This is a genomic window from Mesorhizobium sp. M7A.T.Ca.US.000.02.2.1, assembly GCF_003996995.1.
Classification (GTDB): Bacteria; Pseudomonadota; Alphaproteobacteria; order Rhizobiales; family Rhizobiaceae; genus Mesorhizobium.
The window spans coordinates 1-41,544 of sequence record NZ_RZTT01000006.1; the positions used below are offsets into that span (position 1 = coordinate 1).

At 63.3% G+C, this 41,544-nt stretch carries 45 protein-coding genes and 1 pseudogene; 32 read left to right on the forward strand and 14 right to left on the reverse strand.

The genetic code is table 11. The features are described from left to right. From ccmA to EOD15_RS01305, 4 genes are all read left to right on the forward strand, one after another. The coding region (ccmA, locus tag EOD15_RS01290; RefSeq protein WP_127408242.1) for a heme ABC exporter ATP-binding protein CcmA at nucleotides 1-555 on the forward strand (555 nt) is incomplete at its 5' end. 25 nt (nucleotides 556-580) lie between these two features. After that, complete coding sequence (gene ccmB / locus EOD15_RS01295) at nucleotides 581-1,246, forward strand: heme exporter protein CcmB (RefSeq protein WP_127320939.1); 666 nt, start codon at nucleotides 581-583, stop codon at nucleotides 1,244-1,246. A gap of 124 nt (nucleotides 1,247-1,370) precedes the next feature. After that, entirely contained in the window at nucleotides 1,371-1,538 is a 168-nt protein-coding gene (gene ccmD, locus EOD15_RS01300; RefSeq protein WP_127268184.1) for a heme exporter protein CcmD, read from the forward strand. Further along, a complete protein-coding gene (locus EOD15_RS01305) occupies nucleotides 1,535-2,113 on the forward strand; it encodes a DsbE family thiol:disulfide interchange protein (RefSeq protein WP_127320938.1) in 579 nt (192 codons plus the stop codon). The genes ccmD and EOD15_RS01305 overlap by 4 nt, the downstream gene beginning before the upstream one ends. 157 nt (nucleotides 2,114-2,270) lie before the next feature. Here the strand turns inward: EOD15_RS01305 and EOD15_RS01310 are convergent, their stop codons facing one another. Beyond that, on the reverse strand, nucleotides 2,271-2,438 hold the full coding sequence (locus EOD15_RS01310; protein ID WP_013528833.1) for a hypothetical protein: 168 nt from the start codon (nucleotides 2,436-2,438) through the stop codon (nucleotides 2,271-2,273). Nucleotides 2,439-2,700: 262 nt separating this feature from the next. Here EOD15_RS01310 and EOD15_RS01315 point away from each other — a divergent pair, with 262 nt between their 5' ends. Together EOD15_RS01315 and EOD15_RS01320 are read left to right on the forward strand one after the other, a co-directional pair. Continuing rightward, complete coding sequence (locus EOD15_RS01315) at nucleotides 2,701-3,621, forward strand: SMP-30/gluconolactonase/LRE family protein (protein ID WP_127320937.1); 921 nt, start codon at nucleotides 2,701-2,703, stop codon at nucleotides 3,619-3,621. 91 nt (nucleotides 3,622-3,712) lie between these two features. After that, nucleotides 3,713-3,919: a 4-oxalocrotonate tautomerase family protein gene (locus EOD15_RS01320; protein WP_023811297.1), complete on the forward strand. Its 207-nt coding sequence runs from the start codon at nucleotides 3,713-3,715 to the stop codon at nucleotides 3,917-3,919. A 25-nt stretch (nucleotides 3,920-3,944) separates the two neighbouring features. On the opposite strand, the gene EOD15_RS01325 is transcribed toward EOD15_RS01320, so the two are convergent. The 8 genes and pseudogenes from EOD15_RS01325 to EOD15_RS01360 all read right to left on the reverse strand — a co-directional run bounded on the left by EOD15_RS01325 (nucleotide 3,945) and on the right by EOD15_RS01360 (nucleotide 11,340). Further along, complete coding sequence (locus EOD15_RS01325; protein WP_127320936.1) at nucleotides 3,945-4,475, reverse strand: NADPH-dependent FMN reductase; 531 nt, start codon at nucleotides 4,473-4,475, stop codon at nucleotides 3,945-3,947. A 39-nt stretch (nucleotides 4,476-4,514) separates the two neighbouring features. Further along, on the reverse strand, nucleotides 4,515-5,135 hold the full coding sequence (locus tag EOD15_RS01330) for a pyridoxamine 5'-phosphate oxidase family protein (RefSeq protein ID WP_127320935.1): 621 nt from the start codon (nucleotides 5,133-5,135) through the stop codon (nucleotides 4,515-4,517). A 95-nt stretch (nucleotides 5,136-5,230) separates the two neighbouring features. Continuing rightward, nucleotides 5,231-5,905, reverse strand: a complete 675-nt coding sequence (locus tag EOD15_RS01335; protein WP_127268190.1) for a septation protein A — start codon at nucleotides 5,903-5,905, stop codon at nucleotides 5,231-5,233. 61 nt (nucleotides 5,906-5,966) lie between these two features. Further along, nucleotides 5,967-7,856: a signal recognition particle-docking protein FtsY gene (gene ftsY / locus EOD15_RS01340; protein WP_127382335.1), complete on the reverse strand. Its 1,890-nt coding sequence runs from the start codon at nucleotides 7,854-7,856 to the stop codon at nucleotides 5,967-5,969. 11 nt (nucleotides 7,857-7,867) lie between these two features. After that, entirely contained in the window at nucleotides 7,868-9,181 is a 1,314-nt protein-coding gene (gene mtaB / locus EOD15_RS01345; protein ID WP_127268400.1) for a tRNA (N(6)-L-threonylcarbamoyladenosine(37)-C(2))-methylthiotransferase MtaB, read from the reverse strand. Continuing rightward, on the reverse strand, nucleotides 9,181-10,065 hold the full coding sequence (gene dapF / locus EOD15_RS01350; RefSeq protein WP_127320581.1) for a diaminopimelate epimerase: 885 nt from the start codon (nucleotides 10,063-10,065) through the stop codon (nucleotides 9,181-9,183). The genes mtaB and dapF overlap by 1 nt, the downstream gene beginning before the upstream one ends. Nucleotides 10,066-10,160: 95 nt before the next feature. Next, a pseudogene (locus EOD15_RS01355) lies at nucleotides 10,161-10,256 on the reverse strand (DUF1328 domain-containing protein); the annotation flags it as partial. A 94-nt stretch (nucleotides 10,257-10,350) separates the two neighbouring features. After that, nucleotides 10,351-11,340, reverse strand: coding sequence for an MBL fold metallo-hydrolase (locus tag EOD15_RS01360; protein ID WP_127320579.1), 990 nt, complete (start codon nucleotides 11,338-11,340; stop codon nucleotides 10,351-10,353). Nucleotides 11,341-11,603: 263 nt separating this feature from the next. On the opposite strand from EOD15_RS01360, the gene EOD15_RS01365 reads away from it, so the two are divergent. The 14 genes from EOD15_RS01365 (at nucleotide 11,604) to EOD15_RS37315 (ending at nucleotide 26,265) form a co-directional block, all read left to right on the forward strand. Further along, nucleotides 11,604-12,143: a protease inhibitor Inh/omp19 family protein gene (locus EOD15_RS01365; RefSeq protein WP_127320577.1), complete on the forward strand. Its 540-nt coding sequence runs from the start codon at nucleotides 11,604-11,606 to the stop codon at nucleotides 12,141-12,143. Nucleotides 12,144-12,196: 53 nt separating this feature from the next. After that, nucleotides 12,197-13,396, forward strand: a complete 1,200-nt coding sequence (gene zapE, locus EOD15_RS01370; protein ID WP_127408243.1) for a cell division protein ZapE — start codon at nucleotides 12,197-12,199, stop codon at nucleotides 13,394-13,396. A 394-nt stretch (nucleotides 13,397-13,790) separates the two neighbouring features. After that, on the forward strand, nucleotides 13,791-14,759 hold the full coding sequence (gene mdh / locus EOD15_RS01375; protein ID WP_013528846.1) for a malate dehydrogenase: 969 nt from the start codon (nucleotides 13,791-13,793) through the stop codon (nucleotides 14,757-14,759). A gap of 46 nt (nucleotides 14,760-14,805) precedes the next feature. After that, nucleotides 14,806-15,999, forward strand: coding sequence for an ADP-forming succinate--CoA ligase subunit beta (gene sucC, locus EOD15_RS01380; RefSeq protein WP_127320574.1), 1,194 nt, complete (start codon nucleotides 14,806-14,808; stop codon nucleotides 15,997-15,999). 4 nt (nucleotides 16,000-16,003) lie between these two features. Then, entirely contained in the window at nucleotides 16,004-16,375 is a 372-nt protein-coding gene (locus EOD15_RS01385) for a cupin domain-containing protein (RefSeq protein WP_127320572.1), read from the forward strand. Nucleotides 16,376-16,416: 41 nt separating this feature from the next. Beyond that, nucleotides 16,417-17,319, forward strand: a complete 903-nt coding sequence (gene sucD, locus EOD15_RS01390) for a succinate--CoA ligase subunit alpha (protein ID WP_127320571.1) — start codon at nucleotides 16,417-16,419, stop codon at nucleotides 17,317-17,319. Between the two features lie 127 nt (nucleotides 17,320-17,446). After that, nucleotides 17,447-20,434 carry a 2-oxoglutarate dehydrogenase E1 component gene (locus EOD15_RS01395; protein ID WP_127408244.1) on the forward strand — a complete coding sequence of 996 codons (2,988 nt, stop codon included), beginning with the start codon at nucleotides 17,447-17,449 and terminating at the stop codon, nucleotides 20,432-20,434. Nucleotides 20,435-20,481: 47 nt separating this feature from the next. Then, nucleotides 20,482-21,762, forward strand: coding sequence for a 2-oxoglutarate dehydrogenase complex dihydrolipoyllysine-residue succinyltransferase (gene odhB / locus EOD15_RS01400; protein WP_127382343.1), 1,281 nt, complete (start codon nucleotides 20,482-20,484; stop codon nucleotides 21,760-21,762). 10 nt (nucleotides 21,763-21,772) lie between these two features. After that, nucleotides 21,773-22,354, forward strand: coding sequence for a hypothetical protein (locus EOD15_RS01405; RefSeq protein ID WP_127408245.1), 582 nt, complete (start codon nucleotides 21,773-21,775; stop codon nucleotides 22,352-22,354). A gap of 65 nt (nucleotides 22,355-22,419) precedes the next feature. Continuing rightward, nucleotides 22,420-22,872 (forward strand): hypothetical protein, encoded by a 453-nt coding sequence (locus EOD15_RS01410; protein WP_245463543.1) that lies wholly within the window; start codon nucleotides 22,420-22,422, stop codon nucleotides 22,870-22,872. Then, nucleotides 22,869-23,624: an SDR family oxidoreductase gene (locus EOD15_RS01415; protein ID WP_127408246.1), complete on the forward strand. Its 756-nt coding sequence runs from the start codon at nucleotides 22,869-22,871 to the stop codon at nucleotides 23,622-23,624. Before EOD15_RS01410 ends, EOD15_RS01415 begins: the two co-directional genes overlap by 4 nt. A 55-nt stretch (nucleotides 23,625-23,679) precedes the next feature. After that, nucleotides 23,680-25,110 carry a dihydrolipoyl dehydrogenase gene (lpdA, locus tag EOD15_RS01420; protein WP_127322866.1) on the forward strand — a complete coding sequence of 477 codons (1,431 nt, stop codon included), beginning with the start codon at nucleotides 23,680-23,682 and terminating at the stop codon, nucleotides 25,108-25,110. 37 nt (nucleotides 25,111-25,147) lie between these two features. After that, nucleotides 25,148-25,483 (forward strand): hypothetical protein, encoded by a 336-nt coding sequence (locus tag EOD15_RS35630; RefSeq protein WP_164762135.1) that lies wholly within the window; start codon nucleotides 25,148-25,150, stop codon nucleotides 25,481-25,483. Nucleotides 25,484-25,533: 50 nt separating this feature from the next. Beyond that, the gene (locus EOD15_RS37315; protein WP_348629418.1) at nucleotides 25,534-26,265 is read left to right on the forward strand and encodes a DUF2867 domain-containing protein; all 732 of its coding nucleotides are present in this window, start codon (nucleotides 25,534-25,536) and stop codon (nucleotides 26,263-26,265) included. 10 nt (nucleotides 26,266-26,275) lie between these two features. On the opposite strand, the gene EOD15_RS01435 is transcribed toward EOD15_RS37315, so the two are convergent. Together EOD15_RS01435 and EOD15_RS01440 are read right to left on the reverse strand one after the other, a co-directional pair. After that, a complete protein-coding gene (locus EOD15_RS01435; RefSeq protein WP_127323006.1) occupies nucleotides 26,276-27,346 on the reverse strand; it encodes a TraB/GumN family protein in 1,071 nt (356 codons plus the stop codon). A 380-nt stretch (nucleotides 27,347-27,726) separates the two neighbouring features. Then, a complete protein-coding gene (locus EOD15_RS01440; RefSeq protein WP_127330187.1) occupies nucleotides 27,727-28,665 on the reverse strand; it encodes a tyrosine recombinase XerC in 939 nt (312 codons plus the stop codon). A 400-nt stretch (nucleotides 28,666-29,065) separates the two neighbouring features. Here EOD15_RS01440 and rimM point away from each other — a divergent pair, with 400 nt between their 5' ends. Together rimM and trmD are read left to right on the forward strand one after the other, a co-directional pair. Beyond that, the gene (gene rimM / locus EOD15_RS01445) at nucleotides 29,066-29,665 is read left to right on the forward strand and encodes a ribosome maturation factor RimM (RefSeq protein WP_127322401.1); all 600 of its coding nucleotides are present in this window, start codon (nucleotides 29,066-29,068) and stop codon (nucleotides 29,663-29,665) included. Next, the gene (gene trmD, locus EOD15_RS01450; protein WP_127322400.1) at nucleotides 29,662-30,366 is read left to right on the forward strand and encodes a tRNA (guanosine(37)-N1)-methyltransferase TrmD; all 705 of its coding nucleotides are present in this window, start codon (nucleotides 29,662-29,664) and stop codon (nucleotides 30,364-30,366) included. Before rimM ends, trmD begins: the two co-directional genes overlap by 4 nt. On the opposite strand, the gene EOD15_RS01455 is transcribed toward trmD, so the two are convergent. Then, complete coding sequence (locus EOD15_RS01455) at nucleotides 30,348-31,100, reverse strand: sulfite exporter TauE/SafE family protein (RefSeq protein ID WP_127267362.1); 753 nt, start codon at nucleotides 31,098-31,100, stop codon at nucleotides 30,348-30,350. The two genes, trmD and EOD15_RS01455, sit on opposite strands and share 19 nt — an antisense overlap. Nucleotides 31,101-31,428: 328 nt before the next feature. Between EOD15_RS01455 and rplS the strand changes: the two genes are divergently transcribed. The 7 genes from rplS (at nucleotide 31,429) to leuC (ending at nucleotide 37,298) form a co-directional block, all read left to right on the forward strand. Next, entirely contained in the window at nucleotides 31,429-31,980 is a 552-nt protein-coding gene (gene rplS / locus EOD15_RS01465; protein WP_013528861.1) for a 50S ribosomal protein L19, read from the forward strand. Between the two features lie 156 nt (nucleotides 31,981-32,136). Next, the gene (locus EOD15_RS01470) at nucleotides 32,137-32,550 is read left to right on the forward strand and encodes an organic hydroperoxide resistance protein (protein WP_127267363.1); all 414 of its coding nucleotides are present in this window, start codon (nucleotides 32,137-32,139) and stop codon (nucleotides 32,548-32,550) included. Further along, nucleotides 32,547-33,056, forward strand: a complete 510-nt coding sequence (locus EOD15_RS01475; RefSeq protein ID WP_127321314.1) for a MarR family transcriptional regulator — start codon at nucleotides 32,547-32,549, stop codon at nucleotides 33,054-33,056. The genes EOD15_RS01470 and EOD15_RS01475 overlap by 4 nt, the downstream gene beginning before the upstream one ends. 177 nt (nucleotides 33,057-33,233) lie before the next feature. Next, on the forward strand, nucleotides 33,234-34,031 hold the full coding sequence (locus tag EOD15_RS01480) for a basic amino acid ABC transporter substrate-binding protein (RefSeq protein ID WP_127321315.1): 798 nt from the start codon (nucleotides 33,234-33,236) through the stop codon (nucleotides 34,029-34,031). 66 nt (nucleotides 34,032-34,097) lie between these two features. Continuing rightward, complete coding sequence (locus EOD15_RS01485) at nucleotides 34,098-34,910, forward strand: amino acid ABC transporter permease (protein WP_127321316.1); 813 nt, start codon at nucleotides 34,098-34,100, stop codon at nucleotides 34,908-34,910. A 55-nt stretch (nucleotides 34,911-34,965) separates the two neighbouring features. Continuing rightward, a complete protein-coding gene (locus EOD15_RS01490) occupies nucleotides 34,966-35,601 on the forward strand; it encodes a class I SAM-dependent methyltransferase (protein WP_127321317.1) in 636 nt (211 codons plus the stop codon). 287 nt (nucleotides 35,602-35,888) lie between these two features. Further along, nucleotides 35,889-37,298 (forward strand): 3-isopropylmalate dehydratase large subunit, encoded by a 1,410-nt coding sequence (gene leuC, locus EOD15_RS01500; RefSeq protein ID WP_127321318.1) that lies wholly within the window; start codon nucleotides 35,889-35,891, stop codon nucleotides 37,296-37,298. Between the two features lie 39 nt (nucleotides 37,299-37,337). Here the strand turns inward: leuC and EOD15_RS01505 are convergent, their stop codons facing one another. After that, complete coding sequence (locus EOD15_RS01505) at nucleotides 37,338-37,655, reverse strand: hypothetical protein (protein ID WP_127321319.1); 318 nt, start codon at nucleotides 37,653-37,655, stop codon at nucleotides 37,338-37,340. A gap of 160 nt (nucleotides 37,656-37,815) precedes the next feature. On the opposite strand from EOD15_RS01505, the gene EOD15_RS01510 reads away from it, so the two are divergent. Both EOD15_RS01510 and EOD15_RS01515 read left to right on the forward strand, forming a co-directional pair. Further along, nucleotides 37,816-39,012: a GGDEF domain-containing protein gene (locus EOD15_RS01510; RefSeq protein ID WP_127267370.1), complete on the forward strand. Its 1,197-nt coding sequence runs from the start codon at nucleotides 37,816-37,818 to the stop codon at nucleotides 39,010-39,012. A 75-nt stretch (nucleotides 39,013-39,087) separates the two neighbouring features. Next, on the forward strand, nucleotides 39,088-40,305 hold the full coding sequence (locus EOD15_RS01515) for a GGDEF domain-containing protein (RefSeq protein WP_127321320.1): 1,218 nt from the start codon (nucleotides 39,088-39,090) through the stop codon (nucleotides 40,303-40,305). A gap of 61 nt (nucleotides 40,306-40,366) precedes the next feature. Here EOD15_RS01515 and EOD15_RS01520 read toward each other — a convergent pair whose 3' ends face one another. Continuing rightward, the gene (locus tag EOD15_RS01520) at nucleotides 40,367-40,729 is read right to left on the reverse strand and encodes a hypothetical protein (protein WP_127408247.1); all 363 of its coding nucleotides are present in this window, start codon (nucleotides 40,727-40,729) and stop codon (nucleotides 40,367-40,369) included. A gap of 263 nt (nucleotides 40,730-40,992) precedes the next feature. Between EOD15_RS01520 and EOD15_RS01525 the strand changes: the two genes are divergently transcribed. After that, nucleotides 40,993-41,421: a hypothetical protein gene (locus EOD15_RS01525; RefSeq protein ID WP_127322427.1), complete on the forward strand. Its 429-nt coding sequence runs from the start codon at nucleotides 40,993-40,995 to the stop codon at nucleotides 41,419-41,421. Nucleotides 41,422-41,544: the final 123 nt, after the last annotated feature.

Here is a 41,544-nt window from a genome sequence, read left to right on the forward strand (position 1 = left end):
GTTCTGGAGGAGCGTCAGGCGCTCATCGTCACCGGGCCGAACGGATCGGGCAAGTCGACCTTGCTGCGTGTCATCGCCGGGCTGCTGCCGGTGGCGCAAGGCAACGTGAGGATCGAGGGTACCATGAAGATTGAAGACGGGGACGAAGCGTTTCCGTCTGTTGCCTCGGCCTGTCACTACCTTGGCCACCAGAACGCAATGAAGCCGGCGCTCAGCGTGGCGGAGAATTTGCGCTTCTGGCGCGACTTCAACGGCGACGGACAGCTCGGCGTCGAAGAGGCGCTGGAAACGGTCGGGCTCGGCGGCATCGGCCACCTGCCGTTCGGCTATCTATCGACCGGGCAACGGCGCCGGGCGGCGATCGCCAAGCTTCTGGTCAGCCACCGGCCATTGTGGTTGCTGGATGAGCCGACAGCAGGGCTGGACAAGGCGTCGGAGGCGCGGTTCGCGGGGTTGATGGCCAAGCATTGCACGGATGGCGGGATGATTGTCGCGGCGACGCATCTGCCGCTGGGGATCGAGGGGATGGAGTTGAGGATGGGGGAAACGGGTTGATGATGGCGCGCGAGCATCTCATACCATGCTAGCGCTCTTCGCCCGCGACATCCGCCTCAACATCCGTGCCGGCGGCGGGGCGCTGACCGGGGTCATCTTCTTCCTCACCGTCATCGCCACCATCCCGTTCGGAGTAGGGCCAGACCTGAAGCTGCTGGCCCGCATCGGACCGGCCATCCTGTGGATCGGCGCGCTGCTGTCCTGCCTGCTCGGGCTCGACCGGTTGTTCCAGGCCGATCGCGAGGACGGCTCGCTCGATCTCCTGGTGCTCGGCAATGATCGCCATATGCTGGCCGTGACGGTGCTGGTGAAATGCCTGGCGCATTGGGCGGGGAGCGTGCTGCCGCTGGTCATCGCGGCTCCTTTGCTCGGCCTGTTCATGAACATGGAGCCGCTAGGCATCGGCGCCACGGCGCTGACGCTGCTGGTCGGGACGCCGGCGATCACCTTCATCGGCGCCGCCGGTGCTGCGGTGGCAGTGGCGCTGCCGCGTGGCGGGCTGCTGATCTCGGTACTGGTGCTGCCGCTGACCATTCCGGTGCTGATCTTCGGTGTTTCGGCGAGCTATGGGGCGACCGCCAATCCCGATCCGTTTCTGCAGCCCTTCCTCATTCTTGCCGCGCTGACCCTGTTTCTTGGCGTGCTGGGCCCGGTCTCGGCGGCGCTGGCGTTGCGGCATGGAACGGATTGACGCGGCGTATGACTGCGGCGCGGCGACCGATTGCGAAGCCGACGGAGCGAGGCTAAGGGAAAGGCATGTCTAGACTGGGCGACATGATCGGCTTGGAAGCCCCCACTTCAGCGAGGCCCGTCGCATGAGCGCGCATGCACTCTACGTGACCGCCGCCTATGGCATTACGGCCGTGGTGCTGGCCGGATTGATCGGCTGGATCCTGCTCGACCAGCGGGCGCGCAAGCGCGAACTCGCCGAACTGGAGGCATCCGGCGTGCGGCGGCGCTCCGACAAGGCGGCAAAGCCATGAGCACCGAAACGGAAACGCCGCCCCCACGCACTCGTCGCCTGTTCGTGCTGTTGCCGCTGCTGATCTTCCTCGGCCTGGCCGGACTGTTCCTGTCGCAGCTGCTGTCGGGGCGCGATGCTTCGGAAGTGCCATCGGCCCTGATCGGCCTGCCGGCGCCGCAAACCAGCCTGCCGGCGCTGGAGGGGTCCAACCTGCCGGGGCTCGATTCGAAAACCTTCGCCGGCAAGGTCACATTGGTCAACGTCTTCGCGTCGTGGTGCGCGCCATGCCGCGAAGAGCACCCGGTGCTTCTGGCGCTGTCGCAGGATAAGCGTTTCACCATGGCGGCGCTGAACTACAAGGACCGGCCGGAAAATGCACGCCGGTTCCTCGGCGATCTCGGCAATCCGTTCCAGGCGATAGGGGTCGACGAAGCGGGCCGCGCGGCGATCGACTGGGGCGTCTACGGCGTGCCGGAGACCTTCGTCATCGGCAAGGACGGCAAGATCGCCTACAAGCATGTCGGCCCGCTGACGCCCGAGACGGCGAGGGATCTCTTGCTGCCACAGATCGACAAGGCGCTGGCGGCACGTTGATATTCAGGTGATGCCGGCCTGCAAACGGCGGCTTCCTGCGCTTCCGGTGCTCACGTACTTAAGTACGCTCCGCTCCGGTTCTCGGAAACCACCGTTTTCGTCTCGGCCTGACCTGAATCTCAACGCACCTTGGCGGTGCGTCTTATCGGACTCGAGATCAGCCGTAGATCTGCTTGTGGATCTGGTAGAGCATTTCCGAGCGATCGGCGCGCATGTCGGCCAGATCGCGGCTGGAAAAGCTGTCGATTTCGGCGACAAGGCGGTTGTAGTGCTTGCGCTTGGCAATGCTGTTGCGAGCGCGGGTCATGAGACTGTCGAGGATCATAGCAAGGTTCCTTTTTTGGCGCCGCGTTTCGGCGGCGGTTTCTTCCTCCCTTGATCGATACGAAGCATGACATAGTAATGGTGCATTGCAAAAAGAAGATGTTGCAATGCACCATTGCGCTGGACGCATAGCCGGTTAATACGGCGCTAACGTCATGCGCAGAGCCGGCAAGCGATCTTTTGCATGACACTGTGCGTACCCACATTGCCTTCTGTCCCTCCGGCTGGCTTGATCCGGGTGTCATTGATGCCGGGAGGAAAGCATGGCGGCCGCAGACTATTATGAAATTCTCGATCCGCGCTTCGCGCGCCTGTTCAACGGCAACGCGCAGGTCGAGAAGCTGTTCACCGGATGCCAGTGGGCGGAGGGGCCGGCCTGGTTCGCCGCCGGCCGCTATGTCATCTGGTCCGACATCCCCAACAACCGCATGCTGCGCTATGACGAGACCGACGGCAATGTCAGCGTCTTCCGCCAGCCGTCCGGCAATTCGAACGGCAACAGCGTCGACCGGCAGGGCCGGCTGATCACCTGCGAGCATTCGGGCCGCCGTGTCAGCCGCACCGAGTTCGACGGCTCGGTCACCACGATCGCGTCCAAATGGAAGGGCAAGCGGCTGAATTCGCCCAACGACGCGGTGGTGAAATCCGACGGCTCGATCTGGTTCACCGATCCGAGCTACGGCATCGATACGGATTATGAGGGCGACAGGGCCGAGAGCGAAATCGGCGCCTGCCATGTCTACCGGGTCGATCCCGGCACCGGCGAGGTCGAAGCCGTCATCACCGACATGGTCCGGCCCAACGGCCTGGCTTTCTCGCTCGACGAGAGCAAGCTTTATGTCGTCGATACCGGCCGCACGCATGGCGCACAGAATCCGGCACATATGCGGGTGTTCAATGTCGGCAAGGGCGGCAAGAAGGTTTCGGGCGAGAAAATCTTTGCCGACTGCACGGCCGGCCTGTTCGACGGCTTCAGGCTCGACGAGGACGGCCGCATCTGGACGAGTGCCGCCGACGGCATCCATTGCTACGATCCGGACGGCACGCTGATCGGCAAGGTCAAGGTGCCGGAAGTCACCGCCAACTGCGTGTTCGGCGGCAACAAGCTGAATTGCCTCTATATCGCCGGCACCACGTCGCTCTACATGGTGCGGCTGATGGTCAACGGCGCCAAGACATACTGAGACTGGAGCACTGGCTGAGACTGGAGCACTGGCGGCCGTTCGACGGTTTCATCGAAGCGGGTCGCGAGCACGAACATCCCGGGAGGACAAAATGCCATTCGTCAACATCCGCATCGTCAAGGAAGTGATATCAGCCGATCCGGCAGGCAAGAAGGCGGACATCGCTAAAAAGGTGACGGCGGCCATCATGGACGCCACCGGGCTGAGCAACGACGATGTCTGGGTGGTTTTTGAAGAGGTCAACGCGCGCGATTGGTACGTTGGGAAGACTGATGTGGAGACGCTGCGAAAGGGCTAGCTCGAAGGTCTGGGGTGGCCGCCGCTCAACGCGAGCGGATAAACTCCGCGAAGGCATTCAGCGCATCATGCATCGCCTGCCGGTTCCCCGGCTCGTCGAGGATGCCCGCCACCTCCGGTGGCTTCTTGCCGAGCAGGGCAATCTCCAGCACGGCGTCGCAAAGTGCGAACGACATGGTGCGCATGATCTCGGCCAGTGCGGCGCGGGCGAACAGCGAGCGCGGCGAGGCGTGTGCCAGCATGGCGGGCTTGGCGACAGCGGCATCGCGCGAGACCAGCCAGTCGAGCGCGTTCTTCAGCCCGCCCGGCACGCCATGGGCATATTCCGGACAGGAAACGATCAGGCCGTCGGCTCGGCTGACGGCATCGATCAGCTTGGAGGCTTCGAGCGGTGTCCGCTCGCCTTCATCGTCGGGATTGAAGATCGGTAGACGGCCGAGCCCGTCACGGATGGTGACGCGGCAGCCGGACGGCGCTTCGCGCGCCAGTGCGGCGATCAGCGCCGAATTTGTGGAGGCCGCGCGCAGGCTGCCGGAAATGGCAAGGATGTTCAGCAAGGTATGGAATCGGTCCAGACGCGAATCGCGTTCGGAAACCTACCACATCGTCTTCCTGTATTCCTCGTCGAGCCAGCGATCGGTCGCCTCGGCGGAATCGGCAACCGCCAGCTGATCGCGCATGATCTGGCCGAGCGTCGGCAGCGTCGCGCGGTCGTACCAGGTTTCCGGCTTCCACAAATCCGAGCGCATGAAGGCTTTTGCGCAGTGCATATAGGCGGCCTTGACGCTGACCACGACGACGCTTTGCGGCTCCCTGCCGTCGACGGCGAGCCGTTCGCGCAAATTTGCGTCGACGGTGATGCGGGCATCGCCGTTGACGCGCAGCGTCTCGTTCATGCCGGGAATGAGGAAGAGCAGCCCGACCGAGGGATTGAGGAGGATGTTCTCCAGCGTGTCGAGCCGGTTGTTGCCGGGCCGGTCGGGAATGGCGATGGTGGTGTCGTCGAGAACGGTGGCAAAGCCCGGCTTATCGCCCTTTGGCGTCACGTCGGCGTTGCCGGCACCGTCGGACGAGCCTATCAGCACGAACGGGCTCTTGCCGATGAAGGAGCGGCAATGGCCGTCAAGTTTTTTCAGCTCCTTGCGGATAGAACCGTCGGTCGGCCGTGGCGTCTTGTAGATCGTCCTCAACTGGTCGTGCGTGGTGATGAATTCCATGTCCCTCTCCCCAGAACGGTTCATTGTCTCACGAACGCAGAACCGCTGTTTCCCTTTGTTTTGACGCAGCTCCGGACACTTTTCCTGGAGTTGCTCTATTTCCCGGCCTTCTCCTCTTTGCCGGCCTTGTCCTCGAGTGAATGACGCAGGATCAGCGGCATCTGGCTGAAGGTGAACAGAAGCGTGATCGGCATGATGCCCCAGACCTTGAAAGTAACCCAGGCGTCGGTGGAAAAATTGCGCCACACCACCTCATTGACGATGGCCAGGAACAGGAAGAACAGGCCCCAGCGGAAGGTCAGTTTCCGCCAGCCATCTGCGTCGAGGCTGAAGGCTGAATCGAAGACATAGCCAAGCAGCGACTTGCCGAAGTAGAGGCCGCCGAGCAGCACGCCGCCGAACAGCGTGTTGACGATGGTCGGCTTCATCTTGATGAAGATGTCGTCCTGCAGATAGAGCGTCAGCGCGCCGAAGATGAAGACGACGACGCCCGACACCATCGGCATGATTGGCAAGGTGCGGGTGAGCAGCCACGAGGCAATCAGCGCGATTGCCGTGGCGGCCATGAACAGCCCGGTGGCGACGAAGATCGGCCCGCCGAACTCGGCCAGAACAGGGAATTTCTGCACCAGCCATCCGCTGCGCGCATTGGCGAAGAAGAACACCATCAACGGCCCAAGCTCCAGCACCAGCTTGAGCAGCGGATTGACGCCTTCCTTCTTCTGCTTCTGCGGGTCCGACGGATCGCGTTCGAGAATGGGTGGGTTCATGGAATCTCTTTCTTGCGCATGATCTGATCCAATAAGTCTGCGACTTTTTGGGACATGCTTGTTAAGCTACTCCAGCGATCGCCCTGGCGAATTCGCTTGCCGAGAAAGGTTCGAGGTCGTCGACCTGTTCGCCGACGCCAATGAAATAGACCGGCAATTTGTGCTTTGCCGCGATCGCCACCAGAATACCGCCGCGTGCCGTGCCGTCCAGCTTGGTCATCACCAGGCCGTTGACGCCGGCGATATTGCGGAAGATCTCGACCTGGTTGAGCGCGTTCTGGCCGGTGGTGGCGTCGACCGTCTGCAGCACGGTGTGCGGTGCTTCCGGATCGAGCTTGCCCAGCACGCGAACGATCTTTTCGAGCTCGGCCATCAGTTCGGTCTTGTTCTGCAGGCGGCCGGCGGTGTCGATGATCAGCACGTCGGAACCGGCCTCCTTGGCCTTCTCGAAGGCGTCATAGGCGAGCCCCGCGGCATCGGCGCCGATCTTGGAGGCGATGACCGGCGATTTCGTCCGCTCGCCCCAGATCTTCAGCTGCTCGATCGCAGCGGCGCGGAACGTGTCGCCGGCGGCGAGCATCACCGACAGGCCGCCATCGGTGAGCTTGGCGGCGAGCTTGCCGATCGTGGTGGTCTTGCCGGTGCCATTGACGCCGACCACCAGGATGACATGCGGTTTGTGGGAGAGGTCGAGCTCCAGCGGCATGGCGACGTGGGTCAACACCTTTTCCACCTCGGCCGCCATGATGGCGCGGACCTCGGTGTCGGAGACGTCCTTGCCGTAGCGGCTGGCGGCCAGCGCGTCGGTAACGCGCAAGGCCGTCTCCATGCCGAGATCGGCACGGATCAGCACATCCTCAAGGTCCTGCAAAGTCTCTTCGTCCAGCTTGCGCTTGGTGAAGACGCCGGCAATGTTGCCGGTGAGCTCCTTGGAGGAGCGGGCAAGCCCGTCCTTCATGCGCTGGAACCAGGAGCGCCTCGGTGCCGGTTCGGGCGCCTTCCGCGGCTCGGCCTTCTGCTGGACCTTTTTGGTGACGGTCACCTTGCCGGGCGCGGCTTTCGGCTCCGGCGCGGGTTGTGGAAGAGACTGCGGCTCGGGCGCGATTTCCGCAATGACCGGCTGCGATTCGATCGGCGCAGGCTCGCGAATGGGAGGTGCGATTTCGGCGGCGGGCGCTTCGGCCACGAGAGCAGCCGGCATGGCTTCCACGGGTGGCGCCGAATCTTTCGCAAGTTCGTGCTGCCCCTCACCCCGTGAAGGACGGGGAGAGGGGGGCGTCAGCGTTGAGGCTTCGTCTTCGATGTTTGCGAGAGGAGACGCAGCTTCACCGCTAGCCCCCTTCTCCCCGTCTCTATACGGGGAGAAGGTGCCGGCAGGCGGATGAGGGGCGGTGCCGGCCTCTGAAGACGGCTGAAGAGGGGACGGCGCCGGTGTCGGCACCTCGATCGGCGCTGGTGTTTCTGCCGGAACCTCGACAGGCGTCGGCACTTCGACCGGGGCCGGCTCCGGCTGCTTTTCCGGCCGCGACGGGACGATCTCCGGCTCGGCCGGCGCCGGAGCAGGGACTTCTTGCGGCTGCGGTTCGGGAGCAGGCTCCGGAACGGCGGGAGGTGTTGGTATCTCCTCGGGCGCCGGCGGCTCGGCTGGCGTCTCGGGCGCCGGTTCTTCTTCCGGCTCGGGCTCCGGCAGAGGCTCCGGCTCGGGCGCCGGTTCCTCGACAGGCGCCGGTTCCGGCGCAGGAATTACCTCCGGCTCGACCGTCGGCGTCGTTTCTGCCTCCGGCCGCGGCTCTTCGCGCTTCAAGAACTCCGGAACGACCTGTTCGGCCGCCGGCTTCAGCGCATCGAGTGCTTCCCATTTGATCGGCGGCAGCGGGGCGGTCTCGTCGATCCGCTCCTCGACAACCTCTTTCTTGCCGAACGAAAATATCTTCTTGAAAAAACCAGCCATGCTTTGCGTTCTCAGGCGGCGCGGGCGGCAAGGGGCGCCGCGATCAGCCTGCTACCATCGTGGCCTGATATCTCAGCCTCGACGATCTCACCCGGTGCGCCCGTGCCGAGTGCGGCAAGCGTAAAACCCTCGGTGCGGCCAAGGCCGTCGCGCTCGATCAGGATCGACTGGCGCGTTCCGGTGAGCGACGACAGATGCCTGAAATAGGCAGCTTCACCGGCGGCACGCAGCCGGGCGGCGCGCTGCTTGACGACCTCGCGGCGGAGCTGCGGCATGCGCGCGGCGGGCGTGCCTTCGCGTGGGCTGAAGGGGAAGACGTGGAGATGGGTCAGGCCACACTCCTCGACAATTTTTTCCGAGTTCTCGAACATTTCGTCGGTCTCGGTCGGGAAGCCGGCGATGATGTCGGCGCCAAAGACGATACCGGGGCGCAGCTTGCGCACATCCTCGCAGAAGCGGATCGACTGATCGCGTAGGTGCCTTCGCTTCATCCGCTTCAGGATCATGTCGTCGCCCGATTGCAGCGACAGATGCAGATGCGGCATCAGCCTGGGCTCGGTGGCGATGGCATCGAGCAAATCGTCGTCAGCTTCGATCGAATCGATCGACGACAGCCGCAGCCGCTTCACGTCGGGCACCTGTTTCAGGATTGTTTTCACCAGTTTGCCGAGCTTCGGCGCCCCCGGCAGATCGGCGCCGAATGATGTCATGTCGACGCCGGTCAGCACGATCTCGGCATAGCCGTTGCCGGCGAGCCGCTTGACCTGCTCGACCACGGCGCCCATCGGCACCGAGCGCGAATTGCCGCGGCCGTAGGGAATGATGCAGAAGGTGCAGCGGTGGTCGCAGCCGTTCTGCACCTGGACGAAGGCGCGCGCCCGGCCCTCGATGGCGTCGACCATGTGGCCTGCGGTCTCACGCACCGAAAAGATATCGTTGACGCGCGCCTTCTCGGTGTCGTTGACGCCGAAATCCGGCAGCGCGCGATAGGAATTGGCGTTCAGCTTCTCTTCATTGCCAAGCACGAGATCGACCTCGTCCATGGCGGCGAATTTTTCAGGCTCGGTCTGCGCGGCGCAGCCGGTGACGATGATGCGTGCCCGTGGGTTGTCGCGGCGGGCCTTGCGGATCGCCTGCTTGGCCTGGCGCACTGCTTCGCCTGTCACGGCGCAGGTGTTGAAGATCAAAGCGCCGCCTTCCAGCGCGCCCAGACCGGCACTTTCGGCCTCGCGCCGCATCACCTGCGATTCATAGGTGTTGAGCCGGCAGCCGAAGGTGACGACATCGATGCCCTTGGACACCGGGCTCTTGGGCAGAGCGGACATCAGGCCGCGCTTTCGGTGTCGCGGGCCCATGTCCCGTTCGACGGGTCGAAGCTGCCGGAAAATTCCCATTCGGCGGCGCCGGTCAGCACCACATGGTCATCGTCGCGCCATTCGACATGCAGCGTACCGCCGCCTGGCGTCAACAGACCGACGCTGCGGCCGGTCCGGTTGGTGCGGGCCGCGGCCACCACGGCCGCGCAGGCGGCCGAGCCGCAGGCCTTGGTCAGTCCGGCGCCGCGCTCCCAGGTGCGGATGATCATGGTTTCGGGCGAAGTAACCTGAGCGATGGTGATGTTGGCGCGCTCGGGGAACATCGGATGGTTCTCGAGCAGCGGGCCGAAGCGGTCGAGCTCATAGGACCAGACGTCATTGTCGACCCAGAAGATGGCGTGCGGATTGCCCATCGAGACGACCGAGGGGGAATGCAGCACCGGCGCGTCGATCGGGCCGATCTGCAGCTCGATCATGCGGGTGTCGCGGAATTCCTCGGCCAGCGGGATATCCTGCCAGCCGAAGCGTGGCGTGCCCATATCGACCGAGATCGAGCCGTCGGCATGTTCGCGCGCATTGAGGATGCCCGCCACGGTTTCGAAGGTGAAGATCTTCTGGCCGGTCTCGGCGGCGAGCGCCTGGACGACGCAGCGCATGCCATTGCCGCAGGCCTGCGCGCCAGTTCCGTCGGAATTCAATATGTCGATGAAAAAGGCGGTGCCCGGCGTCCTTGCGTCGTGGATCGCCATGATCTGGTCGAAGCTGGTCGCGGCATCGGCGTTCAGCGCAATCGCCGCCGCCCCCGTCACTCGATCGGCACGGCCGCGCATATCGGCAACGATGATCTCGTTGCCGATGCCGTTCATCTTGGCGAAAGGGGCAGTGCTGGCCATTGCTCCGGAAATTCCGTGTCCGTTTGGCGCTATATGGCGGAAACGGGCAGGAATTACCAGTGCGCAGCCGCTTGGTCACGGCGAAAGCGCCGGACTCACGTGACGGCGAAAATGCCCAGCACCACCAGCAGGAAGATGATCAGAACGATGCCGATAAGGATGCGCGCGCCGGTGGCGGCAGCACCTGCCAGCGTCGCTATGTGCTCCGGTACATTCCAGACCTCGCCCGGCCGCAAGGCGCGAAAGCGCTCGAGCGGGATGCCATCGCCATGCTCAAATGGATCATCATCCTCCTGATCGTCGCCGCGGCGGCGAGCCTGCTCGGCATGCCTGATCGTCAAGCGCCTCGGTCAATTTGCGCGCCGGCTCGTCGATCGGCTCGTCAGTGAGCTGGAAAGTTCCCCAATGACAGCCGGCGGCATGGGCGGCATTGCACAGCGTCATGCCTTGCACCGCTTCCCAGGGGTTCTGGTGCTGCGGCGCCATGAACCAGCGCGGTTCATAGGCGCCGATCGGCAGGATGGCGAAGCGGAAACCGCCATGTTTGTCGGCCATCCGCCGGTAGTTGATGCCATTGTGAAAGCCGGTATCGCCGGCGAAATAGAGCTTGCTGTCAGGTGTTTCGACGACGAAGCCGGCCCAAAGCGCCATGCGCCGGTCGCGGGCGCCACGCGCCGACCAGTGATGCACCGGCTCGACATGGACGGCGGCGCCATCGCCGATCTCGACCCTGTCGCCCCAGTCATGCGCCGACAGTCGCATGCCGGGCACGGCGGCTTCGATGATGGCGTCGTTGCCGAGCGGAGTGAGCACCAGCGGGTCGTGGCCGGCCTTCAGCCGCTTCAACGTGGCGAGGTCGAGATGGTCATAGTGGTTGTGGCTGACCAGCACGAGGTCGATCGGCGGCAGGTCGGCAAAGGCGATGCCTGGCGCATTGATGCGTTTTGGTCCGGCGAAGGAAAGCGGCGACGCGCGCAGCGACCACACCGGATCGGTAAGAATGTTCAGACCGGCCGTCTGGACCAGCAAGGTGGAATGACCAACCATGGTCACTTCCAGCGCGGCGCCCTCGACCCGAGCCGTCGGTTTCGCCTGCGGAAAGGGGCTTGCATCGCTCGCCGGCCATTTCGAGCGCTGGCCATTCAACTGCCATTTCAGCAGGTCGGCGAAACGGCCGGGTGGCTGGCCGTCGGGATTGAAGAACAATGCGCCGTCGAAATGGTCGCTGGGCGGGCCGCTGTAATAGCGATTGGCGGCAGTCTTTCTCGCGGCCAATTTGCGGCTCCAGCAGGGTTTCGTTTTCCAGACATAGGCGCTAAGGCGGTTCGCGCAAGCGTCCACCGACGAAGTGTTGACCGGAATTCCCGAGCGATGCGCGACAAACGGTCAGCCGTCGCGATTGCGATAAATTTTGCAACAATTCTTGCTGCAAACTGTATTTTAACCATATCGGGTTGAAATTTCGCCACCTTCTCCATCTTGGTGGGGGTGAGATTGTGCGGACGGCTTCCCCCCAGCCGGATCCGACGGAGGTTGGAATGACTTTTTCGAAAACCGGTCTGGTGGCCGTATCGCTGGCGGCCCTCGTTGCGAGTGGCTGTTCGACCTCACGTTTTTCCTCGATGGATGACCAGCAGCCGGCACCGCTGGAGGCCGCGCCCGCCGGCAAGGTGACGGCGAACCAACTGCCGCCGCCGGCATCGCCCGGCACCACCGACCCGTCGCAATTCCCGACCGCTCCGGCGAACACGCAGGTCGCCGCGCTGCCTGCGGACGGTTCGGCGCCGGCCGGCGCTTCGGACGTGACCGCCGCCAGCGTCGCCGGTGTCTGGAACGCCAGCGTTGCGGGCCAGAGCTGCAAGGTGGCGACACCGCAGACCAAATTCGGCGCCGGCTTCCGCGCCGGGCCGCTGCACTGCCCGGCACCGATGGACGGCGTCAAGTCGTGGAACGTCGCCGGCAAACAGCTGACGCTCTATGACGAGAGCGGCGGTGCGCTGGCGCGGCTCTATTCCTCGGGCGGATCGAAATTCGACGGCCAGACTTCCAACGGCCAGCCGATTTCGCTTACGAGATAGTTTTTGTTTTACGCAATTCCGGTTCCCGGAATCGCTCCAGAACGACGTGACCGATGCATCTGCGTGACGGCCTCCAGACCCATGCGACCGTCAGACAGCGCTACGACCATCTGGTGGAAACCGGTACGATCGACCGCGATCCGGCGCAGGAACGGATCGTTGCGGCACTCGACCGGCTGACCGATGAGATTTCGGCCAAGCGGCTGGCGCATAAGTCGAGCGCGCTGGGCTGGCTGTTCGCCCGCAAGCGCGAGACGCATGAGGCCGTCAAAGGCCTCTACATCCATGGCGGCGTCGGTCGCGGCAAGACCATGCTGATGGACATGTTCTTCGACTTGCTGCCGGTGCGGCGCAAGCGCCGCGTCCACTTCAACGACTTCATGGCCGACGTGCAGGACCGTATCCAGAAGCACCGGCAGGCGCGCAAGAATGGCGACGTCAGGGAAGACGATCCGATCCCGCCGGTGGCCAAGGCCCTTGCCGAGCAAGCCTGGGTGCTGTGCTTCGACGAGTTCTCGGTCACCGACATTGCCGACGCGATGATCCTGTCCAGGTTGTTTTCGGCGCTGTTTGCCAGCGGCGTGGTGCTGGTCGCCACCTCGAATGTGGCGCCGGAAAACCTCTACAGCGACGGGCTGAACCGCCAGCTTTTCCTGCCCTTCATCGGCATGCTGGAGCGGCACACACAGGTGCTGGCGCTCGATGCCGACAAAGACTACCGGCTGGAAAAGCTCGCCCGGACACCGGTCTATGTCACGCCGGCCGATGCGGCGGCGGACCAGCTACTCGACGAGGCCTGGCAAGCCATGACGCGGGGCGCGCCGACCGCCGAGACATCGATTGCCCTCAAAGGACGGCAGGTGATCGTGCCGCGTGCGGCGGGCGATGCGGCGCGGTTCTCCTTCGCCGATCTCTGCGAGAAGCCGCTTGGCGCGCGCGATTTCCTGGCGATCGCCGGGCGCTTCTCAACCATTTTCATCGACCACGTCCCGGTGCTCGGCGAAGGCAAGCGCAACGAGGCCAAGCGCTTCATCCTTCTGATCGACACGCTCTACGACCATCATGTGCGGCTGGTGATGAGCGCCGAAGCGCCGCCGCAAGCGCTTTATGCAGCCAAGCGCGGCGTCGAAGTCATCGAGTTCGAGCGCAGCGCATCGCGGCTGATCGAGATGCAAAGCCGCGGCTGGCTGGAGGATTGGGCGCAGCGGCAGAAGGTGAAGCCGGCGCCAGATGCAAAGCAGGCGCAGGCCTGAATTTCCAGAGAATCCGTCGGTAGCGATCCTTAGTGTCCCCTCCCTCGGCAGCACAGAGGGGGGCGCTGTCCCGCCGACGTCTACAACTCGAACCTCCTCGGCTACCCGCATCACAAGGGCGTCATCGCCCGCATCCGGCCTTACGATCTCCATCTTCATCGGCTACTTCTTCCCAAGTCGGCTTACAAACTTTGACGTTTACGTAAATCCCAAATGATCTAACCGATTGAAAATGCTGACACCAAAATAATCGTTTGAATTTTTTCTATGCTGGGGCTATTGGGTGCGGCGAAAATTCGCGGTTCCCCGCAGCATTCCGGCCTCTTCTTCGACGCCGCCATCAAGTCACCAGAGATTTGAGACGTCGTCACCGACAAAGGGAAAACATCCTCACATGGCACGCAACAAGATAGCGCTTATCGGCTCTGGCATGATCGGCGGCACGCTCGCTCACATGATCGGCCTCAAGGACCTCGGCGACGTGGTGCTGTTCGATATTGCCGAAGGTATCCCGCAGGGCAAGGGGCTCGATATCGCGCAGTCGTCGCCGGTCGATGGCTTCGACTCCAGGCTCACCGGCATCAACGACTATGCCGGCATCGAAGGGGCCGACGTCTGTATCGTCACCGCCGGCGTGCCGCGCAAGCCGGGCATGAGCCGCGACGACCTTTTGGGCATCAACCTCAAGGTCATGGAACAGGTCGGCGCCGGGCTGAAGAAGTATGCGCCGAAGGCCTTCGTCATCTGCATCACAAACCCGCTCGACGCCATGGTCTGGGCGCTGCAGAAGTTCTCAGGACTGCCCAACAGCCATGTCGTCGGCATGGCCGGCGTGCTCGACAGCGCGCGCTTCCGCTACTTCCTGGCGGAGGAATTCAAGGTCTCGGTCGAGGACGTCACCGCGTTCGTGCTCGGCGGCCACGGCGATTCCATGGTGCCGATGATCCGCTATTCGACGGTATCGGGCATTCCGCTGCCCGATCTCATCAAGATGGGCTGGACCTCGAAGGAAAAGCTCGACCAGATCGTGCAGCGCACCCGCGACGGCGGCGCCGAGATCGTCGGCCTGCTCAAGACCGGTTCGGCCTATTACGCGCCGGCCGCTTCGGCGATCTCGATGGCTGAAGCCTATCTCAAGGACAAGAAGCGCGTGCTGCCCTGCGCGGCGTATCTCTCCGGCCAGTATGGCGTCAAGAACACCTATGTCGGCGTTCCCGTGGTGATCGGCGCCGGTGGCGTCGAACGCATCATCGAGATCGAGCTCAACAAGAGCGAGCAGAAGATGTTCGACTCCTCTGTGGCGACGGTGCAGGGTCTGACCGAGGCCTGCGTCAAGATCGCGCCGCAACTCGCCTCCAAATGAATCTCCAGTAAGTGAACATCCAGCAAGCAACCCGGAGACCATCCAGATGAACATCCATGAGTATCAGGGCAAGGCGCTGCTGAAGTCGTTCGGCGCACCGGTGGCCGAAGGCGTGCCGGTGTTCAAGGCTGATGAAGCGGAAGCCGCCGCCAAGGCGCTGCCGGGCCCGCTCTATGTGGTGAAGAGCCAGATCCATGCCGGCGGCCGCGGCAAGGGCAAATTCACCGAACTCAGCCCGGACGCCAAGGGCGGTGTGCGGTTGGCCAAGTCGGTGGCCGATGTCGTTGCCAACGCCAACGAGATGCTGGGCAACACGCTGGTGACCAAGCAGACCGGCCCGGCCGGCAAGCAGGTCAACCGCCTCTACATCGAGGACGGCGCCGACATCGAACGCGAGCTCTATCTGTCGATCCTGGTCGACCGTTCGGTCGGCCGCATCGCCTTCGTCGTCTCGACCGAAGGCGGCATGGACATCGAAGCGGTCGCCCATGACACGCCCGAAAAGATCATCACCGTGGCCATCGACCCGGAAAAGGGCGTCACATCAGCCGATCTGAAGGCGCTCAACGGTGCGCTCAAGCTCGACGGCGATGCGGCCAAGGACGGCGATACGCTGTTCCCGATCCTCTACAAGGCCTTTGTCGAGAAGGACATGAGCCTGCTCGAAGTCAACCCGCTGATCGTCATGAAGAACGGCCGGCTGCGTGTGCTCGACGCGAAGGTGTCGTTCGACAACAATGCGCTGTTCCGTCACCCCGACGTGCTCGAACTGCGCGACACCACCGAAGAGGACGAGAAGGAAATCGAGGCGTCGAAATACGACCTCGCCTATGTCGCGCTCGACGGCAATATCGGCTGCATGGTCAACGGCGCCGGCCTCGCCATGGCGACGATGGATATCATCAAGCTCTATGGCGCCGAGCCCGCCAACTTCCTTGATGTCGGTGGCGGCGCATCCAAGGAAAAAGTCACGGCGGCGTTCAAGATCATCACCCGGGACCCGGCGGTCAAGGGCATCCTGATCAACATCTTCGGCGGCATCATGAAGTGCGACATCATTGCCGAGGGCGTCATTGCCGCGGTCAAGGAAGTCGGACTGGAAGTGCCGCTGGTGGTGCGTCTGGAAGGCACCAATGCCGAGCTTGGCAAGAAGATCATCAACGACAGCGGTCTCAACGTGGTGTCGGCCGATGATCTCGATGATGCTGCCAAGAAGATCGTGGCGGCGGTGAAGGGCTGAGCGGATGCCTCCGCGCAAGATAAACCTCGTCGAGGCGGCGGATCGGACCATCACCAAGGTTTTCGATCCGCATATCGCCGGCGACGTCAACGACAGCCAGGCTAAGGTCGCCAAGTTCGGCGAGATGTTCGACTGGCACGCGCATGACAATGAGGATGAAGCCTTCCTCGTGCTGCGCGGGCGCATCGCCATCGATTTTCGCGACGGTCCGGTCGAGCTCGGCGAGGGCGACTTCATCGTCGTGCCGCGCGGTGTCGAGCACCGGCCGCGTTCACTCACCACGGAGCCTGTCGTGCTGATGTTCGAACCGGCCACGACGCTCAACACCGGCAATGCCAAGAGCGACCTCACGGTCGCTGACCTGAAGCGGCTCTGACCATGTTTTCCTCGATCAACAGTTTTTAGAAAAGGGCTCCCATGTCCATTCTCGTCGACAAGAACACCAAGGTGCTGGTGCAGGGCCTGACCGGCAAGACCGGCACGTTCCACACCGAACAGGCGCTGGCTTATCACGGCACGAAAATGGTCGGCGGCATCCACCCCAAGAAGGGTGGCGAGACGTGGACCGGCTCAAAGGGTGAAAACCTGCCGATCTTCGCCACGGTCGCCGAGGGCAAGGAAAAGACCGGTGCCAACGCTTCGGTCGTCTATGTGCCGCCGGCGGGTGCCGCCGAAGCCATCCTCGAAGCGATCGAGGCCGAGATCCCGCTGATCATCTGCATCACCGAAGGCATACCGGTGATGGACATGATCAGGGTCAAGGCCAGGCTCGACCGCTCGACCTCGCGGCTGATCGGGCCGAACTGCCCGGGCGTGCTCACGCCCAACGAATGCAAGATCGGCATCATGCCCGGAAACATCTTTCGCAAGGGCTCGGTCGGCGTTGTTTCGCGGTCCGGAACGCTTACCTATGAGGCAGTGTTCCAGACCACCAATGTCGGCCTCGGCCAGACCACCGCCGTCGGCATCGGCGGCGACCCCGTCAAAGGCACCGAATTCATCGACATGCTCGAGATGTTCCTCGCCGACGAGGAGACCAAGTCGATCATCATGATCGGCGAGATCGGCGGTTCGGCCGAGGAAGACGCCGCGCAGTTCCTCAAGGACGAAGCCAAGCGTGGCCGCAAGAAACCGATGGCCGGCTTCATCGCCGGGCGCACGGCGCCGGCCGGCCGCACCATGGGCCACGCCGGCGCGGTCATCTCCGGCGGCAAGGGCGGCGCCGAAGACAAGATCGCGGCGATGGAATCCGCCGGCATCAAGGTATCGCCCTCGCCGGCAAGGCTGGGCACGACCTTGGTCGAGGCGATCAAAGGTTAAGGGAATAGGGGAGTAAGGGAGTAGGGCAGTAGGGAAAATAGCAGCGGCAAAAAGCGCTACTCCCCTATTCCCTTATTCCCCTACTCCCTCCAAAAACAGGAGACGGAGCCGGGCTCCGCGGACAAAAATGGCAAGACAAGATCAGGCCAACGACCAATTTTCGCTCACCTCTTTCCTTTACGGCGGCAACGCCGATTACATCGATGCGCTCTATGCCGCCTATGAAGACGATCCAGCCTCGGTCAATGCCGAATGGCAGGAGTTCTTTGCCGGGCTGAAGGACGATGCCGGCGATGTGCGCAAGAACGCCAAGGGTGCCTCATGGGCCAAGCCCTCCTGGCCGCTGCAGGCCAATGGCGAACTGGTGTCGGCGCTGGACGGCAATTGGGGCATTGTCGAGAAGACCGTCGAAAAGAAGGTCAAGGACAAGGCGGTCACCAACGGTGTCGTCCTTTCCGACGCCGATGTGCACCAGGCGACGCGCGATTCAGTGCGCGCCATCATGATGATCCGCGCCTACCGCATGCGCGGCCATCTGCATGCCAATCTCGACCCGCTCGGCATCGCCAAGCCGCTCGAGGACTACAACGAGCTGTCGCCGGAAAATTACGGCTTCACCGCTGCCGACTATGACCGGCCGATCTTCCTCGACAATGTGCTCGGGCTCGAATTCGGCACCATCCGGCAGATGCTGGAAATCCTGACGCGCACCTATTGCTCGACGCTCGGCGTCGAGTTCATGCATATTTCCGACCCCGAGGAAAAGGCCTGGATCCAGGCCCGCATCGAAGGTGCCGACAAGGAGATCACCTTCACCGCCACCGGCAAGAAGGCGATCCTGCAGAAGCTGGTCGAGGCCGAAGGTTTTGAGCAGTTCATCGACGTCAAGTACAAGGGCACCAAGCGCTTCGGCCTCGATGGCAGCGAAGCGCTGATCCCGGCGCTGGAGCAGATCGTCAAGCGCGGCGGCCAGCTCGGCATGAAGGAAATCGTGCTCGGCATGGCGCATCGCGGAAGGCTCAACGTGCTTTCCCAGGTGATGGCCAAGCCGCACCGCGCCATCTTCCATGAGTTCAAGGGCGGCTCGGCCGCACCTGACGAGGTCGAGGGTTCGGGCGACGTCAAGTACCATCTGGGCGCTTCGTCGGACCGCGAATTCGACGGCAACAAGGTGCATCTGTCCCTGACCGCCAATCCCTCGCATCTGGAAATCGTCGATCCGGTGGTGATGGGCAAGGCGCGCGCCAAGCAGGATTACCTGTTCGGCCGCAGCCGCGAGGAGATCGTGCCGCTGGAAGAGCGCGCCAAGGTACTGCCGCTCTTGCTGCATGGCGATGCCGCCTTCGCCGGCCAGGGCGTGATTGCCGAGATCCTCGGCCTGTCCGGTCTGCGCGGCCACCGCGTCGCCGGCACGCTGCATTTCATCATCAACAACCAGATCGGCTTCACCACCAATCCGCGCTTCTCGCGCTCGTCGCCCTATCCGTCGGACGTCGCCAAGATGATTGAAGCACCGATCTTCCACGTCAATGGCGATGACCCGGAAGCCGTGGTGCACGCCACCAAGGTGGCGATCGAATTCCGCATGAAGTTCCACAAGCCTGTTGTGGTCGACATGTTCTGCTACCGCCGCTTCGGCCACAATGAGGGCGACGAGCCGGCCTTCACCCAGCCGATCATGTACCGCAACATCCGCACCCACAAGACGACCGTGCAGATCTACGGCGACCGGCTGATCGCCGAGGGTCACCTCACCCAGGCCGAGCTCGACCAGCTCAAGGCCGACTGGCGGGCGCATCTGGAATCCGAGTGGGAAGTCGGCCAGCACTACAAGCCCAACAAGGCCGATTGGCTCGACGGCGCCTGGTCTGGCCTGCGCACCGCCGACAACCAGGACGAACAGCGGCGCGGCAAGACCGCCGTGCCGGTCAAGACGCTGAAGGAAATCGGCAAGAAGCTGACCGAGGTGCCGAAGGATTTCGAGGCGCACAAGACGATCATCCGCTTCCTCGAAAACCGCCGCCAGGCGATGGAGTCCGGCGAAGGCATCGACTGGTCGACGGCCGAGGCGCTGGCCTTCGGCGCCATCCTGCTCGACGGCAATCCGATCCGCCTGTCGGGGCAGGATTCCGAACGCGGCACCTTCTCGCAGCGTCACTCGGTCCTTTACGACCAGCGCGACGAGACCCGCTACATCCCGCTCAACAATCTGTCTGCGGCTCAAGCCGGCTACGAAGTCATCAACTCGATGCTGTCTGAAGAGGCGGTGCTGGGCTTCGAATATGGCTACAGCCTTGCCGAGCCGAAGGCGCTGACATTGTGGGAAGCGCAGTTCGGCGACTTCGCCAACGGTGCCCAGGTGGTGTTCGACCAGTTCATCTCTTCGGGTGAACGCAAGTGGCTCAGAATGTCGGGCCTCGTCTGCCTGTTGCCGCATGGCTATGAAGGCCAGGGTCCGGAACACTCCTCGGCCCGGCTCGAACGCTTCCTGCAGCTTTGCGCCGAAGACAACATGCAAGTCGCCAACTGCACGACGCCGGCCAACTACTTCCACATATTGCGCCGGCAGCTGAAGCGCGACTTCCGCAAGCCGCTGATCCTGATGACGCCGAAGTCGCTGCTGCGCCACAAGCGGGCGGTGTCGACTCTGCCGGAAATTTCGGGCGAAAGCTCGTTCCACCGATTGCTGTGGGACGATGCGCAGCTGCTTTCCGGCCAGGCGATCAAGCTCACCAAGGATTCGAAGATTCGCCGCGTCGTGCTGTGTTCGGGCAAGGTCTATTACGACCTCTATGAGGAGCGCGAGAAGCGCGGCATCAACGACATCTATCTGCTGCGCGTCGAACAGCTCTATCCGTTCCCGGCCAAGGCGCTGATCACCGAACTGTCGCGGTTCCGCAATGCCGAGATGGTGTGGTGCCAGGAGGAGCCCAAGAACATGGGCGCCTGGTCGTTCATCGACCCCTATCTGGAATGGGTGCTGGCGCATATCGACGCCAAGCATCAGCGGGTGCGCTACACCGGCCGCCCGGCCGCCGCTTCGCCGGCGACCGGCTTGATGTCCAAGCATCTCGCGCAGCTCGCCGCCTTGCTCGAAGACGCGCTCGGCGAATAGAGAAGATCTGGGCGAACAACAGAACCGAAAGAAAACGGACAGGCACAATGGCTACCGAAATCCGCGTTCCCACTCTCGGCGAATCCGTCACTGAAGCGACCGTCGGCAAATGGTTCAAGAAGGTTGGCGATACAATCGCCGCCGATGAACCGCTGGTCGAGCTCGAGACCGACAAGGTGACGGTGGAGGTGCCTGCCGCCGCCGCCGGCACGCTGGGTGAGATCACCGTCAAGGAAGGTGAGACAGTCGGTGTCGGCGCGCTGCTGGGGTCGATTTCGGCAGGTGGCGCGGCCGCTGCACCAGCGACCAAGCCGCAAGCGGTGTCGCAGGCCTCGTCGCCGGATGCCGCATCGACCGGCAAGCAGGCCGCGGCCGAGACCGCCAAGATCGCCGGCGATGCCGGCCCGGTCGAGCCACGCACCATGCCACCGGCACCGGCCGCGGCGAAACTGATCGCCGAAAGCAATCTCTCGGTCGACCAGATCTCCGGTTCGGGAAAGCGTGGCCAGGTGCTGAAAGGCGACGTGCTCGACGCCATCTCCAAAGGCGCGCCGTCGCAGCCGGCAGAGACGCCGAAGGCGGCACCTGCACCGGTTGCCGTACGTGCGCCGTCCTCGGGCGACGATGCGTCGCGCGAGGAGCGCGTGCGCATGACCAAGCTGCGCCAGACCATCGCGCGCCGCCTCAAGGAAGCGCAGTCGACCGCCGCCATGCTGACCACCTTCAACGAGGTCGACATGTCTGCGGTGATGGCGCTGCGCACCAAATACAAGGACGTGTTCGAAAAGAAGCACGGCGTGAAGCTCGGCTTCATGGGCTTCTTCACCAAGGCGGTGACGCACGCGCTGAAGGAGATCCCCTCCGTCAACGCCGAGATCGACGCCACCGACATCATCTTCAAGAACTATGCCCATATCGGCGTCGCCGTCGGCACCGAAAAGGGCCTGGTTGTGCCGGTCGTGCGCAATGCCGACCAGATGTCGATCGCCGAGATCGAAAAGGACATCGGCCGCCTGGGCATCGCCGCGCGCGACGGCAAGCTGTCGGTGGCGGACATGCAGGGCGGCACCTTCACCATCTCCAACGGCGGCGTTTACGGGTCGCTGATGTCGACGCCGATCCTCAATGCGCCGCAGTCGGGCATTCTGGGCATGCACAAGATCCAGGACCGGCCCGTGGTGGTCGGCGGCCAGATCGTGATCCGGCCGATGATGTACCTGGCGCTCAGCTACGATCACCGCATCGTCGACGGCAAGGAAGCGGTGACCTTCCTGGTCCGCGTCAAGGAAAGCCTGGAGGATCCGGAACGGCTGGTGCTTGATCTCTAAGGCTGACGCGGTGGCTGAATCTGTCGAGCCAATCGATCTGTTCGAGCTTGTTACGACAGGCCGGGCGGGTCCGATTGAACTCGGAAAAAGCAGCCGTGAAACGGTGCGAGGCTTGATCGATCCGGAGGATGTGCGGGCGGACAATCATTATCGCCACGAGGACGCGGAGTCAGCGTGGTGCATCTATGGTAGAAATTGCGAGTTCTTCTTCAGTCCCGATTTTCATCTGAGGTCGATTAGCGTCGAGCCTGTCTTCGGAAGATTGCAATCGGGTGGAACGATGGCGACTTGGTACGGCCATCTGGACGTCGATTTGGGGCGGCATCCTGTGATTTTTGCAGGCACAAAGCCCATAGCCATACATACCTTGCCCAAGGCATTGCAGTTCCTGAACAAGAGCGAATTCAAGTGGGCAATCAGCGGCGGTCGTGAGCGCGACGTTTATATTGAGCTGGCGGAGAGTTCTCGCATCTTGACCCTCAAATACGAGGTTAATGCGGTTCCGGTCGACAGGAATGAAAACGTTGCGTTCGAGGTAGATTATTTTCTTTCGACGGTCTTCATCCTCGGTCAAGCTGTTCAAGGCGGATAGCAGTGACGATCCGTTCTTTCTTGTCCGAAAGCCTGTCTACCGCATCGATAGCGGTCGGTGCGGCGATGATCCCGGCGGCAGCTTATGCCGCCTGCCCGATCGAACTCGCCGTCTATGGCGACACCCAGAGCGGCAGCGAGATCGATTTCACGCCGACCGGAACCTCGGCGACCGTCACCAACAGCTTCCGCATGATCCTCGACAACAGTGTGGTGCTCAACGGCATCGTCATGTGGAACGAGGGCGTGTCGCGGCCGAACGGCGCGCTGATGTACAAATGCCCCGAGGGCGACGTCACCGGCGAGGAGCTTGCCGCCTGCACGCCCTGGCATGGCGTCATCTACACGGCGGATGACAAGGGCAACATCGGGCTGCTGCCGGCCGAAGGTGTCGAAGCGCCGAAGACGCTGATCCTGCCGGATCTCGGGCCAGCGTTGCGCCAATCCAGTGCCTATGGCGGCAGCGGGTTTTCGAAAGTGCCGGGGGATGTGTTTGCCTTGAAGGGATGCCAGGAATGAGCGGGACGCAAAAGGTGCTGCTGGTCACCGGCGGCAGCCGCGGCATCGGCGCGGCGATCTGCCGGTTTGGATCGAAGGCCGGCTACAGGGTCGCGGTCAACTACGCTGCGAATCAGGACGCCGCCGATGCACTGGTCGCGGAGATCGAGGCTGCCGGCGGCGAGGCTTTTGCGGTCAAGGGCGATGTCGGCAGCGAGGCCGATATCGTGGCCATGTTCGAGGCCGTCGACCGCGCCTATGGACGGCTCGATGCCTTCGTCAACAATGCCGGCATCGTCGACGTCAAGGCGCGCGTCGACGAGATGGACGTTTCGCGGCTGGAGCGCATGATGCGCGTCAATGTCGTCGGCTCGTTCCTCTGCGCCCGTGAGGCGGTCAAGCGCATGTCGACCCGCCATGGCGGGTCGGGCGGGTCCATAGTCAACATCTCGTCGGCGGCAGCGACATTGGGCTCGCCGGGCGAGTATGTCGATTATGCCGCCTCCAAGGGCGCCATCGACACCTTCACCATCGGGCTCGCCCGCGAGGTGGCGCTGGAAGGCATCCGCGTCAATGCGGTGCGCCCTGGCATCATCGACACGGATATCCACGCTTCCGGCGGGCAGCCGGACAGGGTGGAGCGGTTCCGCGACCTGCTGCCGATGAAAAGAGCCGGTACAGTGGATGAAGTCGCGGGCGCGGTTCTCTATCTTCTCTCCGACGCCGCGTCCTATACGACAGGCGCGATCCTGAATGTAAGTGGCGGCCGCTGAGCGCTCTCAAGCAGATCGAGCATGATGTTATCCGAAAACCGCGTCACACGGCATCATGCTCAAACAGAAGGACAGTATCATGGCTTATGACGTCGTTATCATCGGGTCGGGACCGGGCGGCTATGTCTGCGCCATCAAGGCGGCGCAGCTCGGGCTCAAGGTGGCGGTGGTCGAGAAGAGCGCGACCTTCGGCGGCACCTGCCTCAACATCGGCTGCATCCCTTCCAAGGCGCTGCTCCATGCCTCCGAGATGTTCGCCGAGGCCGGTCACTCCTTCGACACGCTCGGCGTCGAGATATCAGCGCCGAAATTGAACCTGAAGAAGATGATGGCGCACAAGGATGCGACGGTGTCGTCGAACGTCAACGGCGTCGCCTTCCTGTTCAAGAAGAACAAGATCGACAGCTTTCGCGGCACTGGCAAGGTGGTCGCGGCCGGCAAGGTGTCGGTGACGGCTGAGGACGGCAAGGTCGAGGAGATCGAGACCAAGAACATCGTCATCGCCACCGGCTCGGATGTCGCCGGCATTCCCGGCGTCAAGGTCGACATCGACGAGAAGGTGATCGTGTCGTCGACCGGCGCTTTGTCGCTTGATAAGGTTCCCGGCCATCTGGTGGTGGTCGGCGGCGGTGTCATCGGGCTCGAGCTCGGCTCGGTGTGGGCACGGCTCGGCGCCAAGGTCACCGTGGTCGAATTCCTCGACACCATCCTGGGCGGCATGGACGGCGAGGTTTCCAAGCAGTTCCAGCGCTTGCTTTCAAAGCAGGGCTTCGAGTTCAAGCTCGGCGCCAAGGTCACCGGTGTCGCCAAGGCCAAGAAGGGTGCGACCGTCACCTTCGAGCCGGTCAAGGGCGGCGCCGCCGAGACGATCGAGGCCGATGCCGTGCTGATCGCCACCGGCCGCCGCGCCTATGCCGACAGGCTCGGGCTCGGGGAAGCCGGCGTCGAGGTCGACGAGCGTGGCCGGGTCAAGACCGATGGCCATCTCAAGACCAATGTCCCGGGCATCTATGCCATCGGCGATGTCATCGCCGGGCCGATGCTGGCGCACAAGGCCGAGGACGAGGGCGTGGCGGTGGCCGAAACCATTGCCGGCCAGGCCGGCCACGTGAACTATGACGTCATTCCGAGCGTCGTCTACACCAGCCCGGAAATCGCCTCGGTCGGCATGACCGAGGAAGAGCTGAAGAAGGCCGGCATCGACTACAAGGTCGGAAAATTCCCGTTCAGCGCCAATGGCCGGGCGCGCGCCATGCTGCACACCGACGGTTTTGTGAAGATCCTCGCCGACAAGACGAGCGACCGCGTGCTCGGCGTGCATATTGTCGGCTTCGGCGCAGGCGAGATGATCCACGAGGCGGCGGTGCTGATGGAATTCGGCGGCTCGTCTGAGGATCTCGCCCGCACCTGCCACGCGCATCCGACGATGTCGGAAGCGGTGAAGGAGGCGGCGCTGGCGACGTTCTTCAAGCCAATCCACATCTAAAGCGACAACGCTTCGTTATCCTCGGGTAAGCCTGAGGATGACGAACGTAGCGATATCGCCAAACAAAACGGCCCGCTTTTCAGCGGGCCGTTCGTATCTGATCGAGCCGGTCAGTTGGCCGGAGCTGGAGCCGGCGCTGGCGCTGGAGCCGGCGCAGGTTCTGCAGGTGCCGGAGCCGGAGCTGCAGGCGCCGGGGCAGGCGCCGGTTCTGCAGGCGCCGGAGCAGGCGCGGGTGCTGGCGCAGGTTCGGCCGGCTTCATCGGTTCCGCCGGTGCCGGTGCGGGCGCCGGTGTGCTGGCCGCCGGCGGCTCGGCGGGTGCCGGGTGCTCACTGCTTCTTCCGAAAATATAATACGCGACAACCGCCAGAATAACGACGACCAGCGCAATCAGCCAGCCACTACCGCCGCCACCGCTCTGCTTGATGGTGGTGTTGGTGGTGTTGGGATTGAACGGGTCGTTTGGATTCGGTGCGTTCGCCATAAAAGTGTCCTCCGTGGATGAAAAATATCAATCAACACCATATAACGCGCAATCATTGAACTGGTTTCACGCTAGGGTTGGAAAACGCCAAAAACAAGGACAATCCCGCCGTTCCGGCGCCGGAATGGCGTTGTTTCGCCACGCAACGCGCCAAGTTGGTGCCTATTATGGGTTTTTCCGGAGGATTTTTGTCGTGACGAATCCCATAGCAGAGTTTGTCCCGAATCACTGCGATGTTCTCGCCGGAGCCCAGTTCGCCGACCGCTTTGTGCTGATCACCCAGGGTCTTTCTTTAACGGCACTCGGCGCGGCGGAACGCGCCCTGGGGCGAACGCCGCCCTGGGTCGGCAGGCTCATGGCGCTGCGCAACCTTGCCGTCAAGCCGTTCCGGCTGAAGACGGGCCTGGAAACTGCGGTGTTGCCGTCGGGCCAGATCGGGATATTTCCGCTCATCAGCCAGTTTCCCGGCAAGGTTGTGCTTGGCCTCGACGACCGGCATCTCGATTTCCGTGTCCTGGTCGAAGTCAGGGATCTCGGCATGGGCCGGCAAGAGGTGGCCGCGACGACGATCGTCAAGACGCACAATTGGCTCGGCCGCGCCTATCTTGCGATCATCATGCCGTTCCACCGGATCATCGTTCCGGCGATGCTGGCCCAGATCGAGGCGAAGTAAACTTAAGTAGCTAAAGTCCTATAGGCGTGACGGTGTAACCGGCCTTGCGAAAATCCTCGACCAAGCCTTCGGGGCCGGGGAGATGGAGGGCGCCGACCGCCATGAAGACGTTGCCCCTGGCAAGGATCGGTTCGGCATGCTCGACCATCACCTTGTTGCGGCTGGTGATCATGGTTTCCTCGAATGCCGCATAGCCCGCGGGGTCGTCCGTGCCTTCCGGCATGGCCGCGCGAAACAGCGGCCAGAACATTCCGGTGTCGCCGCGCTGGTAGAGCACGATCATGGTTTCGTTGATGTCGTTGATCTTATCGCCGAGCTTCAGCGTGTCGACGAGGCCCTTCATGTGAAACGCCAGCGGCAGCGAGGCCATGGCGCGCAACTGGCTTTCAGCAGTCTCCAATCCTTCCACCGGCTTGCCGGAAGCCTTTGCACCTTCCGCCAGCCTGACATCGAGCACCGGGGCGCCGCCTGACTGGCGGGCCAGCTCGCAGGCCGGCAGTGCCATCATGGCCGAGAGCATCCAAGGCTTCATCTTGGCAACCGTTGCCGGAGGAATGCCGCGTGCGTCGAGTGCGGCGTTCATGGCCGCCGCATCGTCGGGCGACAGCAGCGACGCCAGCGTCGTCGAATCAGTGAACATCATCAGGTCCGGCTCCTTGAGCATCGCGACCATCATCTTCTGCTTGTCGAGCACGTCCGTGGTTTCGATGACGATGGTGCCGGCGGCGTCATAGGCTTTCTGCGCGTCGGGAGGCAGCGTGGTGACGCGCGGGTCGGTCATATGCATGGTGCCGAACAGGAAGGACGGCTTCTCGCCGGGCTTTTCCAGTTTCCACAACAGGCCCTTGCCGTTCGGCGTCGCGGCGGCTTCCGCTTCGATCTTGCGGTAGGTCGCCGGATCGTTCTTCTGCAAGGCCGACAGCATGTCGGCGCCGGTGCAGGTCGGGATTTCGGCATGCGCCTTGCCGACGGCGAACAGCAGCGCGGCGAGGAAGGCCAGGAAGAACAGAACATTGAGCGCGACGAGCAGCTTCAGCGACACGGAAGCTGCATGGTCGGCGATGGCGATGACGCGTTTCATGATCCCATTCCTAGAACCGAAAAGCGGCAAAACGGTTAATTGGTACTGCGAAATTGTCTTCGACCGGCTATCGCCCTCAGCGGACGTCGATGGTGCTCATGACTCAATGATTAGCGGAAACGCCCATTTCTTCGTCATCCACGGGCGGAGCAAGGAGCGTAGCGACGCGGCGCAGAACCGAGGATCCATGCCGGGACTCTGGAACGCTGCAACAGTGCAGAATTCCGCTCCGCAGCACTCCATGGCAAAGGTCGCGGCATGGATCCCAGGGTCTCCGCGACGGAGCTTCGCTCCTGCTTCGCCCAGGGATGACGACGTTGGGGAGGCTTTCGGCCAATGGTGAACGTTTGGCCACCGATACTATGCGACGCTACTGGCGTTCATGCCCGTGGATGGGCTGATTCGTAAATCTCGAGCAGCCTCGCGGTGTCGACGCCGGTGTAGATCTGCGTCGTCGACAGGCTGGCGTGGCCGAGCAGTTCCTGGATGGTGCGCAAATCGCCGCCGCGGCCGAGCAGATGCGTAGCGAAGGAATGGCGCAGCGCATGCGGCGTCGCGGTATCGGGCAGGTTGAGCGCCGAGCGCAGCTTGGCCATGTCGCGCTGGACAATGGCCGGGTTGAGCGGACCGCCGCGGGCGCCACGAAACAACAGGCCCTTGGGGTCGAGATGGTAGGGGCAGAGCCGGCGATATTCGGCGATCGCCCTGAGCGCCACCGGCAGCACCGGCACCAGGCGCGTCTTGCCGCCCTTGCCGGTGACGCGAAGCACCGTGTCGTCCGCCGACGCCAGATCGGCGCCCGCCAGACCGAGCGCCTCGGAAATGCGCAGACCGGAGCCGTAGAGCAGTGTCAGCACGGCGGCGTTGCGCGCTGCGATCCAGGGTTCCTCCGCCAGTTGGCCTTCAATGGAAACAACATGCTTGGCATCGCTCGCTGTCAGCGGCTTGGGCAGCGATTTCGGCTGGCGCGGCGCGCGCAGTGCTGCCGCCCCGGCCGCATTGGCGAGGCCGCGCCGCTCGAGGAAACGTAGCAGCGAACGGATGCCGGCGAGACCCCGGCCGAGCGTGCGGGCACCGGCACCGGCATTGCGCCGCGCCGCGAGAAAGCCGCGCAGGTCGGCCGGGCGCAGATCGGCGATGTCCGAAATGCCGGGCGAGCCGCCGCAATGGCCGGTGAGGAAATGCAGGAACTGGCGCGTGTCGCGCTCATAGGCTTCCACGGTCTTGGGCGACAGCCGACGTTCTCGCGCCAGCATCTTGAGCCAGCTTTCGCGCGCCGCCTGGAGATCGGGTTTGGCCGGGATCAGGAATTCCTGCATGGCGGCATTTTCGGGTATTCGGGTTAGGAAGCGGTGAAGAGCCGTCATTGAAATGACAGCCGGCTGAGGTTAGGAGACCATCGATTGGTGGCAGGTGACTACCTTGGTGATTGGCTGAAATGCCCGCCCCCTTCGTCATCCTGGGGCGGAGCAGGAGCGAAGCGACGTCGCGGAGACCCCAGGATCCATGCCGTGACCTGCGAGCGTTGCTGCGTTACAAGTCTGATAGCTTTGCGGTGGAGACCACGCGAAGTGTTTGCAAATAAAGAGTTGGCAGGAACGAGACTCGTGACCCTTTCTGAACTGCCGTGCTTTTTGGTCGCCGTAACGGAATGGATCCTCGGGCCTGCGCAGTCGCTTCGCGCCTGCTCCGCCCGTGGATGACGAAGGTAAAAGCGCCATGAGCAAGCCCCAGAACCCTGTCCAGATGGCCGTGATCGGCGCCGCCCATGGCATCAAGGGCGAATTGCGGGTGAAGACCTTCACAGGTGAGCCGCTGGCGCTGGCCGATTACGGGCCGCTCTACGCCAGGGACGGGCGCGCCTTCCAGATCGTCGACATCAGGCCTGCCAACACCGTCGTCGTGGTCCGCTTCAAGGGCATTGCCGACCGCAATGCGGCCGAGGCGCTGGCAGGCACGGAGCTGTTCGTCGACCGTTCGATGCTGCCGGACGACGGCGAGGAAGACGAATTCTACCATGCCGACCTCGTCGGCCTCGAAGTCCGCGACGACACGGCTGCCGTGCTTGGCAAGGTGGTCGCGGTGCACAATTTCGGCGGCGGCGACATTCTCGACGTGACGCTGGGCGGGCGCAAGGGCGTGCTGATCCCGTTCACACAAGCCGCCGTGCCGCAAGTGTCGATCGCCGAGGGTTTTGTCCGTGTCGATCCGGCTGCTGCCGGGCTGGTCGACGACGAGGAAGGCGATGGCCCGCGCGAGGAAGACTTTGATCCCAAGGGCCGGCCGCGCGGACCGAGCGATGCCGGGGGCAATCGGTGAGTTTTTCCGCTTCGGTGCTGACGCTTTACCCCGAGATGTTTCCCGGCGCGCTCGGCCTGTCGTTGGCCGGCCGGGCGCTGGAGGCCGGGACGTGGTCGCTGGAGGCGATCCAGATCCGCGACTTCGCCCCCGACCGCCATCGCACCGTCGACGACACGCCCGCCGGCGGCGGCGCCGGCATGGTGATGCGCGCCGACGTGCTGGCGAAAGCCATCGACCATGCTTCGCCGGAAGGCGATGCGCGGCCTCGGCTGCTGATGAGCCCGCGCGGCAGGCCGCTGACCCAGGGGCGCGTGCGCGAACTGGCCGCTGGGCCAGGTGCCGTCATCGTCTGCGGCCGTTTCGAGGGCGTCGACCAGCGGGTGATCGACGCGCGGGGATTGGAGGAGGTCTCTATCGGCGACTTCATCCTCTCCGGGGGTGAGCCGGCCGCCCTTGTGCTGCTCGATGCGGTGGTGCGGCTGTTGCCCGGCGTGATGGGCAATGCGGTGTCGGGCGAGGAAGAGAGCTTTGAGAACGGCCTGCTCGAACATCCCCACTACACGCGGCCGCAGGAGTTCGAAGGCCGTGTGATTCCCGAGGTGCTGATCTCGGGCAATCACAAGAAGATCGCCGCCTGGCGGCGGGCGGAGTCCGAGAGGCTGACGAAGGAGCGGCGTCCGGATCTGTTGGGCGCCGCCGCTCACCCTTTCCAAAAGTAATAGAAAGCCAGAAACAGACCGACAGCGACGACGAAGCCGCGCACTGCGTTTTGCGGCACGCGCTTGGCGATCCAGACGCCGGCATAGCCGCCGAGCGCGCCGCCCGGGATCATGATGATCGCCTGCGGCCAGGCGACGACGCCGCCCGAGACGAAGACGACGATCGCAACAGCGGCGATGACCATGGCCAGCATGTTCTTCAACGCGTTCAGCCGGTGATAGTCGCCGGCTTGCGTCAGGCCGAGCGTCGCCAGCATCATCACGCCCATGCCGGCGCCGAAGAAGCCGCCATAGATGGCGGTGAGAAACTGCGCCAGGGAGCCGGCGAGTGAGCCCACCGCCGCTTCATGGCCGGGCTTCGGCACTGGTTTCAGCCAGGGGCCGGCTGCGAACAGGGCTGTCGCGGCCAGGAGCAGCCACGGCACCAGAGCGCGAAATGACGGATTGTCGAGCGCCAAAAGGATCAGCGCGCCGGCCAGTGCACCCACGGCCGAAATCAGGCACAGCAGCAGCGCGCCGCGCCAGAAGTGCCTGATATCGGCCGAGTAGGCGAGGGTCGAGGTGATGTAGCCTGGAAATTGCGTCACCGAGGAGGTGGCGTTGGCGACGATCGGCGGCAGGCCGACCAACGTCATGGCGCCGAAGGTGATGAAGGTGCCGCCACCGGCGACCGCATTGGCGGCGCCTGACAGAAAGCCCGCCAGAAACAGCAGGATGGCATCGAAGACAGACATGAATTGCGGCCGCTCAAAACTGTGTTATTTCAGGCTTAGAAAGCCTGAACGACCGGCGCAACCCGGCACGGCAGGATTACGATGGTGCCATGCGAGCAGAAAATGCGCTGCCAAGGCGTGACAAAGCGGCGAAATAGCTGTATGTGCCCGCCCGTACCGGCCAGAAAGAATCTGCCGGACCCGTCAACAATGACGGTGTAGTCGCCCCTGCCTGATGTTTCAAAGACAAATGTCTTGGAGACAAAAGGCATAGCCAAGCGGTCAATGGAACTGCAAGGCGAGTGTCGGACGCTCTGACTGTCGGAAGAACAAGAAGTGGACTTTTGAGATGGATATCCTCCGTCAGCTCGAGGCCGAACAGGCCGCCAAGATCGAAGCCAAGCGCAAGCTTCCCGAATTCCAGCCCGGCGACACCGTGCGCGTCCAGGTCCGCGTGACCGAAGGCACCCGCACCCGCGTCCAGGCCTATGAGGGCGTCGTCATCGCCCGCGCAGGCGCCGGCTTCCAGGAGAACTTCACGGTTCGCAAGATTTCCTACGGCGAAGGCGTCGAGCGCGTGTTCCCGGTCTACTCGCCGATGGTTGAAGGCGTCGAGATCGTTCGCCGCGGCAAGGTGCGTCGCGCCAAGCTCTACTACCTGCGCGATCGTCGCGGCAAATCGGCCCGTATTTCGGAAAACACCGGCGTGCGCGCCCGCAAGCTGAACGACGAGGAGCGCGATGCGCTGAACGCCGAGAAGGCCCGCATCGAGGCCGAGAAGGTGGCAGCAGCCGAGGCCCTGGCCGTCGAGAAGGCAGCCCAGGACGCCGCCGAGAAGAAGGCCGCCGCCGAAGCCGAAGCAGCAGCCAAGGCCGCCGCGGAAGCGACCCCCGCCGAATAAGGTTTTCGGAAATCCCATTCAAAAAGGCGGCTTCGGCCGCCTTTTTTCGTTTCACCAGACTGTGAACGCTTTCAGCGTCAGAAACAGGATCCGGCTGTTGACGGCATATTATCTTGTGTACTAAATAATCGTGCACAAGATAATTGGAGATTTGATATGGCACTCTACACCACACAGGCTCACGTCACCGGCGGCCGCGCCGGTCATGGCGAGACCAGCGACGGTCTGCTCAAGGTCGATCTGGCAATGCCCAAGGAGCTCGGCGGGCCGGGGGGCGCCACCAATCCCGAGCAACTGTTCGCAATCGGCTATGCCGCCTGCTTCGAAAGCGCCATCCGCTTCGTCGCGCGTAAACAGAAGCTGTCGCTGACGGATGCCGGGGTAACCTCCACCGTCAGCCTGCTTCCCAATGGCGAAGGCTTTAAGCTCGGCGTCGCGCTCGCGGCGGAAACGAAAGGCCTTGATCAGGCGGCGGCGGAAGCGCTTGTATCGGAGGCGCACAAGATCTGCCCCTATTCCAACGCCATCAGGGGCAATGTCGACGTAGCGCTTTCGGTAAAGGCGGCATGACGGAAAAGACGACAAAGAGCACCAGCGACGTCCTGGCGGAGGCCACCGGGACGTTTCACGTTCCGCGGCTCGACCAGCAGCTGTGCTTCGCGCTTTATTCGGCAAGCGGGCTGATGACGAAGCTCTACCGCCCGCTGCTCGATCCGCTCGGCCTGACCTATCCGCAATATCTGGCCATGTTGGCGCTTTGGGAACGGGCTCCAAGCACGGTTGGCGCGCTTGGCGAAGCGCTCGGGCTGGATTCGGCGACGCTGACGCCGCTGCTCAAGCGGATGGAGGCTGGCGGCCTCGTTACCCGCCGCCGCGACCCGGCCGACGAGCGCCGGGTTATGGTCGAGCCGACAGCGAAGGGCCAAGCGTTGCGTGAGCAGGCCAAAAGCGTGCCGGCGGCTATGCTTTGCAACCTGCCGCTGGATGCCGACGAGTTGAGATCCCTGCACAGCACCCTGACGCGGTTCGTCTCCGGCTTGCGCAAGGCAGATGCCGGCATCGCGAAGCGGAGTTGATCGCTGCCGCGACACCGTTCATTCCTGAATCCCGGAAATGAAGGCACTGGAATCCCTTTTCGCGCGCGCTGACGCAGCCGACCGTCTTGCATGACGCTTGCGGAAAGCTAAAGTCGGCGCCGTATTTTCCAGCAAGCCCGGCCATGTCCGGGTCCGTCAATTTCCGGGGAGTGTGTCATGACCAAATCGAAACTGCTGCTAGCAGGCCTGCTTGCCCTCGTCCTGACGCCCGTTGCCGCCTTCGCGCAGGCGCTGCCCGACCTCGGCGGCAAAAAGGTGGTGGTTGTGACCGAAAACGCCTATCCGCCGCTGCAGTTCATCGATGCCAAGACCGGCAAGCAGATCGGCTGGGAGTATGACGCGATGAACGAGATCGCCAAGCGGCTCAATTTCACGGTCGAGTACCAGAACACTTCCTGGGACGCGATGATCCAGGCGGTTTCCGACAACCAGTACAACATTGGCATGACCGGCATCACCATCAAGGACGACCGCAAGGAGAAGGTCGATTTCTCCGACCCCTATATGCGCTCGCAACAGTTCATGCTGGTGCGCGGCGATGAGAGCCGCTTCACTGACGCCAAGACCTTCGGCGACTTCAAGGACGGGCTGATCGGCGCGCAGGCCGGCACCACGCCCTTCTACACCGCCGTCTATAGCGTGCTCGACGGCAATGAGCAGAACCCGCGCATCAAACTGTTCGAAACCTTCGGCGCGACCGTGCAGGCACTGAAGTCCGGTGACGTCGATGTCGTTTTGACCGATGGCACCGCTGGCAAAGGCTATGTCGACGCCTCCGAGGGCAAACTGAAACTGATCGGTGGGCCGCTCGGCACCGAGGATTTCGGTTTCATTTTCCCCAAGGGTTCCGACCTGGTGAAGCCGGTCAACGCGGCAATCGCTGCGTTGAAGGCGGACGGGACGTTCGATGCGCTGAACAAGAAGTGGTTTCTTGACTACAAGATGGGGCAGTGATTTCCCGCTGACTTCGCGCTTCAACGCCCCCCTCTGCCCCCACGTCTGCTTGGCCGGCATCGCCTGATGGCAACGCCTTCCTCTTCGTCCAAAGCCGACTTCCCCTGGTGGCTTGTCGTTGCCGCAGCCCTCGCCATCGCGGTGGCCGTCTTCGTCGCCACCAGCAACCTCTATGCCCAGGTGTTCGCCACGGTCGCCAAGGGCATCGGCATCACCATCTTCGTCACCGTGATCGCCTTCGTGCTGGCGTCGGCCATGGGTCTTGGCATCGCGCTGATGGGAATGTCCGGCTCGCGCTGGCTGCGCCAGATCGCGCGCTTCTATGTCGAGATCGTCCGCGGCGTGCCGATCCTGGTGCTGTTGTTCTGGATCGCCTTTGCCGGCGCGCCGGCCTTCGTCGCGGCCTGGAACGCGCTGACCGCGCCGCTGCAAAGTGCCGGTCTGTTCGGCGAGCTTTTGGTGCGCGACGTGTCGCTGCTCTGGCGCGCCATCATGGCGCTGACCATCGGCTATTCGGCTTTCATCTCGGAGGTTTTCCGGGCCGGCATCCAGGCGGTGGAGAAGGGTCAGATCGAAGCGGCGAAGGCGCTTGGGCTGACACGCGCGCAGCGTTTCCGGCTGATCGTGTTCCCACAGGCAATCCGCACCATCCTGCCGCCGCTCGGCAATGATTTCGTCGCTTTGGTCAAGGATTCCTCGCTGGTCTCGGTGCTCGGCGTTGCCGACATCACGCAGATGGGCAAGGTCTACGCCGCCGGCTCCTTTCGCTTCTTCGAGACCTATTCGATAACGGCCTACATCTATCTCATCCTGACCGTCGGCCTGTCGCTGGCGCTCAGGGCGCTGGAGCGGCGGCTGCGCCGCCAGCACGAGGAATAGTTTTTCGGCCAAGGCAGCGCTACGATCCCCGAGCATTCCCCTTGAGGAGGTCCCCATGATCGTCGACAAAGCCAATGCGGCGCTGGATTCCGTCTATACGGCCGACACGCCGGAAGCGCTTGAGGAGGCCTATGCCGCGTGGGCTGCGACCTATGACAGCGAGACCGCCTCGCTCGGCTACCTCCTGCCTTTCCTGATCACCGCCTGGGTGGCGCGTCATGTGCCGGCGGGCGATGGCCCCTTGCTCGATGCCGGCTGCGGCACTGGCCTGTCGGGACCCTCGCTGAAGGCGCTCGGTTACCGTGACATCGCGGGGCTCGACCTCTCGCACGATATGCTGAAGATCGCCGGCAGCCGCAATGCCTACAGCGACCTGAAGCAGGCAATGCTGGGCGAAACGCTGCCATGGCCTGACGGCCACTTCCGCGCCTTCTTCTCGACCGGCGTGTTCACCATCAGCCATGCGCCGGCATCCGGCCTGCACGAACTGGTGCGCATCACCCGCCAGGGCGGCCACGCCATCTTCACCGTGCGCGACCAGGTGTTCGAGAGCGGCGGCTTCCAGGCGGTGTTCGATGAGCTGGAGCAAGCTGGGAAATGGCGGCCGATCGAGGAAAGCCCGTGGTTCCGCTGCTATGCGATCGCCGAGCCTGACGCGCTGGTGAAGACGTTTGTGTTTGAAGTGTTGTGACTCCACTTACCTTCTCCCACAAGGGGAGAAGGTAAAGGCGCTGAACGCCGCAATTGCCGAAAACCCAAAACATTGGTATGAGCCACGCCATGGAAGAGCTTTTTGGCGATCCGGCCTACAAGGGGTTCGTGCTGCAGGACAGGAAACGCCTGCCGTCGCGTTTTTCCGCGCGCGTGTCCGGGGCGCTGACCAGCCGACTACCCTAGGCGGACCTGTTCGGGTCCCTTTCGCCGGCCGTAGGTCCGGTACCTGCTCTTTCCCATTCTCATATCGACGGATTTACGCACATGAGCGCACCGCGCACCCTCTACGACAAGATTTTCGACGACCATGTCGTCGATCGCCAGGACGACGGCACCTGCCTACTCTACATCGACCGCCACCTGGTCCATGAAGTGACCAGCCCGCAGGCCTTCGAAGGCCTGCGCATGACCGGCCGTAAAGTCCGGCATCCGGAAAAGACGCTGGCCGTGGTCGATCACAATGTCTCGACCTCGCCCGAGCGCAAGTTCGGCATCAAGAACGAGGAAAGCCGCATCCAGGTCGAGGCGCTGGCCAAGAACGCCAGGGATTTCGGAGTCGAATATTATTCCGAGAACGATATCCGCCAGGGTATCGTCCACATCATCGGACCCGAGCAGGGCTTTACTCTGCCCGGCATGACCATCGTCTGCGGCGACAGCCACACCTCGACGCATGGCGCTTTCGGCGCGCTGGCGCATGGCATCGGCACGTCCGAGGTCGAGCATGTGCTGGCGACGCAGACGCTGATCCAGCGCAAGGCCAAGAACATGCTGGTGCGTGTCGACGGCCAGCTGCCGGAGGGCGTCACCGCCAAGGACATCATCCTGGCCATCATCGGCGAGATCGGCACCGCCGGCGGCACCGGCTATGTCATCGAATATGCCGGCGAAGCGATCCGTGCGCTGTCGATGGAAGGCCGCATGACGATCTGCAACATGTCGATCGAGGGCGGCGCGCGCGCCGGCCTGATCGCCGCCGACGCGACGACCTTCGCCTATGTCAAGGACAAGCCGCGCGCGCCGAAGGGCGCGTCCTGGGATGCGGCACTCGAATACTGGAAGACGCTGCAGTCCGATGAGGGCGCGCATTTCGATAAGGTGATCGTCCTCGACGCGGCCAAGCTGCCGCCGATCGTCTCCTGGGGCTCCTCGCCCGAGGATGTCGTGTCGGTGCAGGGTATCGTGCCGAACCCGGACGACATCGCCGATGAAAACAAGCGCACCTCCAAGCAGCGTGCGCTCGACTATATGGGTCTGAAGCCGGGCACCAAGATCACCGACATCACGCTCGACCGCGTCTTCATCGGTTCATGCACCAACGGCCGCATCGAGGATCTGCGCGCCGTCGCCAAGGTGGTCGAAGGCAAGACGGTCAGCCCGCATGTCGATGCGATGATCGTGCCGGGCTCCGGCCTGGTCAAGGAACAGGCGGAAGCCGAAGGCCTCGACAAGATCTTTGTCGCCGCCGGTTTCGACTGGCGCGAGCCGGGCTGTTCGATGTGCCTGGCCATGAACGACGACCGGCTGAAGCCGCATGAACGCTGCGCCTCGACCTCGAACCGCAATTTCGAGGGCCGGCAAGGCTTCAAGGGCCGCACCCATCTCGTGTCGCCGGCGATGGCGGCCGCGGCGGCGATCGCCGGCCACTTCGTCGACATCCGCGAGTGGAAGTAACCGGGATTTGAACAGAACCCGAGCCGCGCCCGGCTCGGGTCAGCTCTTTCCGTCGCGGCGGACGAGCTCGTGGAACTCCTCGCGGCGTCCCGGCTGTTCGGCCGCGACCACAAGCGCAAGCTGTTGTTCCTCGAAGAGCTTGAACCATTCGTCCCATTCGACGAGTTCATAGCCTCCCGCATTGAGCGGCCGTTCAGGCTGGTCCTGATCCTGATAGGCGTGCTGGCCGAAGACCAGCCTCAACATGGGCTGCGTCCCCGCTTCGGGCGATATGTCGACGATTGCGGGAAAGCCGGCGCGCCCGGCAGCCCATGAGCGGATCGCATCGTGGTCGGTCAGTGTGATTGTGTCGGTCATGGGTCGCTCCAGATTGTGAACGGAGGAACGCTGACTGGGGACTGCGGTTCCCTGACATTATTTTGAGACGGCGGTCCTGCTTACCGCTTTCGCTTAACCGCTTGTTTGGGCTTGCCCTCTAAGCTCTTCCCTGACGTAAGCCAGGGGAAGTCACAGTCGGTTGGACACGGGTCTGCTCATTGCGCTGCTCAACCCGACGATCGCGCTGGCGCTCGGCGCGGCGTTCCTTGTGCTATGGTCCTATCAGCGCCACCGCCCCTATCTGGCCGTTTTGGCGATCAGCTACAGTCTCTCGGCGGCTGGCTTCCTGCTGCAGTATTTCACCTTGCCCATCGGGATGCCGCTGACCAAGCTTACGTCGAACATCTGCTTCACCATCGCCGCGTGCTGCCTGGCCAGCGCTGTTATCCACCGCTATGGCCGCAAGGTGCCCTATGTGGGGATCGCCGTGCTGGCCGGCGGCGGCCTGGCGTCGTTGTGCTGGTTCCTGTTCGTCGCGCCGGATCTCACCTGGCGCATCCTGGCGATGAATTTCGCATTCGGCGGCATCAGCCTTCTGGTTGCTGCCGAACTGCGCCCGGTGCGCAACAACGGCCCGACCGAAAAAATCCTGTTCGTGCTGTCGCTGCTGTCGGGCGTCAATTTCTTCGTGCGCACCCTTGCCGTCGTCATCGCGCATGGGCCCTTCGCCAGCTATGACGGGTTCTATGGCTCGTCCTACTGGACGACGGCGCTGCTGTCGCACGCGCTGCTCTCGCTGCTCATTGCGCTGTGCCTGTTTTCCGCCGCGGCACTCGACGTGTTGAAGGCATTGAAGACCGAGACCTATACCGACCCCCTGTCGGGCCTGCTCAACCGGCGTGGCTTCGAGGAACGCGGCATGCGGCTCTTGCAGCACTGCGCCTCGGCCCGGTTCCCGGTCGCGCTGGTGCTGGCTGACCTCGATCACTTCAAGGCGCTCAACGATGTGCATGGACATGGCGCGGGCGATCGGGTGATCGCCGACTTCGCCGCCAAGCTTCGGTCGGCGGCCGGCGCGCGCGGTGTTGCCGGGCGTATCGGCGGCGAGGAATTCGCGGTGCTGCTGCCACTCAGCGATCTTGCCGCGGCCCGGCTGTTCGCCGAGGCGGTGCGCACCGTCTATTCGGCCGGCCATGTCGACGGACTTCCCCAGGGAACGAGGGTGACGGCAAGCTTCGGCGTGGCGGCCCGCAGCGGTGGCGAGGCGCTGGAGCCGCTGATGCGCCGTGCCGACGATGCGCTCTACAAAGCCAAGAAGAACGGCCGCGACAGTGTACGCCTGTCCTATGAGCGGCCGGAAACGGCGTTCCTGCCGGAGCCGCTCAAGACCGGCTGAATCTGCCCGGACGGGACGGCGTTAACGTCTTCTTCGCCCGTCGATGATTAGCTGTCGGCGCGGGTGCGGGAGAACATGAGCGGCGCCAACTTCATCCTGTTGATCAATCTGTCGGTTGCCGGCCTGCTGGCGGCATCCTTCATGGCGGTCGCCTTCCACGATGTCGGCCGCGCGCCGGCGCGCTGGCTGGCATTTGGCTATCTGCTGGGCATGGCCTATTCGGCCATCGAGTTCTCCATTCCCGCTTTCACCGACGCGCGGCTCCCGGTCGTGGCCGCCTTCGCGGTTTTCCTTGCCGCCACCATTGCGTTCAATGGCGGGCTTGCCCGCAAATACGGCGTGGCACTGCCCTGGAAGCCGATGCTGTTGTTCCTGTTGACCACCACCATAGCTGTGTATTTCGTGCAGGATCTGCCCCGCCAGTCGCTGATCCGCATCATGGCTTACCAGCTTCCCTATGCGGTCATGCAGTTTGTCGGGCTGGCCATTGTCTGGTCATCGAGGCAAAAGCTTGCCCGTCTCGATCGCATGTTGATGGCCGTGCTGGCGGCGAGCGGCCTGCAGTTTGCCTCCAAACCGTTCATCGCGCATGCGCTTGGCGGCTGGGGCGCCAATCCGCAGGCCTATCTGCAAAGCAACTACGCGCTGGTGTCGCAATCGCTCGGCACTGTCTTTGCGCTGGCGCTGGCGCTGCTGATGCTGGCCATCCTGGTTCGCGACGTGCTTGCCGAAGTGACGTCGAAGTCGGAGACGGACACGCTTTCGCGCCTGCTCAACCGCGGCGGCTTCACCCGGCATGCCGAGCTGGCGGTGCTTGGCGCGATGCGGCAAGGCGTGCCGGTCGCGCTGGTCATCGCCGATCTCGATCATTTCAAGAGCGTCAACGACAGTTTCGGCCATGCGTCAGGCGACCGGGTGATCGAGACTTTTGCAGGCTTCCTGCGCGAAGCTGCAGCCGCGCATCACGTTGCGGGCCGCATTGGCGGCGAGGAGTTCGCCATCATCCTGCCGGGAACCAACCTTGCCGCGGCGCGGCTGTTCGCCGAGGGGACGCGCAGCGCCTTTGGCGGGCTGCCCATCGACGGGCTGCCGGCTGACAACCGCTGCACCGCGAGCTTCGGCGTCGCCGAACTTCATCCGAGCGAAGATTTTGCCGATCTGATGCGGCGCGCCGACCAGGCGCTCTATCAGGCGAAGAATGCCGGGCGCGATTGCGTGCGCGTTTCCGCCGGACCTGCCGGCAACTGGTCGTCAGCCGGAATGGAAGCCAGAGCAATTTCAGGAAAAGTGTGAAACGGTTTTCCCGGGAAAGCGCATAGCGCTTTCCCTTGGGAATTGCGTCCAAACAAAGTCTCTAGCGGCAGGGGCTGAGTTCGGGCATCTCGCCATCGGAGAGACCGTACATATAGGAGCGGCCCTTCACCAGCACCGGCGGCCGGTAGCAATCGCTGTATCCGCTGATTTCGTCGGCTTCGTTCTCGTAGATCACCTTGGGCTGGCCGGCGCTGGTGTAGTCGGATAGCTGCTTGGCCAGCTTGCCTTCGCCGACGATGATGCGCTTGTAGCCGGCGGCGCTGTCGATAACGAGATTGCCGAAGGAATCCGCGTAGACGCGATCCTGATGCCGGGCGCCGGCGAGCGCTGGCGCTGCAAGGGCAACGACCGATGCCGCCACGATGAGCGCCGCAAGGCGCGATCTGCCTGAATTCGAACGCATGGCGTCCTCCGTGTCTTGAGGGAAAGCCTCCTCGAATCAGAAATTAACGTTTTCTTAACCTTTGTTAAGAGGCCGGCGCGTTTGGCGGCGATGTCTCGGTTAACATGGTTAATATCCGTTAATATCCGACTGGATGGAAAACCTGGTGGTCATCATTCGGCCATGCTTGGCCGCACCATCGCGGCTGGTGTCCGTCTCGGCGTCGGGATGACCTTGATCTTGGCAAAGCATCGCGGCTGGTTTGCCGCGCGGGAGGACAGCATATGGCGCTACGCCGGCCGATTTGGGCGTCCGTTTTCCCGTTGCTCGGGGTCGTCGCTGGCTGTGTGCCACAGGACAGCGCGCCGAAGGCGGCCAATACCGTCGTCGTCTCACCTGCGTCGGCTCAGCAGTCCGTCACAGCCGCGGCGCCTCCGACAGCTGCAACCAAGATCATCACCGACCTTACTGCGCCGCGATCCGGCATAGGCACGGCCACCTACCGATGCGGCAACAACGGTATGATCTCCATCCAAAATCTAGGCACGTCGTTGCGTGTGGTCGGGTCCGATGGCGCGACCGAGGAGTTTGCGGCGTCGCCCGCCAACCAGAGCAGCCGCTACCAGGCGGCCACGCATGACGCAATCGTGATCGACGGACGCGAGGCGCTGGTGATGAAGAAGGGGTCGACGCCGCAGACCTGCAAACGCTAGGGCTAATCTCAACACCGCTGGGCTCTTGGGCCAGACATGTTGCACTGCAGCGATATCGAGCCGGCTTCGGGCCTCCCGGCCTAATCGATTGAAGCCTAAGCCGGCCTTTTAGTCAGACTAAAT

What these genes read in the sequence shown, in the direction of transcription:
- leuC (WP_127321318.1), top strand. Translation starts at nt 35,889, where the DNA reads ATGAGCGCACCGCGCACCCTCTACGACAAGATTTTCGACGACCATGTC.
- mdh (WP_013528846.1), top strand. Translation starts at nt 13,791, where the DNA reads ATGGCACGCAACAAGATAGCGCTTATCGGCTCTGGCATGATCGGCGGC.
- EOD15_RS01365 (WP_127320577.1), top strand. Translation starts at nt 11,604, where the DNA reads ATGACTTTTTCGAAAACCGGTCTGGTGGCCGTATCGCTGGCGGCCCTC.
- EOD15_RS01415 (WP_127408246.1), top strand. Translation starts at nt 22,869, where the DNA reads ATGAGCGGGACGCAAAAGGTGCTGCTGGTCACCGGCGGCAGCCGCGGC.
- EOD15_RS01490 (WP_127321317.1), top strand. Translation starts at nt 34,966, where the DNA reads ATGATCGTCGACAAAGCCAATGCGGCGCTGGATTCCGTCTATACGGCC.
- EOD15_RS01385 (WP_127320572.1), top strand. Translation starts at nt 16,004, where the DNA reads ATGCCTCCGCGCAAGATAAACCTCGTCGAGGCGGCGGATCGGACCATC.
- EOD15_RS01410 (WP_245463543.1), top strand. Translation starts at nt 22,420, where the DNA reads ATGATCCCGGCGGCAGCTTATGCCGCCTGCCCGATCGAACTCGCCGTC.
- mtaB (WP_127268400.1), bottom strand. Translation starts at nt 9,181, where the DNA reads ATGTCCGCTCTGCCCAAGAGCCCGGTGTCCAAGGGCATCGATGTCGTC.
- EOD15_RS01320 (WP_023811297.1), top strand. Translation starts at nt 3,713, where the DNA reads ATGCCATTCGTCAACATCCGCATCGTCAAGGAAGTGATATCAGCCGAT.
- EOD15_RS01475 (WP_127321314.1), top strand. Translation starts at nt 32,547, where the DNA reads ATGACGGAAAAGACGACAAAGAGCACCAGCGACGTCCTGGCGGAGGCC.
- EOD15_RS01515 (WP_127321320.1), top strand. Translation starts at nt 39,088, where the DNA reads ATGAGCGGCGCCAACTTCATCCTGTTGATCAATCTGTCGGTTGCCGGC.
- EOD15_RS01305 (WP_127320938.1), top strand. Translation starts at nt 1,535, where the DNA reads ATGAGCACCGAAACGGAAACGCCGCCCCCACGCACTCGTCGCCTGTTC.
- odhB (WP_127382343.1), top strand. Translation starts at nt 20,482, where the DNA reads ATGGCTACCGAAATCCGCGTTCCCACTCTCGGCGAATCCGTCACTGAA.
- EOD15_RS01335 (WP_127268190.1), bottom strand. Translation starts at nt 5,905, where the DNA reads ATGAACCCACCCATTCTCGAACGCGATCCGTCGGACCCGCAGAAGCAG.
- EOD15_RS01505 (WP_127321319.1), bottom strand. Translation starts at nt 37,655, where the DNA reads ATGACCGACACAATCACACTGACCGACCACGATGCGATCCGCTCATGG.
- EOD15_RS01525 (WP_127322427.1), top strand. Translation starts at nt 40,993, where the DNA reads ATGGCGCTACGCCGGCCGATTTGGGCGTCCGTTTTCCCGTTGCTCGGG.
- EOD15_RS01470 (WP_127267363.1), top strand. Translation starts at nt 32,137, where the DNA reads ATGGCACTCTACACCACACAGGCTCACGTCACCGGCGGCCGCGCCGGT.
- EOD15_RS01480 (WP_127321315.1), top strand. Translation starts at nt 33,234, where the DNA reads ATGACCAAATCGAAACTGCTGCTAGCAGGCCTGCTTGCCCTCGTCCTG.
- EOD15_RS01520 (WP_127408247.1), bottom strand. Translation starts at nt 40,729, where the DNA reads ATGCGTTCGAATTCAGGCAGATCGCGCCTTGCGGCGCTCATCGTGGCG.
- EOD15_RS01455 (WP_127267362.1), bottom strand. Translation starts at nt 31,100, where the DNA reads ATGTCTGTCTTCGATGCCATCCTGCTGTTTCTGGCGGGCTTTCTGTCA.
- EOD15_RS01485 (WP_127321316.1), top strand. Translation starts at nt 34,098, where the DNA reads ATGGCAACGCCTTCCTCTTCGTCCAAAGCCGACTTCCCCTGGTGGCTT.
- zapE (WP_127408243.1), top strand. Translation starts at nt 12,197, where the DNA reads ATGCATCTGCGTGACGGCCTCCAGACCCATGCGACCGTCAGACAGCGC.
- dapF (WP_127320581.1), bottom strand. Translation starts at nt 10,065, where the DNA reads ATGGCCAGCACTGCCCCTTTCGCCAAGATGAACGGCATCGGCAACGAG.
- sucD (WP_127320571.1), top strand. Translation starts at nt 16,417, where the DNA reads ATGTCCATTCTCGTCGACAAGAACACCAAGGTGCTGGTGCAGGGCCTG.
- EOD15_RS01330 (WP_127320935.1), bottom strand. Translation starts at nt 5,135, where the DNA reads ATGGAATTCATCACCACGCACGACCAGTTGAGGACGATCTACAAGACG.
- EOD15_RS01440 (WP_127330187.1), bottom strand. Translation starts at nt 28,665, where the DNA reads ATGCAGGAATTCCTGATCCCGGCCAAACCCGATCTCCAGGCGGCGCGC.
- EOD15_RS37315 (WP_348629418.1), top strand. Translation starts at nt 25,534, where the DNA reads ATGGTGGTGTTGGTGGTGTTGGGATTGAACGGGTCGTTTGGATTCGGT.
- ftsY (WP_127382335.1), bottom strand. Translation starts at nt 7,856, where the DNA reads ATGGCTGGTTTTTTCAAGAAGATATTTTCGTTCGGCAAGAAAGAGGTT.
- EOD15_RS35630 (WP_164762135.1), top strand. Translation starts at nt 25,148, where the DNA reads ATGACGAACGTAGCGATATCGCCAAACAAAACGGCCCGCTTTTCAGCG.
- EOD15_RS01435 (WP_127323006.1), bottom strand. Translation starts at nt 27,346, where the DNA reads ATGAAACGCGTCATCGCCATCGCCGACCATGCAGCTTCCGTGTCGCTG.
- ccmB (WP_127320939.1), top strand. Translation starts at nt 581, where the DNA reads ATGCTAGCGCTCTTCGCCCGCGACATCCGCCTCAACATCCGTGCCGGC.
- rimM (WP_127322401.1), top strand. Translation starts at nt 29,066, where the DNA reads ATGAGCAAGCCCCAGAACCCTGTCCAGATGGCCGTGATCGGCGCCGCC.
- EOD15_RS01395 (WP_127408244.1), top strand. Translation starts at nt 17,447, where the DNA reads ATGGCAAGACAAGATCAGGCCAACGACCAATTTTCGCTCACCTCTTTC.
- sucC (WP_127320574.1), top strand. Translation starts at nt 14,806, where the DNA reads ATGAACATCCATGAGTATCAGGGCAAGGCGCTGCTGAAGTCGTTCGGC.
- lpdA (WP_127322866.1), top strand. Translation starts at nt 23,680, where the DNA reads ATGCTCAAACAGAAGGACAGTATCATGGCTTATGACGTCGTTATCATC.
- ccmD (WP_127268184.1), top strand. Translation starts at nt 1,371, where the DNA reads ATGAGCGCGCATGCACTCTACGTGACCGCCGCCTATGGCATTACGGCC.
- EOD15_RS01315 (WP_127320937.1), top strand. Translation starts at nt 2,701, where the DNA reads ATGGCGGCCGCAGACTATTATGAAATTCTCGATCCGCGCTTCGCGCGC.
- rplS (WP_013528861.1), top strand. Translation starts at nt 31,429, where the DNA reads ATGGATATCCTCCGTCAGCTCGAGGCCGAACAGGCCGCCAAGATCGAA.
- EOD15_RS01310 (WP_013528833.1), bottom strand. Translation starts at nt 2,438, where the DNA reads ATGATCCTCGACAGTCTCATGACCCGCGCTCGCAACAGCATTGCCAAG.